57 protein-coding genes, 1 tRNA gene and 1 pseudogene (1 of these 59 running past the window's edge) are annotated in these 54,734 nt (G+C 63.4%); 31 read left to right on the forward strand and 28 right to left on the reverse strand.

Features of this window, described 5'->3' with window-relative positions:
• Positions 1-133: 133 nt before the first annotated feature.
• Positions 134-634: pseudogene (locus tag NKJ13_RS11985) on the reverse strand (helix-turn-helix domain-containing protein); the annotation flags it as partial.
• A 180-nt stretch (positions 635-814) separates the two neighbouring features.
• Between NKJ13_RS11985 and NKJ13_RS11990 the strand changes: the two are divergent.
• Positions 815-1,615 carry an SDR family NAD(P)-dependent oxidoreductase gene (locus NKJ13_RS11990; protein WP_352737892.1) on the forward strand — a complete coding sequence of 267 codons (801 nt, stop codon included), beginning with the start codon at positions 815-817 and terminating at the stop codon, positions 1,613-1,615.
• Positions 1,616-1,722: 107 nt separating this feature from the next.
• Here NKJ13_RS11990 and NKJ13_RS11995 read toward each other — a convergent pair whose 3' ends face one another.
• Genes NKJ13_RS11995 through NKJ13_RS12010 form a run of 4 tightly spaced genes read right to left on the reverse strand, consistent with a single transcriptional unit; the run spans position 1,723 to position 4,147 of the window.
• The gene (locus tag NKJ13_RS11995; RefSeq protein WP_352691004.1) at positions 1,723-2,148 is read right to left on the reverse strand and encodes a DUF1178 family protein; all 426 of its coding nucleotides are present in this window, start codon (positions 2,146-2,148) and stop codon (positions 1,723-1,725) included.
• A complete protein-coding gene (locus NKJ13_RS12000) occupies positions 2,145-3,029 on the reverse strand; it encodes a carbon-nitrogen hydrolase family protein (RefSeq protein ID WP_352649345.1) in 885 nt (294 codons plus the stop codon). The genes NKJ13_RS11995 and NKJ13_RS12000 overlap by 4 nt, the downstream gene beginning before the upstream one ends.
• A 10-nt stretch (positions 3,030-3,039) precedes the next feature.
• Positions 3,040-3,309 carry a glutaredoxin 3 gene (gene grxC, locus NKJ13_RS12005; protein ID WP_254816699.1) on the reverse strand — a complete coding sequence of 90 codons (270 nt, stop codon included), beginning with the start codon at positions 3,307-3,309 and terminating at the stop codon, positions 3,040-3,042.
• 37 nt (positions 3,310-3,346) lie between these two features.
• A complete protein-coding gene (locus NKJ13_RS12010) occupies positions 3,347-4,147 on the reverse strand; it encodes a ComF family protein (RefSeq protein ID WP_352777788.1) in 801 nt (266 codons plus the stop codon).
• 54 nt (positions 4,148-4,201) lie between these two features.
• Here NKJ13_RS12010 and NKJ13_RS12015 point away from each other — a divergent pair, with 54 nt between their 5' ends.
• Positions 4,202-5,074, forward strand: coding sequence for a methyltransferase domain-containing protein (locus NKJ13_RS12015; protein ID WP_352737894.1), 873 nt, complete (start codon positions 4,202-4,204; stop codon positions 5,072-5,074).
• Between the two features lie 48 nt (positions 5,075-5,122).
• Here the strand turns inward: NKJ13_RS12015 and NKJ13_RS12020 are convergent, their stop codons facing one another.
• The 5 genes from NKJ13_RS12020 to argJ all read right to left on the reverse strand — a co-directional run bounded on the left by NKJ13_RS12020 (position 5,123) and on the right by argJ (position 8,300).
• Positions 5,123-5,302, reverse strand: coding sequence for a Flp family type IVb pilin (locus tag NKJ13_RS12020; protein ID WP_352476309.1), 180 nt, complete (start codon positions 5,300-5,302; stop codon positions 5,123-5,125).
• A gap of 126 nt (positions 5,303-5,428) precedes the next feature.
• A complete protein-coding gene (locus tag NKJ13_RS12025) occupies positions 5,429-5,734 on the reverse strand; it encodes a hypothetical protein (protein WP_352777790.1) in 306 nt (101 codons plus the stop codon).
• A 126-nt stretch (positions 5,735-5,860) separates the two neighbouring features.
• Positions 5,861-6,283, reverse strand: coding sequence for a (deoxy)nucleoside triphosphate pyrophosphohydrolase (locus NKJ13_RS12030; protein WP_352491816.1), 423 nt, complete (start codon positions 6,281-6,283; stop codon positions 5,861-5,863).
• Positions 6,280-7,059, reverse strand: coding sequence for a GNAT family N-acetyltransferase (locus NKJ13_RS12035; protein WP_352737895.1), 780 nt, complete (start codon positions 7,057-7,059; stop codon positions 6,280-6,282). The genes NKJ13_RS12030 and NKJ13_RS12035 overlap by 4 nt, the downstream gene beginning before the upstream one ends.
• On the reverse strand, positions 7,059-8,300 hold the full coding sequence (gene argJ / locus NKJ13_RS12040) for a bifunctional glutamate N-acetyltransferase/amino-acid acetyltransferase ArgJ (protein WP_352737896.1): 1,242 nt from the start codon (positions 8,298-8,300) through the stop codon (positions 7,059-7,061). Before argJ ends, NKJ13_RS12035 begins: the two co-directional genes overlap by 1 nt.
• Before the next feature lie 180 nt (positions 8,301-8,480).
• Between argJ and NKJ13_RS12045 the strand changes: the two genes are divergently transcribed.
• Positions 8,481-9,707, forward strand: coding sequence for a caspase family protein (locus NKJ13_RS12045; RefSeq protein ID WP_352737897.1), 1,227 nt, complete (start codon positions 8,481-8,483; stop codon positions 9,705-9,707).
• Between the two features lie 3 nt (positions 9,708-9,710).
• Here the strand turns inward: NKJ13_RS12045 and NKJ13_RS12050 are convergent, their stop codons facing one another.
• The gene (locus tag NKJ13_RS12050) at positions 9,711-9,947 is read right to left on the reverse strand and encodes a putative antibiotic biosynthesis monooxygenase (protein WP_352737898.1); all 237 of its coding nucleotides are present in this window, start codon (positions 9,945-9,947) and stop codon (positions 9,711-9,713) included.
• A gap of 109 nt (positions 9,948-10,056) precedes the next feature.
• Here NKJ13_RS12050 and NKJ13_RS12055 point away from each other — a divergent pair, with 109 nt between their 5' ends.
• A complete protein-coding gene (locus NKJ13_RS12055; protein ID WP_352737899.1) occupies positions 10,057-10,713 on the forward strand; it encodes a TetR/AcrR family transcriptional regulator in 657 nt (218 codons plus the stop codon).
• 43 nt (positions 10,714-10,756) lie between these two features.
• Here the strand turns inward: NKJ13_RS12055 and NKJ13_RS12060 are convergent, their stop codons facing one another.
• Positions 10,757-11,674 (reverse strand): peptidylprolyl isomerase, encoded by a 918-nt coding sequence (locus NKJ13_RS12060; RefSeq protein WP_352691016.1) that lies wholly within the window; start codon positions 11,672-11,674, stop codon positions 10,757-10,759.
• A gap of 252 nt (positions 11,675-11,926) precedes the next feature.
• Between NKJ13_RS12060 and secA the strand changes: the two genes are divergently transcribed.
• A complete protein-coding gene (gene secA / locus NKJ13_RS12065) occupies positions 11,927-14,659 on the forward strand; it encodes a preprotein translocase subunit SecA (protein WP_352691017.1) in 2,733 nt (910 codons plus the stop codon).
• Between the two features lie 340 nt (positions 14,660-14,999).
• On the opposite strand, the gene NKJ13_RS12070 is transcribed toward secA, so the two are convergent.
• Positions 15,000-15,185: a hypothetical protein gene (locus NKJ13_RS12070; protein ID WP_031194557.1), complete on the reverse strand. Its 186-nt coding sequence runs from the start codon at positions 15,183-15,185 to the stop codon at positions 15,000-15,002.
• Positions 15,186-15,459: 274 nt separating this feature from the next.
• Here NKJ13_RS12070 and NKJ13_RS12075 point away from each other — a divergent pair, with 274 nt between their 5' ends.
• The 5 genes from NKJ13_RS12075 to NKJ13_RS12095 all read left to right on the forward strand — a co-directional run bounded on the left by NKJ13_RS12075 (position 15,460) and on the right by NKJ13_RS12095 (position 20,041).
• Positions 15,460-16,860 carry a lipopolysaccharide biosynthesis protein gene (locus NKJ13_RS12075; protein WP_352691049.1) on the forward strand — a complete coding sequence of 467 codons (1,401 nt, stop codon included), beginning with the start codon at positions 15,460-15,462 and terminating at the stop codon, positions 16,858-16,860.
• Positions 16,860-18,140 (forward strand): GNAT family N-acetyltransferase, encoded by a 1,281-nt coding sequence (locus tag NKJ13_RS12080; protein ID WP_352777792.1) that lies wholly within the window; start codon positions 16,860-16,862, stop codon positions 18,138-18,140. The genes NKJ13_RS12075 and NKJ13_RS12080 overlap by 1 nt, the downstream gene beginning before the upstream one ends.
• Before the next feature lie 216 nt (positions 18,141-18,356).
• Positions 18,357-18,965, forward strand: a complete 609-nt coding sequence (locus NKJ13_RS12085; protein WP_352505131.1) for a hypothetical protein — start codon at positions 18,357-18,359, stop codon at positions 18,963-18,965.
• A 210-nt stretch (positions 18,966-19,175) separates the two neighbouring features.
• Positions 19,176-19,652 (forward strand): hypothetical protein, encoded by a 477-nt coding sequence (locus NKJ13_RS12090; RefSeq protein WP_352505130.1) that lies wholly within the window; start codon positions 19,176-19,178, stop codon positions 19,650-19,652.
• A 182-nt stretch (positions 19,653-19,834) separates the two neighbouring features.
• Entirely contained in the window at positions 19,835-20,041 is a 207-nt protein-coding gene (locus tag NKJ13_RS12095) for a sugar phosphorylase (RefSeq protein WP_352505129.1), read from the forward strand.
• Between the two features lie 94 nt (positions 20,042-20,135).
• On the opposite strand, the gene NKJ13_RS12100 is transcribed toward NKJ13_RS12095, so the two are convergent.
• The gene (locus NKJ13_RS12100) at positions 20,136-20,909 is read right to left on the reverse strand and encodes an SDR family NAD(P)-dependent oxidoreductase (protein ID WP_352777795.1); all 774 of its coding nucleotides are present in this window, start codon (positions 20,907-20,909) and stop codon (positions 20,136-20,138) included.
• Positions 20,910-21,022: 113 nt separating this feature from the next.
• Positions 21,023-21,841 carry an antibiotic biosynthesis monooxygenase gene (locus tag NKJ13_RS12105; protein WP_352777796.1) on the reverse strand — a complete coding sequence of 273 codons (819 nt, stop codon included), beginning with the start codon at positions 21,839-21,841 and terminating at the stop codon, positions 21,023-21,025.
• Positions 21,842-21,991: 150 nt separating this feature from the next.
• Here NKJ13_RS12105 and NKJ13_RS12110 point away from each other — a divergent pair, with 150 nt between their 5' ends.
• Positions 21,992-22,423: a winged helix-turn-helix transcriptional regulator gene (locus tag NKJ13_RS12110; RefSeq protein ID WP_352777798.1), complete on the forward strand. Its 432-nt coding sequence runs from the start codon at positions 21,992-21,994 to the stop codon at positions 22,421-22,423.
• Between the two features lie 526 nt (positions 22,424-22,949).
• Here NKJ13_RS12110 and NKJ13_RS12115 read toward each other — a convergent pair.
• Positions 22,950-23,034: transfer RNA gene (locus NKJ13_RS12115), tRNA-Leu, on the reverse strand.
• Positions 23,035-23,307: 273 nt separating this feature from the next.
• Between NKJ13_RS12115 and NKJ13_RS12120 the strand changes: the two genes are divergently transcribed.
• Both NKJ13_RS12120 and NKJ13_RS12125 read left to right on the forward strand, forming a co-directional pair.
• Positions 23,308-23,895, forward strand: coding sequence for a YqaA family protein (locus tag NKJ13_RS12120; protein ID WP_023677958.1), 588 nt, complete (start codon positions 23,308-23,310; stop codon positions 23,893-23,895).
• 29 nt (positions 23,896-23,924) lie between these two features.
• Positions 23,925-24,443, forward strand: coding sequence for a disulfide bond formation protein B (locus NKJ13_RS12125; protein ID WP_352777800.1), 519 nt, complete (start codon positions 23,925-23,927; stop codon positions 24,441-24,443).
• 220 nt (positions 24,444-24,663) lie between these two features.
• Here NKJ13_RS12125 and NKJ13_RS12130 read toward each other — a convergent pair whose 3' ends face one another.
• Both NKJ13_RS12130 and NKJ13_RS12135 read right to left on the reverse strand, forming a co-directional pair.
• Complete coding sequence (locus tag NKJ13_RS12130; protein WP_254816681.1) at positions 24,664-25,221, reverse strand: HNH endonuclease; 558 nt, start codon at positions 25,219-25,221, stop codon at positions 24,664-24,666.
• A 129-nt stretch (positions 25,222-25,350) separates the two neighbouring features.
• Positions 25,351-25,992, reverse strand: coding sequence for a DNA-3-methyladenine glycosylase family protein (locus NKJ13_RS12135; RefSeq protein ID WP_352777802.1), 642 nt, complete (start codon positions 25,990-25,992; stop codon positions 25,351-25,353).
• Between the two features lie 123 nt (positions 25,993-26,115).
• Between NKJ13_RS12135 and gluQRS the strand changes: the two genes are divergently transcribed.
• Together gluQRS and NKJ13_RS12145 are read left to right on the forward strand one after the other, a co-directional pair.
• On the forward strand, positions 26,116-26,991 hold the full coding sequence (gene gluQRS / locus NKJ13_RS12140; protein WP_352777804.1) for a tRNA glutamyl-Q(34) synthetase GluQRS: 876 nt from the start codon (positions 26,116-26,118) through the stop codon (positions 26,989-26,991).
• A gap of 149 nt (positions 26,992-27,140) precedes the next feature.
• Positions 27,141-28,016: a DMT family transporter gene (locus tag NKJ13_RS12145; protein WP_352777807.1), complete on the forward strand. Its 876-nt coding sequence runs from the start codon at positions 27,141-27,143 to the stop codon at positions 28,014-28,016.
• A gap of 44 nt (positions 28,017-28,060) precedes the next feature.
• Here NKJ13_RS12145 and NKJ13_RS12150 read toward each other — a convergent pair whose 3' ends face one another.
• On the reverse strand, positions 28,061-28,912 hold the full coding sequence (locus NKJ13_RS12150; RefSeq protein ID WP_254816677.1) for a YihY/virulence factor BrkB family protein: 852 nt from the start codon (positions 28,910-28,912) through the stop codon (positions 28,061-28,063).
• A 57-nt stretch (positions 28,913-28,969) separates the two neighbouring features.
• Between NKJ13_RS12150 and NKJ13_RS12155 the strand changes: the two genes are divergently transcribed.
• The 7 genes from NKJ13_RS12155 to NKJ13_RS12185 all read left to right on the forward strand — a co-directional run bounded on the left by NKJ13_RS12155 (position 28,970) and on the right by NKJ13_RS12185 (position 34,381).
• Positions 28,970-29,836 carry an SDR family oxidoreductase gene (locus NKJ13_RS12155; RefSeq protein WP_352777809.1) on the forward strand — a complete coding sequence of 289 codons (867 nt, stop codon included), beginning with the start codon at positions 28,970-28,972 and terminating at the stop codon, positions 29,834-29,836.
• A 23-nt stretch (positions 29,837-29,859) separates the two neighbouring features.
• Positions 29,860-30,051, forward strand: coding sequence for a twin transmembrane helix small protein (locus NKJ13_RS12160; protein ID WP_352505113.1), 192 nt, complete (start codon positions 29,860-29,862; stop codon positions 30,049-30,051).
• Between the two features lie 25 nt (positions 30,052-30,076).
• Positions 30,077-30,658, forward strand: a complete 582-nt coding sequence (locus NKJ13_RS12165) for a cob(I)yrinic acid a,c-diamide adenosyltransferase (RefSeq protein WP_352777810.1) — start codon at positions 30,077-30,079, stop codon at positions 30,656-30,658.
• Positions 30,659-30,680: 22 nt separating this feature from the next.
• Positions 30,681-31,484 (forward strand): rhomboid family intramembrane serine protease, encoded by an 804-nt coding sequence (locus tag NKJ13_RS12170; protein WP_254816674.1) that lies wholly within the window; start codon positions 30,681-30,683, stop codon positions 31,482-31,484.
• Between the two features lie 206 nt (positions 31,485-31,690).
• The gene (locus NKJ13_RS12175) at positions 31,691-32,440 is read left to right on the forward strand and encodes an electron transfer flavoprotein subunit beta/FixA family protein (RefSeq protein WP_352777811.1); all 750 of its coding nucleotides are present in this window, start codon (positions 31,691-31,693) and stop codon (positions 32,438-32,440) included.
• A gap of 18 nt (positions 32,441-32,458) precedes the next feature.
• Entirely contained in the window at positions 32,459-33,388 is a 930-nt protein-coding gene (locus tag NKJ13_RS12180) for an electron transfer flavoprotein subunit alpha/FixB family protein (RefSeq protein WP_352777813.1), read from the forward strand.
• A 114-nt stretch (positions 33,389-33,502) separates the two neighbouring features.
• Complete coding sequence (locus NKJ13_RS12185) at positions 33,503-34,381, forward strand: 3-hydroxybutyryl-CoA dehydrogenase (protein ID WP_352777815.1); 879 nt, start codon at positions 33,503-33,505, stop codon at positions 34,379-34,381.
• A 9-nt stretch (positions 34,382-34,390) separates the two neighbouring features.
• Here NKJ13_RS12185 and NKJ13_RS12190 read toward each other — a convergent pair whose 3' ends face one another.
• Both NKJ13_RS12190 and NKJ13_RS12195 read right to left on the reverse strand, forming a co-directional pair.
• Positions 34,391-35,029, reverse strand: coding sequence for an NrsF family protein (locus tag NKJ13_RS12190; protein ID WP_352777816.1), 639 nt, complete (start codon positions 35,027-35,029; stop codon positions 34,391-34,393).
• A 2-nt stretch (positions 35,030-35,031) separates the two neighbouring features.
• Positions 35,032-35,574 (reverse strand): sigma-70 family RNA polymerase sigma factor, encoded by a 543-nt coding sequence (locus NKJ13_RS12195; protein ID WP_352777818.1) that lies wholly within the window; start codon positions 35,572-35,574, stop codon positions 35,032-35,034.
• A 201-nt stretch (positions 35,575-35,775) separates the two neighbouring features.
• On the opposite strand from NKJ13_RS12195, the gene NKJ13_RS12200 reads away from it, so the two are divergent.
• The 3 genes from NKJ13_RS12200 (at position 35,776) to NKJ13_RS12210 (ending at position 39,612) form a co-directional block, all read left to right on the forward strand.
• Positions 35,776-36,783, forward strand: a complete 1,008-nt coding sequence (locus NKJ13_RS12200) for an iron ABC transporter substrate-binding protein (RefSeq protein ID WP_352505108.1) — start codon at positions 35,776-35,778, stop codon at positions 36,781-36,783.
• 166 nt (positions 36,784-36,949) lie between these two features.
• Complete coding sequence (locus NKJ13_RS12205; protein WP_352737905.1) at positions 36,950-38,533, forward strand: ABC transporter permease; 1,584 nt, start codon at positions 36,950-36,952, stop codon at positions 38,531-38,533.
• Positions 38,530-39,612 (forward strand): ABC transporter ATP-binding protein, encoded by a 1,083-nt coding sequence (locus tag NKJ13_RS12210; RefSeq protein ID WP_352737906.1) that lies wholly within the window; start codon positions 38,530-38,532, stop codon positions 39,610-39,612. Before NKJ13_RS12205 ends, NKJ13_RS12210 begins: the two co-directional genes overlap by 4 nt.
• 22 nt (positions 39,613-39,634) lie before the next feature.
• Here the strand turns inward: NKJ13_RS12210 and ugpC are convergent, their stop codons facing one another.
• The 4 genes from ugpC to ugpB all read right to left on the reverse strand — a co-directional run bounded on the left by ugpC (position 39,635) and on the right by ugpB (position 43,843).
• Positions 39,635-40,702, reverse strand: coding sequence for a sn-glycerol-3-phosphate ABC transporter ATP-binding protein UgpC (gene ugpC, locus NKJ13_RS12215; RefSeq protein WP_352737908.1), 1,068 nt, complete (start codon positions 40,700-40,702; stop codon positions 39,635-39,637).
• A 7-nt stretch (positions 40,703-40,709) separates the two neighbouring features.
• Entirely contained in the window at positions 40,710-41,558 is an 849-nt protein-coding gene (gene ugpE / locus NKJ13_RS12220) for a sn-glycerol-3-phosphate ABC transporter permease UgpE (RefSeq protein WP_352737909.1), read from the reverse strand.
• A gap of 8 nt (positions 41,559-41,566) precedes the next feature.
• Positions 41,567-42,451 carry a sn-glycerol-3-phosphate ABC transporter permease UgpA gene (ugpA, locus tag NKJ13_RS12225; protein WP_352737993.1) on the reverse strand — a complete coding sequence of 295 codons (885 nt, stop codon included), beginning with the start codon at positions 42,449-42,451 and terminating at the stop codon, positions 41,567-41,569.
• Between the two features lie 81 nt (positions 42,452-42,532).
• Positions 42,533-43,843 carry a sn-glycerol-3-phosphate ABC transporter substrate-binding protein UgpB gene (ugpB, locus tag NKJ13_RS12230; protein ID WP_352737910.1) on the reverse strand — a complete coding sequence of 437 codons (1,311 nt, stop codon included), beginning with the start codon at positions 43,841-43,843 and terminating at the stop codon, positions 42,533-42,535.
• A gap of 292 nt (positions 43,844-44,135) precedes the next feature.
• Between ugpB and NKJ13_RS12235 the strand changes: the two genes are divergently transcribed.
• Positions 44,136-46,568, forward strand: coding sequence for a bifunctional diguanylate cyclase/phosphodiesterase (locus NKJ13_RS12235; RefSeq protein ID WP_352737911.1), 2,433 nt, complete (start codon positions 44,136-44,138; stop codon positions 46,566-46,568).
• A 2-nt stretch (positions 46,569-46,570) separates the two neighbouring features.
• Here the strand turns inward: NKJ13_RS12235 and tlpA are convergent, their stop codons facing one another.
• Positions 46,571-47,254: a thiol:disulfide interchange protein TlpA gene (gene tlpA, locus NKJ13_RS12240; RefSeq protein WP_352737912.1), complete on the reverse strand. Its 684-nt coding sequence runs from the start codon at positions 47,252-47,254 to the stop codon at positions 46,571-46,573.
• A gap of 35 nt (positions 47,255-47,289) precedes the next feature.
• On the opposite strand from tlpA, the gene argH reads away from it, so the two are divergent.
• The 3 genes from argH (at position 47,290) to lysA (ending at position 50,257) form a co-directional block, all read left to right on the forward strand.
• The gene (gene argH / locus NKJ13_RS12245; protein WP_352737913.1) at positions 47,290-48,690 is read left to right on the forward strand and encodes an argininosuccinate lyase; all 1,401 of its coding nucleotides are present in this window, start codon (positions 47,290-47,292) and stop codon (positions 48,688-48,690) included.
• A gap of 71 nt (positions 48,691-48,761) precedes the next feature.
• On the forward strand, positions 48,762-48,968 hold the full coding sequence (locus NKJ13_RS12250; RefSeq protein WP_023677931.1) for a hypothetical protein: 207 nt from the start codon (positions 48,762-48,764) through the stop codon (positions 48,966-48,968).
• A gap of 17 nt (positions 48,969-48,985) precedes the next feature.
• Positions 48,986-50,257, forward strand: a complete 1,272-nt coding sequence (lysA, locus tag NKJ13_RS12255; protein WP_352737914.1) for a diaminopimelate decarboxylase — start codon at positions 48,986-48,988, stop codon at positions 50,255-50,257.
• 10 nt (positions 50,258-50,267) lie between these two features.
• Here lysA and NKJ13_RS12260 read toward each other — a convergent pair whose 3' ends face one another.
• Positions 50,268-50,570 carry an ArsR/SmtB family transcription factor gene (locus NKJ13_RS12260; RefSeq protein WP_352737915.1) on the reverse strand — a complete coding sequence of 101 codons (303 nt, stop codon included), beginning with the start codon at positions 50,568-50,570 and terminating at the stop codon, positions 50,268-50,270.
• A gap of 63 nt (positions 50,571-50,633) precedes the next feature.
• On the opposite strand from NKJ13_RS12260, the gene NKJ13_RS12265 reads away from it, so the two are divergent.
• Positions 50,634-51,575, forward strand: a complete 942-nt coding sequence (locus NKJ13_RS12265) for a threonine/serine dehydratase (protein WP_352777820.1) — start codon at positions 50,634-50,636, stop codon at positions 51,573-51,575.
• 212 nt (positions 51,576-51,787) lie between these two features.
• Entirely contained in the window at positions 51,788-54,403 is a 2,616-nt protein-coding gene (locus tag NKJ13_RS12270; RefSeq protein ID WP_352737918.1) for a TIGR02302 family protein, read from the forward strand.
• A gap of 71 nt (positions 54,404-54,474) precedes the next feature.
• Here NKJ13_RS12270 and NKJ13_RS12275 read toward each other — a convergent pair whose 3' ends face one another.
• Positions 54,475-54,734 carry the 3' end of a LysR family transcriptional regulator gene (locus tag NKJ13_RS12275; RefSeq protein ID WP_352649318.1) on the reverse strand. The gene runs 598 nt beyond the window's last position, so the window shows 260 of its 858 coding nt (coding positions 599-858); its start codon lies off the right edge, out of view — the gene reads right to left on this strand; it ends in the stop codon at positions 54,475-54,477.

A 54,734-nucleotide genomic window follows, 5' to 3' on the forward strand; every position in this document is an offset into this window, starting at 1 on the left:
CGCGCGGGCCGCCCCCCCCACCACCCCCAGACTCCCCCCCCCCCCCCCCCCCCCCCCCCCGCCCCCCCCCCCCCCCCCCCCCACCCCCCCCCCGCCGCGGCCCCCCCCCCCCCCCCCCCCCCGCCCGGGCGGGGGCCCCCCCAGGACCGGTCCGCAAGCGGCGGATGGCGATGCCGGCGACAGCCAGCTCGTGGGCGGCCCGCGATGCCGGCGGCAGCGGCGAGGGATCGAAGCCGTCCAGCCTGCGCTCGGCTTCGTCGAGATGGCCGATCAGCAGCAAGCGCCGGACTTCGAGGTTGCGCGCATGTGCGGCATTGACGCGGTCGCCATGCCTTTCAAGCGTCGCCCGCGCGGCGTCGAGTGTCTTGGCCGGCCAGGCGAGGTCCCGCGAGACGAGCGCGATCTCGGCCTCGGCGACTATACACCTCGCGCGGGCCACGGCCTCCCTCGGGCTGAATGCGTGTGCCGCCCTTTTTAGAAGAACCTTCGCCCGAACCAGGTCGCCAAGCTGCGCCATTGCGATACCGCGCAACGCCAGTGCCGGCGCATCGTCGCGCAGCGCAACCCGCTTCAAGGCGCCGAGCGGATCGCCCGCCGCAAGCGCATGCGCCGCGGCCGTGATCAGCGAGTCCATCGGAATCCCGTCACACTTGTCACTCCCATGGCTTCGACATCCGGCGCTAAGTCCATCTCACCAACCAGTCGTATCGACAACGGCGACTGTAGCCAACCTGAGTTGCGGCGCGCCAACCTTGAGTCGCGGCTAGATTGTGCACTGGGCTCGAACGCAACGATAAGCACTAGGAGAGACGCAGTGAAGATCGAAGGTACAGCCATCCTGGTGACTGGCGCCAATCGGGGCATCGGTCGGGCACTGGTCGAGGAAGCCCTGAGCAGAGGCGTAAAGCGCGTCTATGCCGCAACTCGCCAATCCATGGCCCACCCGGACCGGCGTGTGACGTCCCTGACCATGGATGTGACCGACGTTGCGCAGATCCGGGAGGCCGTCGAGAAGATCGATGCTCTCGATATCCTCATCAACAACGCCGGCGTATCGCCCTTCGATGACCTCAGCGACCGTCGTGTGCTCGAACAACAGCTCGCCGTAAACCTCTTCGGCTCGTACGACGTTACCCAGGCTCTGCTGCCGTTGCTGGCCCGGTCGCGGGGAGCCATCGTCAACATTCTGTCGCTGGCCTCGATTGCCGCCGTGCCGTTCAGTCCGGCTTACTCGATCTCCAAGGCGGCCTCGTTCTCGCTGTCGCAGTCGTTGCGCACGCTCCTGGCCGGACAGGGTGTCAGCGTCCACAGGGTCCTTCCTGGCCCCGTGGACACGGACATGACCCGGGGCCTGGACATAGCGAAGGCCTCTCCGGAGACTGTTGCGCGGGCAATCCTGGACGGCGTGGAGAATGGCGAGGAGGAGATCTTCCCCGATCCCATGTCGGAATCCGTGGCGGAGGGCTGGCGCAGCAGCGCGGTCAAGGCGCTTGAACGCCAGTTTGCAGCCTATGCGGAAGCAAGCCCGGCAAGGGAAGCAAGCCCGTCGAGCAGTGGGCATGAAGGAAAGAGCGAAACGATTACCCGCGAGGCCCATCCTTGCTGCTCGGCCTGAAACTGCGGACGCTTATGCAGGGGTCGCGGCATCGCCGCCCCTCGGCGCCGCCCCGACCCCTCACGGCGCGCAGAGATGCCTCCTGATGTCCGGAGCAAGTTGACCGATCAGTTGCGGTCGTCGGGGAAACTTGGAATAGGCAAGAATTCGACGCCATCCTCGGCGAGGCTCTTGGCCTCCTCCAGCGTCGCCTCGCCATAAATGCCGCGCGGATCGCTCTCGCCAAAATGGATCTTGCGCGCTTCCTCGGCAAATTTGTCGCCAACATAATCGGCGTTCTCGCGCACCTTCTCGGCAAGCGCCTTGAGCTGCGCCAGCGCCTGCTTTTGTGCCTCGCCCATGGCCAGCGCGATCTTCTCCTGGCCGCGCCCGGTCGAGACGGCAGGCGCCATCAGCGCCTTCTCGACCTTGTGCGAGCCGCAGGCCGGGCAATCGATGAAACCGCGCCTCTTCTGTGTGTCGAAATCGTCGTTGCTGCGGAACCAGGCCTCGAATTCGTGCTCGTGTTCGCAGATCAGGGAAAAGCGGATCAAGAGGCGGCACCCCTGAGCGGCATTGCCTCCGCCGAACCGGCGTTTACGGCAAAATCGCGTGCGTTTTTGAGATTCGGTATCTTCTTGCGCGCGGCGACTGACTGCACCGGGTCGATCTCGGCGACAATCACCGCCGGCTCGTCATGCGCCGCCTCGGCGACGATGCGGCCCCAGGGATCGACGATCAGCGAATGGCCATAGGTTTCGCGGCCGTCCTCGTGCACGCCGCCTTGCGCCGCGGCAACCACATAGGCGCCGTTCTCGATGGCGCGCGCCCTGAGCAGCACATGCCAATGCGCTTCGCCGGTCTGGCGGGTGAAGGCGGCGGGCACCGAAAGCAGATTGGCGCCGGCCAGCGCCTCGGCACGGAACAGCTGCGGAAAGCGTAGATCGTAGCAGACGGCAAAGCCGAGCTTCACGCCATTGATTTCGGCGACGACGGCCTCGGTGCCAGGCTCATAGGCGGCGGATTCGCGCCAGCTCTCGCCATTGTCGAGATCGACATCGAACATGTGGATCTTGTCGTAGGTGGCAATCGTGGCACCGTCCGGCCCGAACAGAAGGGCGCGGTTGGCAAGCTTGCCGTCGGCGCGCAGAATGGCGGTCGAGCCGATATGCAGGAAGATGCCGAGCTCCTTGGCCAGCCTCCGCGACGTCGAGACGACGATGTCCTTGTCTTCGGATGTGAAGGAAGCGGCCCGCGCTTGGCTGTCGCGGATCAGCGCGCCGGTCATTTCCGGCGTCTGGACATAGGACGCGCCAAGACCTGCCGCCTCGCGGACCAGCCGTTCCAGATCGACCGCATTGCGCTCCGGACTGGTTCCCGAACGCATCTGGATCGCCGCAGCCTTGAAAGCACCCCCCGTCTTGAAAGCACCCATGGTCATGTCCTTACCTGGTCGAGCCGTTGGCGAGCAATCCGTCCAGCCGTCCTTCCGCCTCCAATTCGTGGAGATCGTCAGAGCCGCCGACATGCGTGTCGCCGATGAATATCTGCGGAAAGGTGGAACGGCCATGGGCCCGGGAAATCATTTCCTGGCGCAGTTCCGGCGAGAAGGAGGCGTCGTGCTCGGTATAGGCGACGCCCTTCCTGTCGAGCAGCCGTTTGGCCGCGGTGCAATAGCCGCACATCATCCGCGTGTAGATCGTCACATCGACCATCGGTCAGCAATCCTGCCTCGTTCTGCTGTCATATAGGCTATATAGGCGCCGATTCGTCGGCCCGAAAGTCCCCCGGCAGCACGCGCGCGAAGGTCAGTACGTCGACCGCGCCGGCACCGCCCTTCTTCAATGCCTTGGCGACCGCGCGGACGGTGGCGCCGGTGGTGTAGACATCATCGATCAACAGCACCCGGCGGCCGGCGATTTCGATCTCCGCCTCATCCGGCACTTTGAATGCGGCGCGAACATTTTCCTCGCGTTCCCGCCGCTCCAGCCCGACTTGCTGGCGCGTGAGTTTGACGCGCTTGATGCCTGATGGCGCGAAAGGCCGCTCCCCGAGCTGCGCCACCGCCCGCGCCAGTTCCGCGGACTGGTTGAACTGCCGTCGGAAGAAACGCCGCCAGTGCAGCGGCACCGGCACGACCACGTCGGCCTCGGCGATGAGCTCGGCACCGGCGCGAAGCATCCAGCGCGCCATCCACGGCGCCAGATCGGTGCGGTCCTGGTATTTCAGCCCTTGCACCATCTGGCGGGCAACGCCGGAATAGGCGACCGCCGCCCGCGCGCGCTCGAACGGCGGCGGGTCGGCTATCGCCTCCGCCGACAGGAAACCCTCACCCATACTGTGGGTGAACGGCGTGCCCATCACCGGGCACCATGGCCGTTCCAGCAGCCTGAGTTTCGGCCAGCAGGCGCCGCACAACACGCCGGGCTGCGAGACATGGCGGCGGCAGCCGGCGCAGACCGGCGGGAACAAGAGGCGCGCCGGCCAGCCCAATGCCTTGCGGGCAATGCTCTTGATCGCAATACGCTTGATCTCTGGCATGGGATCGGCCACGTGGTTGGTCCTCCGCATCACTATATCAGAGAGCGAAGCACAAGGACCTGCCCATTGCAGCCTGTAATCGACACCTCGCTCTGGCTGGCGCGCAAGCGCCGGGCACTGACCCGTCCCATCGCCGGCGCGGATTTCCTCATGCGGCGGGCGGCCGAGGATCTGGCCGACCGGCTCGGCGCCGTCGAACGCAGGTTCGGCAAGGCGGCCTCATTGTTTTGCCAGACGCCGGCAGCAGCAGAGGTGCTCGCCGAAAGCGGCAAGGTGACGGAAAACGTGCGCGTCGAGGCCGACGCCGCTTTCCTGGCTGGCCAGCCAGGAGTAGTAGCGCCGTTGGAAACCGTGCCATTCGAACCGGAAAGCCTCGACCTCGCAGTCTCGCTGCTGTCGCTGCAGGCGATGAACGACATTCCCGGCATGCTGGTGCAGATCCGCCGGGCGCTGAAGCCGGACGGGCTTTTCCTCGGTGCCTTCGCCGGCACAGGTACGCTTTCCGAGCTGCGCGAAAGCCTGCTTGCCGCCGAGACCGAGCTCTATGGCGGCGCCAGCCCGCGTGTGATCCCGTTCACCGACGTCCGCGACGCCGGCGCGCTGCTGCAGCGCGCCGGCCTGGCACTGCCGGTTGCCGACGTCGAGACGATCACGGTGCGCTACGATTCGCTATTTGGCCTGGTCGCCGACCTGCGCGCCATGGGTGAGACCAGCGCGCTTGTCGACCGCAGCAGGCGGCCGGGCACGCGAGCGCTGTTCGCGCGCGCCGCCGAAATCTATGCGGAGCGGTTTTCGGATGCCGATGGCCGCGTCAGGGCGAGTTTCTCGGTGGTCTGGATGTCAGGCTGGGCGCCCGATGCCTCTCAGCAAAAGCCGCTGAAGCCGGGCTCCGCAAAAATATCGCTGAAGACAATCCTGGAAAACCCCGGCGGCCCCTGAGCGTATCCTTGCGCAAAAGCTAAGCGTATCCCATCAAAGCTAAGCGGGTCACTGCGCAAAAGCGTTGGCAAGCCTGCTGCTGTTGTCGCTGAACAGCCACTGAATCGCATCGGCAGCCCGGCCGACACCAGCGACAATGGCAAGCGACAGCACGGCAACGATCAGACCATATTCGATAACCGTCGCACCCCTCTCGTCTTCTAAAAATCGTTGCAGCAAGATTTTCATGGGCGCCCATCCCTCTTGCCCGAACCTAGCGCCGACCCGTTAAGAAAGGTTAACGTGACAGGCTTAACGCGCGGTGAACCAGCCGCATTCTAGGAAACAGCCGAATCCTAGATAGTTGTTGAGGAGTCAGCAGTCGCCGCTGCTTCTGCCATCGGCCCGTATAACGCAGACCGAACTGGGCAGCGGCTGCAGCACGCTCTTGCGGAGCGTATAGCTATCGCGCTGGCCGATCGAGCCGGTGCTCATCGTATCAAGCCCATCGCGGGCAAACTGCGAGCGGGTCCGGCTGTCGAGGTAGGGCGTCGCGATCAAGGCCAGAGCCACCGCGGCCGAGCCGAACAAAAGGGCGATGCGCAATATTGCCATGCCGGCATTGGCCGCGCCAGGAAGGCGGTCGGGCCAAGGCGAGTCCCAGTCCTTGTCGAGGCTCATGCAAATCGCTCCCCAGCGGTGGAATCGGCGTAACCGCTTTGCGTCAATTTTTCACGACCAGATAAATCTTTCATTAATGCTGCCGATATCGCGTTGAGGAGTTGCCGGTTTACGGCAGGCCGGCCGTTAGAGCAGATCGATGAGGAACTGGATCAGCGGGGCGTCGGCCGGCGGCATTGGAAAATCGCGCATCTGGCGCGGCCGCACCCATTTCAGCACCTGGCCTTCCTTCGGCTGGGCAATGCCGCGGAATCGACGGCAGACGAACAGCGGCATCAGCAGGTGAAAATCGTCGTAGGAATGGCTGGCGAAGGTGAGCGGCGCCAGGCAAGGGATATCGGTCTCGATGCCGATCTCCTCGTACAATTCGCGGATTAGGCATTGTTCCGGCGTCTCACCGGGCTCGACCTTGCCGCCCGGAAACTCCCACAGGCCGGCGAGTTGCTTGCCTTCGGGCCGCTGCGCCAAGAGGACGCGCCCGTCGGCATCGACCAGCGCGCAGGCGGCGACCAGGAGCAGGCGTTTGCCGACCGTATCCAAGCCGCTCATGCGCCTTGTGGCCGGCGATAGTGATAGCGATAGACTTCGTCGAATCCGAGCGAGCGATAAAGCGCCAGCGCCGGCGCGTTGTCCGCCTCGACCTGCAGCCAGGCTTCCCGCGCCCCGCGCAGCCGCGCCCATTTCAACGCCGAACGGATGAGGTGGCGGCCATGGCCCTGGTTGCGCACCGACCTGTCGGTGGCAATCTCGAACAGGCCGGCAAGGTCGCCGTCATGCACGCAGATCAACGTCGCCAGCGGCTCGCTGCCGGCCTCCAGCGCAAACAGCCCGGCCTCCGGCTGGATGGCGCCGATGATCTCCGACAGGCCCGGCCGCAGCGACACATCAGAACCGCTCACCTTGAGCGCCGCGCCGATGAAACGGCTGATGTCCCTCAACGGAATCTGGTCCATGGCGTCGTCGAGCGCGGCGTCGGCGAGCGGCAGCCGCATGACCAGCGACTCCGCGAACGTGCTCCAGCCTTCGCCGTCGAGGTACTTTGAAAGATCAGGCCCCGACAGCGGTGAGATGCGAAAGGTCAGCGGCCTGCCATAAGCGTCGAAGCGGCGGCTGGCGCGACCGATGCGCTCGGCAATGTGCTGGATGTCGCCCGGATCGAGCGGATTGACCGAGTTCAGCCGCTTGGCCGGGTGGCCGGCCGTCAGCCGAACCACCCAGGTGCCGTCATAATGGACGGCGGCCGCCGGCCAGGCGCGGAAGCCGGCCGCCTCGTAGCGGCGCACGATCGCCAACACGCTTGCCGGATGTCTGGAAGCCAACGCCATCAGCTCCGATAATCGCCGTTTATGGCGACATATTCCTTGGTGAGATCGCAGGTCCACACCGTCGCCTTGCCGCGGCCGATGCCGATATCGGCGCGGATGCGGATCTCGTCGCGCTTCATATACGCCGAAGTCGCCTCCTCGGAATAGGCGGCGTCGCGCTCGCCCTGATAGGCCAGGCGGTTGTCGCCGAACCAGATCGACAGAAGGTCGCGGTCGGCCGGCTCGCCGGCCTTGCCGACGGCCATGACGACGCGGCCCCAATTGGCGTCCTCGCCGGCGACCGCCGTCTTGACCAGCGGCGAATTGGCGATCGACAGCGCGATGCGCTTGGCCGAGCGGGCCGATTTGGCCCCGGTGACGGTGACCTCGACCTGCTTGCGGGCGCCCTCGCCGTCGCGCACCACCTGCAGTGCCAGCGATTTCAGCACCTTGCCGAGGGCACGGCGGAAGGCGCCGAGGCGCGCATCCTTGGGGTCGGAAATTGCCGGCGCGCCGCGCCTGGCGGCAGCACCCGTGGCGAACATCAGCAGCGTGTCGCTGGTCGAGGTGTCACTGTCGACGGTAACCGCGTTGAAGGTCTTGGCCGTGCCGCGCGACAAGAGATCCTGCAGCACGGGTGCTGCGATCGGCGCGTCGGTGGCGACGAAGGAAAGCATCGTCGCCATATCGGGCGCGATCATGCCGGCACCCTTTGCGATACCGTTGATGGTGACGTCGGCATCGCCGAGCTGGACCGTCACGGTCGCCAGTTTGGGATAGGTGTCGGTGGTCATGATCGCCTTGGCGGCTTCGGTCCACAATTCCGGCTTGCCGTCCTTGACTAGGCCGGCCAGCAGATGGCTGAACTTTCCGGCGTCGAGCGGTTCGCCGATCACGCCGGTCGAGGCTAGGAACACCTCGCCCGCTGTGCAGCCGGCCGCCTTCGCCGCCACCTCGCCCGTGAGTGCCGTCGAGGCGCGGCCCTTCTGGCCGGTAAAGGCATTGGCATTGCCGGAATTGACCACCAGCACGCGTGCCTTGCCAGCCACGAGGTTCTGCCGGCAGAAATCGACCGGCGCCGACGGGCATTTCGACCTGGTGAACACGCCGCCGACGGTGGTGCCGGCGTCGAACACCATGGCCAGCAAGTCGGTGCGGTTCTTGTATTTTATGCCGGCCTCGGCGGTGGCGATGCGCACGCCCTCGATCACCGGCATCTTGGGATATTTCTTCGGCGCGAGCGGCGAAACCTGTGCGGACATGGAAGACCCCGGGCGGGAAAAATCGAGAAAGGAACGCCGGTTTGCCCGATAGCACGCGCCGGCGCAAGGCGTTTTCACAGCCGTTATGGGTACCGGAAGCCTGACACCGCCTCATGCCGCAAGCAGGCTGTTGCAAATTTGTTGGTATCGCTGCGATCGATAGCGCTATGATCCTGCCCCATGGGCAGGCTTGTGGTCTTGGCACTGGCGTTTCTGGGCTTTCTGCTGCTGCGCGCCGATGCGCAGACGGCGCGGCGCGTAGCGCTTGTGGTCGGCAACGGCAGCTACGCCGAAGCCGGCACGCTGGCCAATCCGGTCAACGATGCGCTCGACATCGCCGACAAGCTGCGCACCATCGGTTTCGAGGTGATCGAAGGCAACGATCTCGGCAAGCGCGAGCTCGAGCGCAAGATCGGCGAATTCTCAGATGCGCTGCAAGGTGCCGGTGCCGGGCTGTTCTACTATGCCGGCCACGGCCTGCAGGTCGACGGGCGCAACTTCATCGTGCCGGTCGACGCCCGGTTGGACATGCCGGTCAAGCTGCAACTCGAGGCGGTGCCGATCGACGAGGTTCTCGACATCATGGAGCAGCAGACCAAGGTCAGCCTGGTCTTCCTCGATGCCTGCCGCAACAACCCGTTTGCCCGAAGTCTCAGCCGCGGCGCCACGACGCGCTCGGCGACGGCTCTCGCCGGCCTTGCCCAGTTCGAGTCGACACGCGGCTCCTTCATCGCCTTCTCGACGGCGCCCGGCGCTGTGGCAATAGACGGGACGGGGCGCAACTCGCCCTTCGCCGCGGCGCTTTTGCGGCACATGGCCGAGCCCGGACAAAGCATCAACGACATGATGATCGCGGTGCGCCTCGACGTCGTTTCCGCAACGCGCGAGTCGCAGCGTCCCTGGGAGCAGGGGTCGCTGCTCGAGCGTTTCGAATTCGTTCCGGGCGGAGACACTGCCCAGCAACCGAAACCGGCCGTCAGCCCGGCTCCCGCGTCGCAGGTGGCTGCGCTCGAACGCTCCGTCGGCGACGAGGGTGCCATCGAAAAATTCTTGCGCGAAAACTATCTGGCGCCTGATGCCAGGAGAATGCGCGAAACCGTCAAGCGGCTTTACGGTTCGTCGGCCACCATCTACGGCACGCGTTACGACAGCGAGGCCATCGTCAAGGTCAAGACCGACTGGTTCGCGCAATGGGCGTCGTGGTCGTTCGGTCTCGAGCCCGGCAGCCTCGAGGTGACGCCGCACGGTAAGGATCGTGCCGACGTGGTTTTCGCCATGAACTACGACTATGTGCCGAAAAACAAATCGGCGCAGCGCCTGACCGGCAAGGCGCGGGTGACGCTGGAACTCGTTCTGGCCGACGGCGAATGGCGCGTTGCGTCGGAAACGTCGCAAGCGCTGGAATGACCGTCACCGGACGGTCGGGTTGAGGAAGCCACGAAACATCCGCTGCACGCCCGGAATCAGTCCCCAGATCATGATCGAGACCATCAGCGGCGCGATGACCAGCGTACGCTGCCAGATCTGCCATTCCTGTGTCAGCAGAAAAACCACGTACAAAATGGCAGTGATCAGCGGATAGACGCCGAGCAGCACCAGCAGGGCGAAGCGCAGGCGCGAAAAACGTGTGGCGACGGCCGAAGTCATTGCTGTTCTCTTATCGTTACGGAACGTTTCGTTTCGTATAAAACGGATCGTTCCGTTTCGTCAAGAGTTGTATATGATGGCTGCTGAAATCGGGGGTAAGGACAAAGAAATGGGCGAAATCACCGATCCCGGACGCAGGTCAGCCGGCGCACGGCGCAGCCCCGAAAGCGCCGATGCCATTCTCGATGCCGCCGAGGCGGTGCTGGTCGAAGCCGGCTATTCCGGCTTCTCGATCGAGGCGGTGGCGCGCCGCGCACGCGCCGGAAAACCGACGATCTATCGCTGGTGGCCAAGCAAGGCCGCCTTGCTGCTCGACGTTTACCAGCGGCAAAAGCGCGTCGACAATCCCGATACCGGGAGCCTTGCGGAGGATCTCGTCGGCTTCCTGAAGAGCTTGTTCGCGCACTGGCGCGACACATCGTCGGGCAGCGTGTTCAGATCGCTGATCGCCGAGGCGCAGTCGGACGAAAAAGCCGCCGCCGCCCTTGCCGAATACGCGAGAGGGCGTCGTATCCACACCGGCCAGATGGTCGAACGCGCCAAGGCAAGGGGAGAGGTGGCAACCGATGTCGATGCCACTGTCGTCGCCGACCTCGTCGCGTCGTTTGCCTGGGCGCACCTTCTGACAGACCGCCTGGACGAGGACGAGGCGATCTTACGCAGGGCGGTCGGCTATATCTTGAAGGGCATCGTCGCTGAGGATGCCGGCGACGCCACGGCGGTCCGGCGGCGGCGTCGACGCATCCTCGCTCGCCCTACCAAATAGAAGCGACAGGGCGGCAGCGCGCCCTGTCGTAGCCCAATCTGGCTTATTTGGCGCTTTCCAACGCGTCGACCGTCTTCTTCAGGTTCGCATCGGGGATGTCGACCTTGGCGTTGGCACGCAGCGACTTGACCAGCGCGAAATACTTGTCGCGGATGACCGCCTGGCGCGCCTGGTCCTTGACCTGGTCGAACGCCGGCGGCTGCTTGGTGCGCTTGTCCTCAACCTTGATGACATGCCAGCCGAACTGCGACTGCACCGGCTGCTCGGTGTATTTGCCGACCGCCAGCGCAAACGCCGCCTTGTCGAACTCCGGCACCATCTGGCCAGGTCCGAACCAGCCGAGATCGCCGCCGCTGGTCTTGCCGCTCGGATCGCTGGTGTGCTCGTTGGCGAGTTTCTGGAAGTCGGCGCCGCCGTCGAGCTGCTTGATGATGGCGTCGGCCTCTTCCTTCGTCTTCACGAGGATGTGACGGGCGTGCACCTCGTTGGTGGGCGGCGTGTTGGCGATTTCCTGGTCGTAGCGGGCGCGGACCTCGGCATCGGTAACCTTGTCGATGACGCCCTTCTCGACCATTTCGCCATGCAGCGCGCGCTGCTGCAGGAAGGCCATGCGGCGCTGGAAGTCGGGATCCTTGTCGAGGCCGGTGGTCACCGCCTGAGCCGCCATGACGCGGATTTCAATCGCCGCCGACAGTGCCGCCGCGCGGCGCTGCTCGGGCGGAAGCTGCGCGAACTGCTGCGACAGCTCGCCCTCGGCAAGCCCAAGGTCTGCCTCGGTCAGCGTCTGGCCGTTGACGGTGGCGACCACGGCGTTCGGATCGACCGGCTTGGCCGCCGGGGCGGGTGCTGCCGGCTGGGCAGGGGCGGCTTCCTGTGCCATCAGCGGCGACAGCGAGAGGGCCGAGAGGCCGAATGCCAGACCAAGGCTGGCGAGCGACGCACGGCGGAACAACAAGGACATTACGATTATCTCCAAAGCGGGGTAGCTAGAGCGGAATGGCTTCCAGACCAGCAGGATTGTGGCGGAATTTGGCGCGGTCGACAGGGCGAGCGCGGCGTTGACATCGAATGAGCCCCCTCTTATCTGTCCAACGACTTTGCGTCCAGAACCGTTTTCCGGGCGCTTTTTGCGTTTGTCCGCGTTCACGTGGATTTGATGGGGCCAGCCGGCGCCTGTCGCAACGACTTGGAATGCTATCGAAAGGGCCATTGGATGGTCAGTCTCGGCGGTCTCGCCCGTAAGGTTTTCGGCTCCTCCAACGATCGTCGGGTCAAATCGACCCGGCCCCGCGTCGAGGCGATCAATGCCATGGAAAACGAGATGCGGGCGCTCTCCGACGCCGAGCTTCAGGCCCGCACCGACAAATTCCGCCAGGACATCGCCAACGGCGCCAGCCTCGACGACCTTCTGGTGCCGGCCTTCGCTACCGTGCGCGAGGCCGCCCGCCGCGTGCTCGGCATGCGCCCGTTCGACGTGCAGCTGATCGGCGGCATGGTGCTGCACAATGGCGGTATTGCCGAGATGCGGACCGGTGAAGGCAAGACGCTGGTGGCGACGCTGCCGGTCTATCTCAACGCGCTCGCCGGCAATGGCGTCCATGTCGTCACCGTCAACGATTATCTGGCCACGCGCGACTCCGAATGGATGGGCCGCGTCTACAAATTCCTCGGCCTTAAGGTCGGCGTCATCGTCCATGGCCTGTCCGACGAGGAGCGCCGGGTCGCCTACGCCGCCGACGTCACCTACGCCACCAACAACGAGCTCGGCTTCGACTATCTGCGCGACAACATGAAATACGAGCGCGCCCAGATGGTGCAGCGCGGCCATAGCTACGCCATTGTCGACGAGGTCGATTCGATCCTGGTCGACGAAGCCCGCACGCCGCTGATCATTTCCGGTCCGCTCGAGGACCGTTCGGAAATGTACAACACCATCGATACCTTCATCGTCCAGCTGCAACCGCAGGACTACGAGATCGACGAGAAGCAGAAGACCTCGATCTTCACCGAGGAAGGCACCGAGAAGCTGGAGAACATGCTGCGCGATGCTGGCCTGCTCAAGGGCGAGTCGCTCTATGACGTCGAGAACGTCGCCATCGTTCACCACGTCAACAACGCGCTGAAGGCGCACCGGCTGTTCCAGAAGGACAAGGACTATATTGTCCGCAACGGCGAGATCGTCATCATCGACGAGTTCACCGGCCGCATGATGCCCGGCCGCCGCTATTCGGAGGGCCTGCACCAGGCGCTCGAAGCCAAGGAGCATGTGGCGATCCAGCCGGAGAACCAGACGCTCGCCTCGGTCACCTTCCAGAACTATTTCCGCCTCTACAAGAAGCTCGCCGGCATGACCGGCACGGCGCTGACCGAGGCCGAAGAATTCGCCAACATCTACAATCTCGACGTCACCGAGATCCCGACCAACCTGCCGGTCATCCGCATCGACGAAGACGACGAGGTCTACCGGACGGTCGAGGAGAAATACAAGGCGATCGTCAAGGAGATCAAGGAAGCCCGCGCCAAGGGTCAGCCGACGCTGGTCGGCACGACTTCCATCGAGAAATCCGAGCAACTGGCCGAGCGCCTGCGCAAGGAGGGTTTCAAGGATTTCGAGGTGCTGAACGCCCGCCACCACGAGCGCGAGGCGGCGATCGTCGCCCAGGCCGGCAAACCCGGCGCCATCACCATCGCCACTAACATGGCCGGCCGCGGCACCGACATCCAGCTCGGCGGCAATGCCGACATGCGCATCGCCGAGGAGCTTGGCGACATGCCAGCCGGCCCCGAGCGCGAGGCCCGGGAAAAAGAAATCCGCGACGACATCGCCCGGCTGAAGGAAAAGGCGCTCGCCGCCGGCGGCCTCTATGTGCTTGCCACCGAACGCCATGAATCGCGCCGCATCGACAACCAGTTGCGCGGCCGCTCAGGCCGTCAGGGCGATCCCGGGCGGTCAAAGTTCTTCCTGTCGCTGCAGGACGATCTGATGCGCATCTTCGGTTCCGAGCGCATGGACGGCATGCTGCAGAAGCTCGGCCTCAAGGAAGACGAGGCGATCATCCATCCATGGATCAACAAGGCGCTGGAAAAGGCGCAAAAGAAGGTCGAGGCGCGCAACTTCGACATCCGCAAGAACCTGTTGAAATATGACGACGTCTCCAACGACCAACGCAAGGTGGTGTTCGAGCAGCGCCTCGAATTGATGGACGGCGAAGGCCTATCCGAGACCATCACCGAGATGCGCGAAGGCGTCATCGAGGAGATCGTCGCCAAGAACATTCCCGAAAACGCCTATGCCGAGCAGTGGAACGTCGCCGGGCTCAAGGCCGAGATCGCCGAATTCCTCAACCTCGACCTGCCGGTAGAAGACTGGGTCAAGGAAGAAGGCATTGCCGAAGACGACATCCGCGAGCGCATCAGCCAGGCCGCCGACGCCGCCGCCAAGGAGCGCGCCGAGCGCTTCGGCCCCGACGTGATGACGTATGTCGAGCGCTCCGTGGTGCTGCAGACGCTCGACCACCTGTGGCGCGAGCACATCGTCAATCTCGACCATCTGCGCTCGGTCGTCGGCTTCCGCGGCTATGCGCAGCGGGATCCGCTGCAGGAGTACAAGAGCGAGGCGTTCGAGCTGTTCCAGGCGATGCTGGGCAATCTGCGCCAGGCGGTAACGGCGCAGCTGATGCGCGTCGAGCTGGTCCGCCAGGCGGCGGAAGCGCCGCCGCCAGAGGCGCCCGACATGTTCGGCAGCCATATCGACGGCTCGACCGGCGAGGACGATTTCGAAGGCGGCGACACGGCCGTCCTGGTCCGCCAGGAGACCAACGCCATCGTCGCCCCCGAAAACCGCGACCCGAAGAACCCGGCCACCTGGGGCAAGATCGGCCGCAACGAAGCCTGCCCCTGCGGGTCAGGCAAGAAGTACAAGCATTGCCACGGGGCGTTTGCGTAAGGCGCTGCTTTGCTTCGCCCCGTTCGCGGGGAGAAGGTGCCCAAAGGGCGGATGAGGGGCAGCGGAGGCGTTGGCAATTAGCCAATCTCCGCACCTGAGCGGGAGATGGCCGGCAGGCCAGAGGGGGCGCTCAGCCTTTTTGGCGATTTTAGGGCGACGCTCTGGCGTCATATTCTCGGTCCGCTTCGGGCCGCCTTTCGCGCCCAGCGCTTTCGCGGCAGGTCTTTACCGTCGTCAACCACGTCATCGGATTCCTCGCCTGTAGCAATACGCATGACGTGGACGGCATTGCCGATCACGTCGGCAGGACGCTTCTGGCCTTTAGGTCCGGTTGGCATTCCTAGTTCTCGGCATGGCTAAAGACGACAGCGCCGTTGTCCTTACGAACTTCAACGGACACGATTCCATCGTCACCCTTTCGGGTTTGAAACATGGAGGTTGCATGATCTTTCGCGGTCTTCTCGTCGTCGAAGATCACCTTGTCGACGATGCCCTGCCTTCCATACCAGATGACAGTGTAGACCATTGTTGCTGCCGTGCGTTCCGCTCAGCATATAGGCGTTTCGCATATGGGGCAAACGGGATAGGCGTTTCCGCGGATTTCAAACTGAGACACTCCCGAGCAGGTTGAAGGGTTGCGCGAATGATGAATATGAAGCAGCCAGCGCCGCCCCTCATCCGCCTGCCGGCACCTTCTCCCCGCATAGAGACGGGCGAAGGAAAGCCCACCCAACCGTTTCTTAATGTGTCTCCGCTACACCCAGCCCCTGTAAATTGGCGGAAAACGGAGTGTGATCGGGGTGCGCTTTTCCGCGGCGACGACAGCCGGGCGGTTCCTGCCGCAGCGCCTTGCGCTGCGCATCAGGCCGCTGCTTGGCCTGATCGATGCCGTGCTGTTCAGCGCCGGCGCGCGCGGCGAGGCCGGCCGCATGTCGCTGATCGCCTTTTCGGTCCGCATCGTCAGCGCCGTCATCGCCTTCGTCAGCCAGGTTTTGATGGCGCGCTGGATGGGCTCGTTCGAATACGGCATTTTCGTGCTCGTGTGGGTGACGATGGTCATCGTCGGCAATCTCGCCTGCCTCGGCTTCCACACCTCGATCATCCGCTTCATTCCCGAATATCGCGAGCGCGGCATGATGGCCGAACTGCGCGGCATCGTGCGGGCCAGCCGGCTGTTCGTGCTGGTTGCCTCGACGCTGATCGCCGGCCTCGGCGCGCTCGGCGTCTGGCTGCTGTCGGCCTATATCGAAAACTACTATGTCGTGCCGTTCATCCTCGGCATCATCTGCCTGCCGATGATCGCCATGTCCGACCTTCTGCAAGGGCTGGCGCGGGCCAATTCCTGGGCGCTGTTTGCGCTGTCGCCGACCTTTCTGGTGCGGCCGCTGCTGATCCTGGCGTTCATGGCGCTGATGCTGCTGGCGGGCTACGCGCCCGATGCCAGAACGGCGATCTTCGCCGCCATCGCCGCCACCTACGCCACCACGCTCGGTCAGCTCGTCGGCGTCACCTCGCGCATCGACAAAAGAATTCCGGCCGGGCCGATGAAGCTGCATTTCGGCCAATGGTTCATCGTCTCGCTGCCGATCTTCCTGGTCGAGAGCTTCTTCTTCCTGCTCACCAATGCCGACGTGCTGATGGTCGGCGCCTATCTCGATCCCAACGACGTCGCCGTCTATTTCGCCACCGTCAAGACGCTGGCGCTGGTGCATTTCGTCTATTTCGCGGTCAAGGCCGGCGTCGCCCAGCGCTATGCGCAGTTCACCCATGGCGAGCCGCAAAAGCTCGCCGCCTTCGCCCGCGAAACCGTGTCGTGGACCTTCTGGCCGTCGCTGGCGATGGCGCTGCTCGTGCTGGCCCTGGGCGAGCCGATGCTGACCCTGTTCGGCCCGGAATTTTCCGCCGGCTATCCGCTGCTGTTCCTGCTGGTGCTCGGCGTCGTCGCGCGGGCCGCCGTCGGCCCTTGCGAAAGCCTGCTCACCATGAGCGGCAACCAGAATATCTGCGCCGCCGTCTACGCCATGACGCTGGCCTTCAACATCGCGCTTAGCGTCGTGCTGATCCCGCTCTTCGGCCTGTGGGGCGCGGCGATGGCCACCGTCTTCGCCATGATCTTCGAGGCCAGCGCGCTGTCCTTCACGGTCTGGCGCAAGCTTGGCATCGTCATGGTCATTTTCGTGCCCGCCAAAGGAGCCGCCTGATGGCTGCCGTCCCCTTGCTCGAGGAAACCAGCGGCGGCCCGGCCGGCGCCATGGTGTCCGGCCTTGCCGGGCTTGCCCGCGAAGCCGATCCCGCCCATGTCGAGATCCTCGCCAACAACCGGCCCGAGCGCAAGCTTGCCATCTATCCGGCCTCCGCCGGCTTCGACCTGGTCGAGGAGCTCGACTATCTCTGTACCCGCACGATCGAGCCCAACGTCTTCTTCAATCCGCGCTTCCTGGCGCCGGCCATGCCCAGGCTCGAGGACCGCGAGGTGCGGCTGGCCGTCATCCGCGACGGTGACCAGTATCGCAACCGGCTGCGCCTGCTGGTGCCGTTCTCGGTCGAGCGACCGGTGATGCCGCTCGGCGTTCCCGTCATGCGCACCTGGTCGAGCCCGTTCGGCCCGATCGGCACGCCGTTGGTCGACCGCGACGATCCGATCGGCGTCATCGAGGATTTCTTTTCGATGCTGTCCAGGCCGCATCTCAAGCTGCCGAAGGTCTTCGTGCTGCCCGACGTAAGGCTGGATGGCCCGGTGGCGAGCCTGCTCGCCAGCGTCGCCGAAACGCGCGGCCTGACGCTGGTCACCACCGGCAAGGCCGAGCGCCCGGTGCTCGAAAGCGCGCTCGATGGCGAGGAATATCTGAAAGCTTCGCTGCGCGCCCACCATTATCGCGAGTTCCGCCGCCTGAAGCGCCGCCTCGCCGACCTCGGCCGGCTGCAGCATGTCGTGGCGCGCGGGCCTGACGAGATCCGCCACGCCATCGAAAATTTCCTGACGCTGGAGGCTGCCGGCTGGAAAGGCCGCGAGCGCACCGCCATGGCCATCGACCGCTACCGCGCCGCCTTCGCCCGCGAAGCGGTGCACCGGCTGGCCGAGCAGGATCTCTGCCGCATCCATTCGCTGACGCTCGACGGCCGCACCGTCGCCTGCCTGATCGTCTTCGTCGAGGCCGGCGTCGCCTACACCTGGAAGACCGCCTATGACGAGACGCTCGCCGCCTATTCGCCGGGCACGCTGCTGATGATCGAGGTGACCAGACAGCATCTCGACGACCCCAACATCATGATGACCGATTCCTGCGCGGTGCCCGACCATCCGGTGATGAGCCGGCTGTGGAGCGAACACAGGCCGATGGGCACGCTGGTGATCGGGCTGACGCCGGATGCCGACCGCCCCGCCCGCCAGGCCGCGTCGCAGCTTCACCTCTATCGCGAGACCCGCAACATGGCGCGCCTGCTGCGCAACCGGATGAGGAGCCTGCTGCGCCGGCGCTAGTGCATGGGGTCCAAAGCGGGACCCGGCCCGGCCGTCCGTCTCCGCACCGTCGGCTCTCTCGGGCCTAGGTCGTCAGGGTTAATTCTCCCGATCAGCGGAAAGGATTAGCATCGACGCAGTCCCAACCGGGATGAGGCGATCAATTACGGCCGCGCGTCCAGCATCACTGCCGCCTCGGTCCTGCACGGCCAGAAGAAAAAAATCTGGGAGGAATGCATGATGAAAACAACTCACTTCAGGCGTGTCGGTATCCTCACCTTGGCAGGTCTCGTTGGCGCGTGTCTGAACGCCGCCACTCCTCGGGCGGCCGAACCCGACAAAGCCGAGATCGATGCCCTGCGTAAATCGCTGTCCAGGTATGAAGACTACAAGGTTGCCATTCGCGAGCTTTATCTATCGACGGTAGGATGCGTCTTCTACAGCGGCGAAAAGGTAGAGGGGGCGATGGACTACCCGAAGGGCGCGATGGGCATCCATTTCGTCAACGTCACGACTGTCGGCCCGACCGCGGATCCGACGCGCCCCAATGTGCTGATCTATGAGCCGGTCGGCGGCGAATTGCGCCTGGTCGGCGCGGAATGGCTCGTGCCCTTGACGCCGGACACAAAGGAGCCGCCGAAGCTCTTCGGCCAGACATTCCAGGGGCCGATGGAGGGGCATTACCCGCTCATCCCGAAGGAGTTCCACCACTACGACCTTCACGCCTGGCTGTTCAAGGACAACCCGCTCGGAATGTTCAGCCCGACGAACCCGGACGTGAAATGCGACAACTATCCGTTTCCGATGCCGGAGCAGCCAACCAAGATGGTGCCGGGGCCGATGTAATAGCGGCCTGGCTGCGATCCGAGCTTGCCAGGAAAGGCAGCCGGACCTCAAAGGCGTTATCCCGGAGGACGCTCCTGGGATAACGTCCAACCAAAAGCCCGTTCCCGGAACCTTCGGACTCGTTTCGCCGTTTGGCAATCACGACTCGACCCTGCCGCGGGTTGACAAAAGGCGTTCCAAGGAGCCGACCGCGAAACGACGGAGGACCAAGTGAAAAGCCTGATCCAGACAGGATTGTCCGCAGCCGTTTCGGGTACGATCGTCAGCTTCGCCACGACAGCTGCGCTGGCCCTGCTTGCAAGGCGGGAAGGCAAAGGCGCCCTGCAGCCCACGAATGCGACCAGCCACTGGCTCTACGGCGAACAGGCCGCGTCGGTGCGGCGGGGTGACGTGGCGCACACGCTCGTCGGCTATGGCACGCATCACGCTTCCTCCATCTTCTGGGCATTCCTTTTCGAACTATGGCTCGCCTCGAGGCCGCCGCGTCCGTCGCTTCTGATATTTCGCGATGCGTTGGCGGCAGCGGCCATTGCCGCGGCAACAGATTATGGCTTCGTGCCGAAGCGGTTGACGCCAGGTTGGGAGACGGTGCTGCCGAAGCGATCTATCGCGGCGACTTTTGTGGTGATGACGGTCGGTCTAGCGATGGGCGGCATGATCAACAAGGAATTGCACCGCCAGCATTAGGGACAGGGATTTGAGACAGATGCTTCGCACGGCGCGTTCACATCATCGCGACGGGCGGATCGCCGCGCTCGTCCCATTCTGCGGCATCTCCACCTCATCGGGAACCTTTCTCAAGGGACATGGTTCCGAATGTGCGGCGAAAGCGTGCTGCTCATTCCTGCTATCGCCAAGGAGATTCGACCATGAAGCTTCGCGAGTTGTTGGATCAAGTAAAGGACCTGCCGCCGGACACCTTGGTCTGTGCCGCCGAAATCGATGAAGCCTTTGCAGTCAACATTGTTGGCGTTGAAGCTGTCGAGAGCGCCAGAATCCAAAGCCGCAAACCGGATGGCACCGAAGCTGTCGAACTCGCCAACGGGACCGACAAAGTCATCGTGATCCGCTGGTGAAAACCGGGGAAGTTGCGTTCAACAGCATGACGTTCCGCTCCACTGTGGGGCGCTGAATTGCAAATGCTGGCAGCCTATCGATGGCGGCGGTCGCCTATGGCTTGGTGGGCATGGCTTGGACGAAAGCCGCCATTTGGCGTTCGAGCGCTTTGAACGCGCTTCCGCGCCAGCTCTCGGCCATGGATGCCGATTTTGGATCAGGGAAGATTTCCTCTTCCCCTCGCGCCATGCCGTCCAGGATGCCTTTCGCGACGCTCTCCGCGGAGCTCTTCGGTATATCGGCGTCTCTGCTCATGTCGGTGTCTATGGGACCGGACAGGACTGCATGAACGCTCACGCCACGAGCGCCGGCGAGAGCACGTACCGATTGCGTCATGGAAAACGCGGCGGCCTTCGACAGTGAGTAAGACGGAATAATCGGGAAGGGAACGAGAGCCGCTTCCGACAGGATGTTGACCACGGCGCCGCGCGAATGCGTGAGCAGCGGCAGGAATGCGTGGGTTACGCCATGCACGCCGAGCAGGTTGACGGCGAGGTGTCGCTCAAGCGCAGCACGATCGCCAAGATCGTCGTAGAGCCCGATGCCGGCGTTGTTGATGAGGATATCGAGAGACCCGATCCGCTCGACAGCCGCCCCAATCTGCACCGCATCGGTCACGTCCAGGATCAGCGGCGTGACGCGCCGATCCGCGTGGGCGAGCGGTTTGCGCGCGCCGGCATAGACCCGGTTCGCACCCCGTCTCAATATTTCCTCGACCAGCGCCTTGCCGAGGCCGCGGTTGGCCCCGGTCACGAGAACGGCTTTGTTTGTGACTTCCATCGATTTCGGCACGACGATCTCGCCTCCTCTTGCATGAATGCAAGCCATTCGTTCTTGCATCATGCAAGTAGGCTATGGTTTTCTGTTCCACGCTTGGACGCCGTCTCCCCCGTTGCATTGCTCCAGGGCAGCCGGCGCTATCGCCGGGCGAACCCTTGCAACTAGGACCCGACTTCCAACGTCGTGTAGGAGATCGGCGAAGGCCGCTCCAGGAAGGCGCCGGTTATGGCCGAAACGAAATTCTTAGCGTCCGCCGAGCGTAGAAAAGCGTCGCGCTCCTGCTTCGATGCCCAGCGCTCGACGCAGATGGTAACATGGGGCTCTGCCTCCGAGCGAAAGACGCTATAGTCGATGCACCCGCTTTGCTTGCGGGCCGCCCCCGCCACGTCCCGCAGGGCATTCCGCACCTTGCTTTCGATGCCGGGCTTCGCCGCTGCCGTCGTCATGACGATCATCCCGGCGCCATCGCCTGCCGCCTTGCGCTCGACGGCGCCGAGGTCCTCGTTTTGCGGCACAACCGTTGGGTTGGCGTTCTCTTCGCCCTTGTTGGGTTGCCCCTTGCCCGTCGAAATCAGGTCGCGGAGACTCGCGACATAGAAGCGCCACGAGTCATGGCAGACATCGTAGCATTCTTCACTCGGCTTCAGCCCGACATGGGTGAAACGCAGTTCGGTCCCCTTATCAGTCGGCGCGATCTCGAAGACCACGTCCGTGCCGGTCCACTCGGTCGCATCCTTGACGAAGTTGAAGTAGTTCTGAGCGACGTGCCAGACGACCTTCTTGCCAGGCACAAGCTCCGTGACCTTGAATGTGCCGCGGTGGATATCCTTGAAATGATAGTAGAATATCGCACCGAGCTTGTTGGTATCGCCATCTATATCTTCCGACCACCAGGCTCGCGGATTGACAATCGCGGCAAAAACCTCTTCGGGGCTTTGCTTAACGACGAATGACGTCGTGTAATCTTCTTTCTTTTTCATAGCATATCTCCTGTCTGGATCTGATTGGTTGATGGACACCCGAAATCTCGGGCGATGAAGTGGAGCGACGCTCTCTCGACCTCTGTCGCTTGCATCATGCAAGCACAATGCATACTTGCATGATGCAAGTCAATAGGGTATGTTCACACCATGCTTGGTCGTCTCTATGAAAAACAAAACTGCTCGGCCTCACGCGCCCTGGAACTGGTCGGCGAGCGCTGGAGCCTGTTGATCCTGCGCGACGCGATATTCGGCGGCTGCACGCGCTTTTCGCAATTCCAGAAGAGCCTGGGGATCGCCACCAACATCCTGGCCAAGCGCCTCGAGGATTTCGTCGAGGCCGGCCTGATGGACCGTCGCCCGGGTGCCCCCGGCGAGCAGGCCGAATACGTCCTGACCCGGAAGGGGCTGGAATTCAAAACGGTCATTATCGCGCTGACCGAGTGGGGCGACAAATGGGTGCGGCCCGGACCCATCGTCTATTGCGACCAATCCGACGGCAAGCCGGTCGAGGTGCAATTGCGTCGCGCCGGCAATGGCAAACAGGCCGACGTCGGCGACGTCGTGGCGGTCCTCCGCTAGAGCAATTCCAGGAAAGTTGTAGAACGGTTTTCCGTCCGGAATTGTGCAGAAACAAAGGGATAGAGCGGTTCGGCCTTTCCGTGAAACGATGAACCGCTCTAGGCGTGGCGGCGGGGCGAGGCCGCAGCACGATCCAGACGAAGCCGTTTCGCGTTGTGCCACAACGTTACCGCATAGCTCACTTCTCCAGGTTGCATCCGGGGCTCGGGTCTGGTGGATAGTTCGCGGGAGGAAACACGTCCGTCGGACAGCGATCGAGTATGCGGCGGCGTCTTTTCGCGTTTCTCGTCGCCGGCCTTGGTGGACTGTCCGGTTCGGCTATACCGGTGCTGACCGCGGACGTTGGCGGCGCATCCCTCGCAATGACCGAGACCGCGGCACGTCAGATTGCGTGTGGTGAGGAACGCCCGGTTGAGCAGCTTGCGGCAGCAGCAAGATGCGATCATCGGCCGCCGTCGAGCGCATCGGAGGACAATCCCAGCCACGCCATTGGGTTTAATACGAAATAGCGTGGGGATTTAGGAAATGGTGCCCCTAGCCGGGATCGAACCAGCACTCCTTGCGGAACTCGATTTTGAGTCGAGCGCGTCTACCAATTCCGCCATAGGGGCTCAGGCCGGACGGCCTGGATGGCGCGGACTATACGGTTGGAGGCCTGTTCGTCAACTGGCCAAATCCCGACATCTGGGCTCGCTCAAGCCTCAGCCTTTCGATTTCGTGAAGCAGCTGCCATTGTGCAGCGCGGAAAATCTTTCTAGACAGGCGGCGCATGTCATTGAAGCGCACCTTGTCCGACGAGGGTGATGCGGGGCGCTTCCAAGTCTTGTTTGTACATGTCGTGATCCCAAGACCGGTTCTGGTTTGGGCGTGCATTAGGAGTGCCGATGCTTCGCGGACTTTACGACTGGACCTTGTCTCTGGCGGCGAGCAAATCCGCCGAATGGTGGCTGGCCTTCATCGCCTTCGTCGAGAGTTCGGTGTTCCTGGTGCCGGCCGACGTCCTCTATCTGCCGATGGCGCTGTCGCGGCCGGATCGCGCCTATCGTTACGCGCTGGTCGCCACCGTCGCCTCGGTGCTCGGCGGCATCGCCGGCTGGTTCATCGGCCATTATGCCTATGATGCGGTGGCGCGGCCGATCCTCGAATTTTATGGCAAATATGACGAGTTCGAAGCGATGCGCGTCTCATCGGGTGTCGGCTTCATCATCCTGATGCTGGTCACCTCCGGCCTCGCCCATCTGCCGCCGATCAAGGTAGTGACGATCCTGTCGGGCGTCATCGGTGTTCCTTTGCTGCTGTTCATCGTGCTGGCAATCGTGGCGCGCGGTGCTCGCTTCCTGTTTCTCGCGTGGCTGTTGCGCCGCTATGGCGAGCCGATCCGCCACTTCATCGAAAAGCGCCTTGGCCAGATTGCGGGCGCCGCCGCCGCTGCCCTGATTTTGCTCTATATCGTCGTCAAATACGCCGTCTGAACGGCATCGAACCGAACGGACTGAGCCCGATGACAGCGACCGTGAATGCCGATACCGGACGCCAGCGGCTGCGCACCGCCCTGTTTCTCGCCGTCGCCATGGCCGCCACGGTCGGCTCGGCGCTGGCCTTCCAGTATGTTGGCGGCTACATCCCCTGCAAGCTCTGCCTCGAGCAGCGCACGCCTTACTACGTCGGCGTGCCCTTGATGCTGCTGGCGGTGCTTGCGTCGGCGCTTCGGGCACCAGCCTGGGTAAGCCGTGGCCTGCTGGCCATTGGCGGCCTGCTGATGCTCTACGGCGTCTATCTCGGCGTTTATCACTCCGGCGTCGAATGGGCGTGGTGGCCAGGCCCGACCGATTGCACCGCAGCCGCAGGGCCGGTGGACACCGGCGGCAAGGGCGTGCTCGACGCGCTCGACAAATTTGTCCCGCCTTCCTGCGACAAGGCGGCGCTCCGCATCCTCGGCCTGTCGCTGGCGGGCTGGAATGCCATCGCCAGCTTTGTCCTCGCCGCCGTCGCGTTCCGCGGCGCCTTCGCCCGCGACTGAGTGGCACAACGCAGAATTCGTTCAGAAATTCGTCAGGCCGGAGTGCATGACGTAGCTTTCGAGAACCGGAGCGGAGCGTGCTAAACTACGTGAGCACCGGCCTACGCCGGCCGTAGCCTTAACTACCACGCCACGACCGCTCATGAATGCTTCGGCCGGCGAAGGCCGGAAGCGTAGAAAGCTGCGTCAGGCGACCGGCATGGCGGATTTCTGCCGAACTCTATGGTTCGAGTTCGACATCCCAGTAAAGATAATCCATCCAGCTTTGGTGCAGATGGTTGGGTGGGAACAGCCGGCCGTTATTATGCAAATCATGCACCGTCGGCTGGTAGGGCTTCTGCAGCGGCCACATCTTGGCGTGGGCCGGCATCATGCCGCCCTTCCTCAGATTGCAGGGGGAACAGGCAGCGACGACATTCTCCCAGGTCGTGGCGCCGCCGCGATGGCGCGGAATGACATGGTCGAACGTCAGATCGTCCGGCGTACCGCAATATTGGCACTGGAAACGGTCGCGCAGGAAGACGTTGAAACGGGTAAACGCCGGATGCCTCGACGGCTTCACGTAAGCCTTCAGGCTGACGACGCTCGGCAGCTTCATCGAAAAGGTCGGCGACGAGACGGCGTGTTCGTATTCGGCGACGATGTTCACCCTCTCGAGGAACACCGCCTTGATGGCATCCTGCCAGGACCAGAGCGACAAGGGGTAATAGCTGAGCGGACGGTAATCCGCATTCAGCACCAGCGCTGGAAGCCCATCCGGAGATACGGCAACCGTCACGTCGTTGACCTCCTTCACCCTAGAACCGGTCGACGCGGATACTGTAAGCCCGACATGACAGGGATGTGAAGCGGATTGTCGATCATGCCCGGTCTCAAAAACGCATGATTTCAATGCTTTTTTGCGGATTCAGGCCGGAGGCGCGGCATCCCTGCCCTTCAATTCTCGATAATAAGCCCAGAAAAGCCGCGATGCGACACCGCGCCACGGGCTCCATGATTCGGCAAGCCGGATCAGCATTTTCTCCGGCGGACGCGGGTCGATGCCGAGCGCATGGCCGACCGCGCTCTGCAATGCAACGTCGCGCGCCGGAAAGATGTCCGGGTGTCCGGCGGCAAACAAAAGGTAGACTTCAGCCGTCCACGGGCCGATGCCCGGCACCCTGGTCATGGCCGCGATAGCCTCGCTTGCATCGAGCCGGCAGAGGTGATCGAGGTCGAGCCCGTTGGCCACCGCCTGGGCGACGGCAATCAGTCCGCGCTGCTTGGGCCGCGATAGTCCCGCGTTGCGAAAGATCGCCTCATCGGCGGCAAGGATCGCCTGCGGCGTCAGCGGATCGAGCAGTTCCGTCAGGCGGCCGAAGATGGCATCGGCGCTCGCGCGGGACACTTGTTGCGAAACGACGATGGAAGCAAGGCTCCTGAACCCCGGCTCCGACAGCCTGAGCGGCACCTCGCCGGCCATGCCGCGCACTTTTTCCAGGCGTGGGTCGAGCAAGCATAGCCTATCCAGCCCTTGCGCAATGTCGTCGAGGCTGGCGATGCGTTGCATGTCTGCTTATTCCAAAATCAAAAGTGCCGCACGTTTCGTCACGTGTCCCTCTGGACGCACGACGCTGCCGGCGCAAAGTAGCAATTGGCGAAAGCGCCGCACAACCCGATTGCCCGCCGGACAATGACACTGCTGACATTCCGCTTCGCGCCGAGCCCGAACGGCGAACTGCATCTCGGCCATGCCTATTCGGCGCTGCTCAATCAGAAATTGGCAAAGGCGGCGGGCGGACGCTTGCTGCTGCGCATCGAGGACATCGACACGACGCGCTGCACGCCGGAATTCGAGGCAGGCATTTTTCGCGATCTGAAATGGCTGGGGCTTGGCTGGGAGGAACCGGTGCGCCGCCAGTCCGAGCATTTTGCCGAATATCGGGCGATGCTCGAGCGGTTGATCGAAGCGGAGCTTGTCTATCCGGCCTTCATGAGCAGAAGTGAGATCCGCGCCTTCATCGCCGACAGCGAAAAGCGCGGCCGCGACTGGCCGCGGGACCCGGACGGCGTGCCGCTCTATCCCGCCGCCGACAAGGCGCTGCCGACGAGCGAACGCAAGCGGCGCATCGCCGAAAATGTGCCATTTGCCTGGCGGTTGAACGTCGATGCGGCAATAGAGCGCGCCGGCAAGGACCTGTCATGGGCCGAATACACGGACGAGACGCTCTCCGCGGCGCGTCGTGTCGAAGCCCATCCGCACGAGTGGGGCGATGTGGTCGTGGCGCGCCGCGAAATCCCGACCAGCTATCACCTCGCCGTCACCGTGGATGACGCGCTGCAGGGCGTCAGCCATGTCGTGCGCGGCCAGGATCTTTATTCCGCGACCAGCGTGCAGCGGCTGCTTCAGCAGCTGCTTAGCCTGCCGCAGCCGGCCTATTTTCACCATCGCCTGATCCTCGGCCCGGACGGACGAAAACTGTCGAAGAGTCTTGGCGATACCAGCCTTGCCGCCCAGCGTGCGGCGGGCGCCTCGCCCGACGATGTTAGGCGGCTGGTCGGTCTCTAGCTAGACCTGCGAGCTGACGGCCATCAACGGCGCTCCTTCAATTCAAATGACTCTATGGATCAACCGTTTGGTTTTGCTTGCCGGCCCGAACGGCATTAAGCAGTCGCCGCAGTCGATCCCTCACCCGAATTCACCGCGGCCTCCTGAAAATGCACAGCCTCAAGCGGTTCATCCCCGCCTCTTTCGTCGTCCTGTGGGCGACCGGCTTCATCGGCGCGCGCTATGCCATGCCGTGGGCGGAGCCCTTTACTTTCCTGGCCGCGCGCTTTGTCCTGGCCGCAATCCTGCTTGTCGCTTTGATGGCCGCATTAGGTTCGAGCCGCGCCACCCGTGATGAGGCGCTGCACGCGACCGGCGCCGGCATCCTGATGCATGGGGTCTATCTCGGCGGCGTGTTCTGGTCCATCCACCGGGGCATGCCCGCTGGGCTTTCAGCCCTGATCGTCGGCCTTCAGCCGCTGATCACGGCAGTGCTCGCCGGCCGGCTTCTGGGCGAGGCCATCCTGCCGCGCCACTGGGCCGGTCTCGGTCTCGGGTTGATCGGCGTGGTAATCGTGCTCTGGCCGAAGCTCGGCGCGCTCGGCGGCGGGGTGACGGCCGAAACACTGGGCGCCTCGCTGGTCTCCGTACTCGGCATGAGTGCGGGCACGATCTGGCAGAAGCGTTTCGCCTCCGGCGGCGATCTGGTGGCTGCCACGTTCTGGCAATATGTCGGCGGCGCATCGGTGATGGCTCTGGCCTCGTTCGCCTTCGAGACCCGAACGGTCATCGTCAACGGCGAACTGATTTTCGCCATGGCCTGGCTCGTGCTGGTGCTATCGATCGGCGCCATCTTCCTGTTGATGGTGATGATCCGCGACGGCGAGATGTCGAAGGTCGCCTCGCTGTTTTACCTCGTGCCGGCCGTCACCGCGGTCATCGCCTGGGCATTGTTCGGTGAGCAGTTGAGCCCGCTCCAGATCGCCGGCATGGCAATCGCGACGCTCGGCGTCGGGCTGGCGACCGCTCAGCCGCCAAAAGCATGATCCCAAAAAGTGGGAACCGGTTTTCGGAAAAGATCATGCTTAACTCAGCCGACTCTCGCACGCGCCTCTAAATAGCGGCTGATCGCGGCGTTGAGCTCGCCACCGAGGATGAAGATCGCCGAGACGATATAGAGGAATACGACGGCGATCATGATCGAGGCGAGGCCGGCATAGGTCGTCACATAGGACGAGAAATGATCGAGATAGGCGGCGAAGATGGTCGACCCGATAAGCCAGCCGATCAGCGTGAAGATGATGCCAGGCACGATCGAAACGAAGCGGCGCTTGCCGGCCGGCAACCAGAAATGCACGGCGAACAGACCGCCGATGATGACGACCGAGGCGATGACGTAACGCCACAGCGTGATCGTGCCCATGTAGGGCTTTATCCATTCGAAATGCGACTCGGCCAGCCGTGCCAGCAACGGCGCGAAGACCAGCAGCACGCTGATCGCCAAAAACCCGGCCGTCGCGATCAGCACGAAGATGATGCTCTGCACCCGCCGGTAGATGATGCCCCGCGTTTCCGAGACACGATAGGCGCGGTTGAGCGAAGTGCGCAGCGCCTCGATGCCGTTCGAGGCGAAGTATCCGGCAAGCACGATACCGTACGTCAACAGGTCGCTGCGCCTAACGGTAAGCACGTTGAGCACTTCGCGTGCGATCGGTTTGGCGATCTGCTCGGGCCATGTGTCGAACACAAGGTGCACGGCGGTGTCGGCGAAGGCCTGCGCGCCGAAAAAACTCGCCAGCGTCGTAGCGAAGATCAGGAAAGGAAAAAGCGCCATCAGCGCGGTGATCGCCAGATGGCTGGCCATTGCCCAGCCGTCGTCGGTGTTGAAATGGCCGAGCGCGTCGTAGAGGACGCGTTTAAGGGCTACGATCTTCCGCAACAAGAACCGCGTTCCCTTCGATTGTCCGGACGCCGCGAATATGGGAAGGGTTTGCAGTAAATGACAACCCTAGGTCAAACCACCATTCCTCCCGGAAAAGAGTTGCGCACCATCATTGTCACAGGTGCCTCTTCCGGTATAGGCGCCTATTGCGCCCATGCTCTTAAGAAGGAAGGCTGGCGGGTGTTCGCAACGGCCCGAAAGCCCGAGGATATCGCCGCGCTCGAGGCCGACGGCATTGAGGCCTTCTATCTGGACTACACCGAGCCCGGATCGATCGAGGCGCTGGTGACGTCGGTGCTGGAACGGACCGGCGGCCGACTCGATGCGCTCTTCAACAATGGCGCATACGGACAGCCCGGCGCCGTCGAGGACCTGCCGGTCCAGGCTTTGCGGCAGCAGTTCGAGGCCAATGTCTTTGGCTGGCATGATCTCACTCGCCGCGTCGTACCGGTGATGCGCCGCCAGGGCCATGGTCGTCTCGTTCATTGCTCATCGATCCTCGGCCTCGCGCCGGTGCCTTTTCGCGGCGCCTACTCGGCATCGAAGCACGCTATCGAAGGGCTGATGCTGTCCCTCTATCAAGAACTCCGGGGTAGCGGCATCCATGTTTCGCTGATCGAGCCGGGGCCGGTAAGATCGAAGATCGCCAGCAACAGCCTCGCATGGTTCCTGGCGAATATCGATCACGAGAATTCCGTTCATCGCCTCGCCTATGCGGCGCAACTCAAACGGCTGCGGGCCGGCGGCAGCACATCGCGGCTGAAGCCCGGGCCGGAGGTGGTTTATGCCGCCTTGCACCATGCGCTTCTGTCGCGGCGCCCGCGCCCGCATTATGTGGTAACAGTGCCGGCCAGGATCGGCGCGATCTTTAAACGCATCCTGCCGGCATCTGCACTCTACCGTCTGCTCGCCAAACGCGCCTGAACGCAATTCAACTGGAACACACCATGGCAACCGTCTTCAACATCCTCGCCGTTCTTGTCATGGTCGCAGTGGTGATCGTGCTGATGCGCGGCCTCATCAACATGATGCGCGGCGGCTCCAGCATGACCTCCAACAAGCTGATGCAGACGCGCGTGCTCTTGCAGTTCGTGGCCTTGGTGCTGATCATGCTGGCGGTGTATTTCACCCGTAAGTGACGCAGCACCAGTCGGGAGGTACCCCGTGGTCAAGCTCAACAAGATCTACACCCGCACTGGCGACGACGGCACCACCGGTCTCGGCTCCGGCGAGCGGCGGCTGAAATCCGACCTTCGCATCGACGCCTACGGCACCGTCGACGAGGCCAATGCCTGCATCGGCATGGCCCGCATCCATACAGCGGCAGTAAATCCGGCGATCGATGCGATGCTCGGCCGCATCCAGAACGATCTTTTCGATCTCGGCGCCGATCTGGCAGTCCCCGATAATGGCAAGCCGCTGGACTACGAGCCGCTGCGCATCGTCGCCTCGCAGACCGACCGCGTCGAACAGGACATCGACCTCCTCAATAAAAATCTGCGGCCGCTCAAATCCTTCGTGCTCAATGGCGGCACGCCGGCCGCCGCCGCCCTTCACCTCGCCCGTACGGTCGCGCGCCGCGCCGAGCGCATCATGGTGGCGCTGTCGCAAGACCCAAACGAGCCCGTCAACCGCGAGACAATAAGGTACATCAACCGCGTCTCGGACTTCTTGTTCGTTGCCGCGCGCGCGGTCAATGACAACGGAAACGCCGACGTGCTATGGGTTCCTGGCAAGAACCGCTGAAATCCGCCGAGCTGGGGACCCGATGTTCATCCCGCTTTACGACACCAACAGGCTGCGGCACATCAAGCTGCAATATGTGACCATCGGCCTGATCGCGCTCAATGTGTTGATCTACCTTGTCACCACGCTTGGCGGTGAGGACTTCTCCAACGCCGCGGTGCTGGGCCTCGGCTTCATCCCGTCGGTCGTGCATGACAGCGTCGAGCTCGCTCCGCAATTCGTCGTCATTCCCGAGAGCCTGAGCTACCTGACCTATTCCTTCCTGCACGCGGATATCTTCCACCTCGGCGGCAACATGCTGTTCCTGTGGGTATTCGGCGACAATGTCGAGGATGCACTCGGCCACATCCGCTACCTCATCTTCTACCTGCTTTGCGCCATTGCCGGCGCTTTCTTCCAGGGTCTGGTGGCCTGGGATTCGCAAGTGCCGCTGATCGGTGCGTCGGGCGCCATCGCCGGTGTCGTCGCTGCCTATCTGATCCTTTATCCGCGCGTGAAGGTGTGGGTGCTGGCCTTCGCCCGCATCCCGTTGCGTATCCCGGCTTTCATCCCGCTCATCCTGTGGATCCTGTTCCAGATCTTCATGTTTGCCCAGGGAGGCGAGGATCAGGTCTCCTGGGCCTGCCATATCGGCGGCATCATCGCCGGAGCCGTGCTGGTGCTTGTCTTGCGCAGCCGCGGCGTGCCGCTGCTCGCCGCTGCGGATGAAGAGACTGTGGTGGTCGCCGGCCATGTGCCCGTTGCCGTAGAGCCGGCGCCAAGCGAACCACAACCTGCGCAGCAGGCGCCGCGCTGGGGCCGAGGAAGCGTTTCCGGTCCGGACTGAACTGATTTGAGTGCTTCGCCGAGGATCCGAGTGCGCCCGGATATTGACGCGCGGGGTCGCCGCAACTACGGAAGCGCCACCCTACTGGCGTGGCGAAGACCAGAATTCCGTCCGGAATGTCGGCTTTCGACAACTCTGAAGAGGTGCACGCTGCTATAGCGCGTCCGACGAGCGTGAGAGACTATCGTGAAAGAGGTGACAGGCAAATGAAGATCCTTGTGCCCGTGAAGCGGGTTGTGGATGCGAACGTCAAGGTCCGGGTGAAAGCGGACGGTTCGGCGGTGGAACTCGCCAACGTCAAGATGGCGATGAACCCGTTCGACGAGATCGCGGTGGAAGAGGCGATCCGGCTGAAGGAAGCTGGTAAGGCCGAAGAGATCATCGTGGTGTCGATCGGGCCGCAGCAGGCACAGGAGACCTTGCGCACGGCGCTCGCCATGGGCGCCGACCGCGCCATCCTGGTCAAGACCGACGAGCAGACTGAGCCGCTGGGCGTCGCCAAGGTGCTGAAGGGCGTCGTCGAGGCAGAACAGCCCGACCTTGTCATTCTCGGCAAGCAGGCGATCGACGACGATTCCAACCAGACCGGCCAGATGCTGGCCGCACTTCTCGGCTGGGCGCAGGGCACCTTCGCCTCCAAGATCGTGCTCGACGGTGAAAAGGCCACGGTGACGCGCGAGGTCGATGGCGGCCTGCAGACGCTGGAACTGAAGATGCCGGCAATCGTCACCGCCGATTTGCGCCTGAACCAGCCACGCTACGCGTCGCTGCCCAACATCATGAAGGCCAAGAAGAAGCCGCTCGACGAGAAGAGCCCTGCCGACTACGGCGCCGACGTCAAGCCGCGGCTGAAGGTGATCAAGACCGAGGAGCCGGGCGGCCGCAAGGCGGGCGTCAAGGTCAAGAGCGTCGCCGAACTGGTAGACAAGCTGAAAAACGAAGCCGGCGTGCTGTAGGCCAGGAAGGGATAAAAAATGACAGTTCTTCTGATCGCCGAACACGACAACGCTGCGCTTTCCGACCAGACCGCCAAGGCGCTTTCGGCGGCGCTGCAGATCGGTTCGGACGTGCATGTGCTAGTTGCCGGCAAAGATGCCAAGCCGGCAGCGGACGCAGCCGCCAAGCTCAAGGGCGTTACCAAGGTGCTGCTCGCCGACGCTGACGAACTGACCGAGCGTCTCGCCGAACCGCTGGCGGCACTCGTCGTTTCGCTTGCTGAGCCATACGAGACGATCATCGCGCCGGCGACCTCGTCGGGCAAGAACGTCGCGCCCCGCGTGGCGGCGCTGCTCGATGTCGCCCAGATATCGGAAATCATCGAAGTCTTGTCGCCCGACACCTTCAAGCGGCCGATCTATGCCGGCAACGCCATCCAGATGGTGCAGTCGAGTGACGCCAAGAAGGTCATCACGGTGCGCACCGCTTCCTTCCAGGCAGCACCCGAGGGTGGTTCCGCGCCGGTCGAGACGGTTCAGGCGGCGGCCAATCCCGGCCTGTCGAGCTTTGTCGAGAACAAGCTCTCCGAGACCGACCGTCCAGAGCTGACCTCGGCCAAGATCATCATCTCGGGCGGCCGTGCGCTGGGCTCCTCCGAGAAGTTCCAGGAGGTCATCCTGCCGGTCGCCGACAAGCTCGGTGCGGCGGTTGGCGCATCTCGCGCCGCCGTCGATGCCGGCTATGCGCCGAACGACTGGCAGGTCGGCCAGACCGGCAAGGTAGTAGCGCCCGACCTTTATATTGCCGTCGGCATCTCCGGTGCCATCCAGCACCTTGCTGGCATGAAGGATTCGAAGGTGATCGTTGCCATCAACAAGGACGAGGAGGCGCCGATCTTCCAGGTCGCCGACTACGGTCTCGTCGGCGATCTCTTCGTCATTCTGCCGGAACTGCAAAAGGCGCTTTGACGCCTTCTGCCAAAGCGTATTAAATTCCGAGGGGTGGGGTAGACGAGTCGCCCCGCCCTTTTAGTTTGCACTGCACAAAAAAACGGGCCGCAAAGGCCTCGACGGGATCGGGTAATGAGCAAGATCGAGACGATCGGCATCATCGGCGCGGGCCAGATGGGTGGCGGCATCGCCCATGTGTCGGCGCTGGCGGGCTATAGGGTGCTGGTTTACGATATTTCGCCCGACCGCATCGAAAAGGGCATTGCTACGATCAGCGGCAACATGGCCCGTCAGGTCGGCTCCGGCAAACTCGAGGAAACGCTGCGCAATGAGGCGATGGCGCGTATTTCGGCGGCGCCGGCCATGGCCGACCTTGCGGGCGCCGATCTGGTGATCGAAGCAGCGACCGAGGACGAGACGGTCAAGCGCAAGATTTATGCCCAGCTCTGCCCGCAGCTCAACCCCGAGGCCATCCTGGCGACGAACACATCATCGATCTCGATCACACGGCTGGCTTCGCAGACCGACCGGCCGGAACGCTTCATCGGCATACATTTCATGAATCCGGTTCCGGTGATGAAGCTGGTCGAACTGGTGCGCGGCATCGCCACCGAGGACCAGACCTTCGAGGCGGCAAAAACCTATGTGAAGCAGCTCGACAAGACGATCACCGTCTCGGAGGATTTCCCGGCCTTTATCGTCAACCGCATCCTGCTGCCGATGATCAACGAGGCGATCTACACGCTCTATGAAGGTGTCGGCTCGGTCGACGCCATCGATACCGCCATGAAGCTCGGCGCCAACCATCCGATGGGGCCGCTGCAGCTTGCCGATTTCATCGGGCTCGATACCTGCCTGTCGATCATGCAGGTGCTGCATGACGGGCTGTCCGATTCGAAATACCGCCCCTGCCCGCTGCTGGTCAAATATGTCGAGGCCGGCTGGCTCGGCCGCAAGACCGGGCGCGGCTTTTACGACTATCGCGGCGAGCATCCCGTTCCGACACGCTGATCCTTATCGCTACCAGCGCACAAAAAGTCGTCCGCCGAGCGCCCCGAGCACGGCAAGGATGGCGACCGCGATCGTATACCAGGTGCCGACGAAAAGCGGCGAATCGTCGAAGCAATGCGCCGCATAGAAGGTCGCCGCCAGCCCGCCGGCAAGCAGGCCCGCGGCCGCACCGGCAAGCACCGGCCTTGTCGGCGCGCCATGGCGCAGGACCGCGAGAAAGACGGCAAGCGGGCCGATCCCGATCAACGGAATGAAGGTCAGGCAGATGACCATGTTCGTCCCGACCAGGCGTGTGCCCCAGTCGGACGCAGGCACGGCGAAGAGTTCGAGAATCACGGCCACAATCACCAGCAGCGGGGCGGCGATCATGCAGCTTGCCGCTCGGCGGGTCGATGCACCGGGGGTCGACAGCGCATGCACCAGGGCAAAGGCGCTGGCCGAAAGAGCGATCGTGAAGACGAATTTGGACAGGAACCGCATCGTGTGCATGGCGATCGCAATGTCGGGGCGCGGGCCGATCGTCAGCCAGAAAACCGCGGCCGCGATCACCATGGCCGCACCGGCGGCAAGCCACCAGGCGGCGCCTAGCGGCAGCGCCTTGCTGCGGGCATCGGCGTCGAGCGCCTTGATGAGATCTTCGGTCCTCATTTTTATTCCCGCCTCGCCCCGAACCGTTTGGCAATGGCGGCAAGCCCGCGGTGCAGTGACACCCGCACAGCCGTCTCGCTGATGCCGAATTTGGCCGCCGTCTCACCGATCGAACGGCCTTCGACCGATACGGCCGAGACGACGGAACGCTGTGCCGGCGACAGGCTGTCGAGCGCCCGGTTGACGTCGCGCTCGCTTACCGTCTCCGCTTCCGGCTCGGCGAAGGTCTCGGCGATTTCGTCGATCTCGACCTCGATCCGCCGGCCGCGCCGCCGGAACGCGTCGATCAGCTTGAAGCGGGCTATTGCATAGACCCAAGGCAGCACCGGCGCATTATGGCGCCAGGTGTGTCGTTTCACATGAATGGCCAGCAAGGTTTCCTGCACGATATCCTCGGGATCCACCCCACCCTGCACGATCTTGCGCCGGGCAAAGCCACGAACGAGCGCGGCGATCCGGTGCAGAAAGTCGGCATAGGCCCTTTCGTCTCCAGCGATCGCGGCCCGCAGCAGCCGTGAAAGCTCGGCTTCGTCCTTGCCGCTCACAAGAGTTCACTCCCCGATATTCGCGTCTCGGCGCTGATTTGTTACGGGGCCGGCGAAATAGTGTCCAAGGCAAATTAGCTGAGCATCACGAAAGTTTGCCCTTTTGAGCAATTGAGTGGGCCAGCAATGTTGACTGCGCTAGTCATGTATTGGTAGGTGCAGCGTGCCAAGCCAACGACCATCGAAATCGAGGACGACGCCATGAAATATGCTCTTTCCGCCCTTGCCGGTGCGACAGCACTTGCAATCAGCCTGATCGCCGGCCCGGCAATAGCAGAGGACGAGGGCATCGTCGTCTACAACGCCCAGCACGAAAACCTGACCAAAGCCTGGGCGGAGGGATTCACCAAGGAAACCGGCATCAAGGTTACCGTCCGCAATGGCGGCGACAGCGATTTCTCCAATCAGATCGTTGCGGAAGGCACCGCTTCGCCCGCCGATGTATTCCTGACGGAGAATTCGCCGGCCATGGCATTAGTCGAGGCGGCCGGCCTGTTCGCACCGGTCGACACCGAGACGCTGGCCCAGGTTCCGCAGGAGTACCAGCCGGCGAGCGGCAAATGGGTCGGCGTCGCCGCGCGCAGCACGGTCTTTGCCTACAACAAGACCAAGCTGGCCGCCGACCAGCTGCCCAAATCGCTTCTCGATCTCGCCGATCCGAGCTGGAAGGGCCGTTGGGCCGCATCGCCCTCCGGCGCCGATTTCCAGGCGATCGTCAGCGCGTTTCTGCAGCTCAAGGGTGAGGCAGCGACGGCCGAATGGCTAAAGGCGATGAAGGAGAATTTTACCGCCTATAAGGGCAACAGCACGGTGATGAAGGCGGTCAATGCCGGCGAGGTCGAAGGCGGCGTGATCTATCACTATTACTATTACGGCGATCAGGCCAAGACCGGCGAGAACAGCAAGAACGTCGAGCTGCACTATTTCAAGCACCAGGATCCCGGCGCTTTCGTCTCAGTTTCCGGCGGTGGCGTGCTGGCCTCGAGCAAGCACCCGAAGGAAGCGCAGGCTTTCCTGAAATGGGTCACCGGCAAGGGCGGCCAGGACGTACTGAAGACAGGCGATTCGTTCGAATACGCAGTCGGCAAGGGCGCCGAGTCCAATCCGAAGCTGGTGCCGCTGGCCGATCTGCAGGCGCCGAAAGTCGACCCGACGACGCTGAACTCGAAGAAGGTGACCGACCTGATGACGGCGGCCGGCTTGCTTTAGCCGGCGTTCGTCCTAAAAGGGCAACCGACTGCGCTCCTGTGGGAATTCGCTTTCCGCGGGAGCGCTCTGTTTTCAAGATGGCATTTGTCCATGACCACAAGCTGCTCGCCGCATTCGCCGACGATTGTTTCCGCCTTCGGGCGGAAACGGCACAACGTCTGATCTGATGCAGTCGGCGATCGATCTCGCACCTTCAGGCTTGCCAGCCGATACCACGGCCGTGCGGGCACGTCGTTGGTCGGTCTCATGGATTGCGCTGGCTGCCGTCTTTGTCTCGCTTTTCGCGCTGCTGCCACTTGCCTTCATCGTCTGGGTGGCGGTTCAGACTGGCTGGGAAACCGTGGCGGCGCTGGTGTTCAGGCCGCGCGTCGGCGAACTTCTGGTCAACACCAGTCTGCTGGTGGTGCTGACCGTGCCGATTTCGATCGTGCTGTCGGTGGCGCTGGCCTGGCTCACCGAGCGCAGCGATCTGCCGGGGGCCCGCCTATGGGCCTGGTTGTCGGTGGCGCCGCTCGCCATTCCCGCCTTCGTCCACAGTTACGCCTGGATCACCATGGCGCCCAGACTGCACGGCCTGTGGGCCGGCGTGCTTGTATCCGTCATCGCTTATTTCCCGTTCCTCTATCTGCCGATAGCGGCAGCTTTGCGCCGGCTCGATCCCGCTCTCGAAGATGCAGCAGCGGCCCTCGGGCTTGGCCCATGGCGCGTGTTCCGGCGTGTCGTGCTGCCGCAGCTCCGACTCGCCATTTGCGGCGGCTCGCTGCTGGTCGGCCTGCACCTCCTGGCCGAATACGGCCTTTACGTTTTCATCCGCTTCGACACCTTCACCACCGCGATCGTCGACCAGTTTCAGTCGACCTTCAACGGTCCCGCCGCCAACATGCTGGCCGGCGTGCTGGTGACTTGCTGCCTTGTGCTGCTCGGTCTGGAGGTGCTGGTGCGCGGCGAAGAGCGCTATGCCCGCGTCGGTTCGGGTGCTGCGCGCCAGCAGCAGCGCACGGGCCTTGGGCGCGCCACCATTCCTTGCCTGCTGCTGCCCGCCATTACCACGCTGCTGGCGCTCGGCGTGCCGTTCGCCACCATCGGCCGCTGGCTCGTGGCCGGCGGCGCCAATGTCTGGCGGCTCGACGAGATCGGTCTGGCGCTTGGCCAGACGCTGTTCCTGGCGATTGCCGGCGCGCTGCTCGCCACCGTCGCGGCAATGCCGATGGCGTGGATCTCGATCCGCGCGCCGGGAAGGCTGCAACGCGTCCTGGAGGGCTGCAACTATATCGTCGGCGCGTTGCCTGGCGTCGTCATCGCGCTGGCGCTGGTCACCATCGCCGTGCGTATCGCCATGCCGCTCTACCAGACCCTGTTCACCATCCTGGTCGCCTATGCGCTGATGTTCCTGCCGCGCGCCCTGATTAGCCTCAGGGCGTCGATCGCACAGGCGCCAGTCGAGCTCGAACGCGCCGCCTCGAGCCTAGGCCGGTCGCCGCTCAAGGCGCTGTGGTCGACGACCATCCGCCTGTCGGCGCCGGGCGCCGCAGCCGGCATGGCGTTGGTCGCGCTGGGTATCATGAACGAATTGACCGCAACCCAGATGCTGGCACCCAACGGCACCCGCACGCTGGCCATGGCGTTCTGGTCCTATAGCGGCGAGATCGACTATGCGTCGGCGGCGCCTTATGCCCTGATCATGGTAGCGATGTCGCTGCCTTTGACCTGGCTGCTCTACGTCCAGTCGAAGCGGATGGCCGGGCGATGAGCTTTCTCGAGCTGAGCGGCATCCACAAGCACTACGGGCCTGTCGCAGCACTTGCCGGCGTCGACCTCAGCGTGGTCAGCGGCAGCCGTACGGCAATCGTCGGGCCATCCGGTTGCGGCAAGACCACCTTGCTGCGGCTGATCGCCGGCTTCGAGGCGCCGGACCAGGGCCGCATCGTGCTCGATGGCGAGGTGCTGGCCGATGGCGACACGGCCGTGCCGGCGCATCGCCGCGGCATCGGGCTGGTGGCGCAGGACGGCGCTCTGTTCCCGCATCTGAGCATCGCCGCCAATATCGGCTTCGGCATGGGGCGTCACGAGGAAAAGCGCAGTGAGCGCATCGCCGAGCTCGCCTATGTCGTCGGACTGGACAAAGGAATCCTGAGGCGCCGCCCGCATGAGCTCTCCGGCGGCCAGCAGCAGCGCGTCGCGCTCGCCCGCGCCATGGCCATGAAGCCGCGGCTGATGCTGCTCGACGAGCCGTTCTCGGCGCTCGACACCGGCCTGCGCGCCTCGATGCGCAAGGCCGTGGCCGAGCTCCTTGAAACCGCCGGCATCACCACCATCCTGGTCACCCATGATCAGGCCGAGGCGCTGTCATTCGCCGGCCAGGTCGCGGTGATGCGCGACGGCAAATTCTCGCAGGTCGGCACGCCGCGCGAGCTCTATTTCAGGCCGAAGGACAGGATGATCGCCGAGTTCCTCGGCGACGCCATCGTCTTGCCGGCCCGGATCGCTGATGGCTTCGCCACCTCGCCGCTCGGCCGCATCGCCGTCGACAGCACCGAGCGGCGCGACATCGCCCGTATCATGCTGCGGCCCGAGCAGGTGCTGCTGAAACGAACCTCGCGTGAAGGCATGTCCGGCACGCCGGACATGCTGTTCGGCGAGGTCACGGAATCCGAATTCGCGGGCTCGATGTGCACGATCGCCGTACGTCTCTTGAACAGCCCAGATCCGCCCGACGCCGCCGCCATCGGCAACACGCCATTGATCCTGCGCAAGCCGGGCATGGACGCGCCTGCGGTCGGCGAGATCGTGCGGCTGACCGTGTCGGGCAAGGCGCATGTGTTTGCCTGAACGGTTTTGCGCAAGGCCGATTTCAATCGACCCGTTTGCCCGCTTGATCGAACCAATGCAGCTTTTCGGACCTGGCCACGACGCGCAATCGGTCGCCTGGCTTGGCGCTGGCGCGGCCTGAGACGCGCACCACGATGCGGCTGCCGGCTGCCACGCAATGGAGAAAGCTTTCGGCACCGACCGGTTCGACCGCTTCCACTGTCGCCGGCAGCGCGAGCGCGCCGGCCGGCGCCTCTGCCGCGAAGGTGATATCGGCGTCCTCCGGACGAAAGCCCAGTGTCACCGCCTTGCCCTGTCGAGGCGCCAAGCCAATCACCGTACCGTCGGCCAATACCAAGCTTGGGGAGGCCCCTGTGAGCGCCAGCAGATTCATCGGCGGTGCGCCTATGAACGAAGCGACGAAGGTCGAGGCCGGTTTCTCGTACACATCAAGCGGCGCGCCGGTCTGCTCGACCAGTCCGGCGTTCATGACGACGAGGATGTCGGCCAGCGTCATCGCCTCAAGCTGGTCGTGCGTGACATAAACCGAGGTGACGCCAAGCGAGCGCTGCAGATTCTTGATCTCGATGCGCATCTGCCCGCGCAATTTCGCATCGAGGTTGGACAGTGGTTCGTCGAACAGGAAGACCTTCGGGTTGCGCACGATGGCGCGACCCATGGCGACGCGCTGGCGCTGACCGCCTGAAAGCTCGCGCGGGCGCCGGTCGAGCAGCGCCGAAAGCTCCAGCACCTTGGCCGTCGAGCGTACCCTGCTATCGATCTCGTCCTTCGGCGTGCCGCGGTTGCGCAGGCCATAGGCCATGTTGTCATAGACCTTCATATGTGGGTAGAGCGCGTAATTCTGGAACACCATGGCGATGTCGCGCTCGGTCGGGCCGATGGCGTTGACCACCTTGCCGTCGATGGCGACTGTACCGGCCGAAATGGTCTCCAACCCGGCGATCATCCTCAGCAGCGTGGACTTACCGCAACCTGACGGCCCGACCAGCACGCAAAGCTCCTTGTCGGGAATGGCGATGGAGACGCCCTTCACGGCTTCGACGCCGCTGGGATAGACCTTCTTCACGTCCTTCAGATCGACGGTCGCCATCAGAGTCTCACTTTTCGGATTCGACCAGGCCGCGCACGAACCAGCGTTGCATCATCACCACGACGAGAATCGGCGGCACGATAGCCAGCATTGCCGTGACCATCACGAGGTGCCATTGGGTGTCGGCATCGGCGAAGGAAACCATCTTTCTCAGCGCGATGACGATGGTGTTCATGTCGCTGCTGTTGGTGACGAGCAGCGGCCAAAGATACTGCGTCCAGCCATAGATGAAGAGGATCACGAACAGCGCGGCGATGTTTGTCCGCGACAGCGGCAGGAGGATATCAAAGAAGAAGCGCCATGGCCCGGCACCGTCGACACGCGCCGCCTCGACCAATTCGCCCGGTATGGTCATGAAGAACTGGCGAAACAGCAGCGTTGCAGTGGCTGAGGCGATCAGCGGGACGATCAGGCCGGCATAGGTATCGATCATGCCGAGATCGACCATCACCTTGTAGGTCGGCAGGATGCGCACCTCGACTGGAAGCATCAAGGTGATGAAGATCAGCCAGAAGAAGGTCATGCGCAGCGGAAAGCGAAAGAACACGATCGCGTAGGCCGACAGGATCGAGATGAAGATCTTTCCGACCGCAACGCCGAGCGCCATGATCGTGGTGTTGAGGAGCAGCTTGCCGACGCTGACCCCGCCGATACGGCCGATGCCGCCGAACAGCCCCTCGCTGTAGTTGTTCCATAGCTGGCCGCCCGGCAAGAGCGGCAGCGGCGGCCTGAGGATCGTTTGCAGCGTGTGCGTCGAGGCAACGAAGGTGTAGTAGATCGGAAAAGCCACGATCAATATGCCGAGGATGAGCACGGCATGGGCGATGAAGGTGCGGAGCGGGGACTGGCCGATCATCGCTGCCCTCAGCCGTAGTGGACTTTGCGTTCCACATAGTGGAACTGGATCGCTGTGAGCGCGATGACGATGGCCATCAGGATGACCGACTGCGCCGCCGAGTCGCCCAGGATCAGATTGACGAAGCCGTCATTGTAGACCTTGTAGACCAGCGTCTCGGTCGTCTTGCCAGGCCCGCCGCCGGTGACGGCATGAACGATGCCGAACGTGTCGAACAGGGCATAGACGGTGTTGACGACCAGCAGGAAAAACGTTGTCGGCGCAAGCAGCGGGAAGACGATGGTCCAGAAGCGCTTGGTTTCGCCGGCGCCGTCCATGGCCGCCGCTTCGATCAGCGTTTTCGGCACCGCCTGCAGGCCGGCGACGAAGAACAGGAAATTGTAGCTGATCTGCTTCCAGGCAGCCGCCGACACCAGCAGGATCATGGCGTGGGTGCCGTTGAGCAGTGGGTCCCATGCGATGCCGAGGCTTCTCAGCAAATAGGCCAACGAGCCTATCGAAGGGTTGAACAGAAACAGCCACAGCATGCCGGCGATCGCCGGCGCCACGGCATAAGGCCATATCAACAGTGTGCGGTAGAGGCCTTTGCCGCGCACGGCCTTCTCGGCCATGACCGCGAGCAGCAGGGCCACAACCATGGCAACGATCGCGGTCGCAAGCGAGAACACCACCGTGACCTTGATCGAGTTGAGGTAGGCCGGATCGGCCAGCACCTTCCGGAAATTGGCAAACCAGACGAACCTGCTCTTCAGTCCGAACGGGTCTTGCCTGAGCATCGACTGGTAAAGCGCCTGACCAGCCGGCCAGTAGAAGAAAACCAGGGTTATGGCGAGCTGTGGCGCCACCAGCAGGTAGGGCAGGATCTTGTTGGGAAAGACGACGCGTGGAGACAGGCTGATTTCCCTCGCTATCCAGGCATCGCCCACGCGCGCTCGCGTGGGCGATATTCCAACCGACTGACCGAGACGATCTCGTTAGTTGTCCAGGGCTTCCTTGATCGCGGCGTTGCCGCGCGCGACCGCATTGTCGAGCGCCTGCTGGGCGGTTTGCTGGCCGGCCAGCATCTTCTCCAGCTCCTCGTTCTGGATATCACGCACCTGCGGCAGATTGGGCAGACGCACGCCCTTCGAATTGTCGGTCGGCGACTTGCCGATCATCTGCAGGATGGGTGTCTCGCGGCCGGGGTTCTTGTCATAGAAGCCTGATTTCTTGGTCGCCTCGTACGCGGCGAGCGTCACAGGCAGGTATCCCGACTTCTGGTGCAGGTATTCCTGTACATCGGTCTTGGACAGATAGGCAAAGAAGGCGGCAACGCCCTTGTATTCCTCGTCCGACTTGTTGCCGAACACCCATAGGCTGGCACCGCCCGGCGTCGTGTTCTGCGGGGCACCCTTGGCGTCACTGTCGTAGGGAAGCTGGCCGATGCCATAGTTCATGCCGGACTTGACGATATCGCCGAGGCCGCCCGACGATTCGGTGAAGATGCCGCATTCGCCGGCGAGGAATATCTGCTTGGCTTCGGAGGTGCGTCCGCCATATTTGAACGTGCCGTCCTTGGCCAGGTCGGCGAGCGCCTGGAAGTGGTTGACGAAAATCGGCGCATTGATCTTGAGTTCGACGTCGCCGCCGGCCAGGCCATTCTGCTGGGTGGCCCAAGGCACGTCATTCCACGCCGCGAAATTCTCCAGATGGATCCAGGTCAGCCAGGTCGAGGTATAGCCGCAAGAGGCGGCGCCGCTCGTTTTGATCTTCTTGGCGGCTTCCCAAACCTCGTTCCAGGTCTTGGGCGGAGTGTTCACGTCGAGGCCTGCCTTCTGGAAGATGTCCTTGTTGTAGTAGAGGATCGGCGAGGAGGAGTTGTAGGGGAAGGACAGCATGGTGCCGTCCGGCTTGGAATAATAGCCGACGATGCCGGGCAGATACTGGCTCTTGTCGAAAGTCATCCCGGCGCCGGTCATCACATCGGCCACCGGCTTTATCGCACCCTCGGCCGCCATCATCACGCCGGTGCCGACGTCGAACACCTGGAGGATATCGGGCGCTTGCCCGGCACGAAAGGCAGCGATGCCGGCATTCAGCGTCTCCGGATAGGTGCCCTTGAACACCGGAACGAGCTCATATTCGCTCTGGCTGGCGTTGAAATCCTTGGAGATCTTGGCGACGACCTCGGCGTTGGCGCCGGTCATGGCGTGCCACCAGCTGATCTGCGTGACGGCGAAGGCGGAGGTGGTGGAAAGCAGGGTCACGGTGGCGGCGATACCGGCCGCAAAGCCGAAGAACTTCATGTTTCATCTCCCGTTTGTCATTGGCGAAAGGGGCACCTCCGCAAAGGCAATATGTGGCGCTGATGACAATCGGACAACGGTTTTGTTGCCGATCAATGAACACCATTCCTTCCTAAAGTGCACTCGCTACCGAAACCGGGCGTCAGAAACGACATCACCGCCTTTTCGGCGCAGCGGCATCGGTTTTCCCCCGAAAAGACCCGCCTCATGGCCTACGGGTTAACTATTCGTTAAAATCTCCAAGAGCTAATCCGTCACACCTCCCCTGTTAGTTTTGACCGAGTGAACCAGGATGCTGACGGTCTATAATTGTATCGTAAATCAGCACGACCTGAGACTGGTTGCGCTCGCCGCACTCGTCTGTGGAATTTCTTGTTTCTCAGCAGTTAATCTCCTTAAGCATGTCGGCCGATCGACCGAGCGAAACCGGCTTGTCTGGCTGATGATCGCCGCGGCCTCGACCGGGTTCGGCATATGGGCGACGCATTTCATCGCCATGACCGCGTTTACGCCGGGAATACCGAACGCATACAATCCGGGATTATCCGCCTTTTCGCTTGCCGCCGCCGTCATCCTGACCGCGCTTGGGATGTGGGTCGCCACCTTGCGCCGCGGCATCGACCATTTCCTCGTCGGTGGTGCCATTCTGGGCGGCGCCATCGCGACGATGCACTACATCGGCATGGCGGCTTTCGAGGTCGAAGGCCGGGTCGTATGGAACCTGCTCCTTGTCGCGATGTCGCTTCTGGCCGGCGTGACCCTTGCGGCACTGGCACTCCTGGTCGTTTTGCGCCGCCCGTCAGCAGTCGCGACTCTCGGCGGCGCCGCGCTTTTGACGCTGGCCATTTGCAGCTTGCATTTCATCGCGATGGCCGCGGTGTCGATCATTCCGGATTCCTCGATTGAAATATCCGAACATTCCATCGAGCCCATTTCCCAGGCCTTTGCCGCAGCGGTCGCCAGCCTTGTAATCCTTGTGCTGTCAGGTGCCGCGCTGTGGATCGATCTGCGCTTTCGCCACCAGAAGCTCGAGGCCGAGCGCATGCACGATCTCGCCAATGCGGCGGTGGAAGGTCTGATCGTTTGCGATGGCACCCGCATCGTCAGCGCCAATGACAGTATGGCGAAGCTGACCGGAACAGCGACAGCCACCCTGAACACGATGCAACTCGGCGAGCTTTTCGACGGACAGAGCGCAGCCGCTATGTCCGGCTTCGGCGAACAGGCGCAGGAAGCGAAATTAAGGGGCAGCGACGGCGCGAGAATTCCTGTCGAGCTGATCGCCAGGAAGATCACCTACTGCGGCAGGCCTCATACGGTGCTTGCCGTTCGCGACATCCGTGAGCGCAAGAAGGCAGAAGAAGAGATTCTCCGCCTCGCGCATTTCGATCCGCTTACCGGGCTTGCCAATCGGCGGAGCTTTTCTTCCCGGCTGGAAGCAGAAGTCGCCTCGATGGATCGTGGCGGCAAGGATGGATATCTGGCGCTCCTGCTGCTTGACCTCGACCGGTTCAAGCAAGTCAACGACCTCTACGGCCACAGCGCCGGTGACGCGATGCTGCAGAAGCTCGCGCACTGCATCTCCGGCATCCCGCGCAACGGACAGATGCTCGCGCGTCTCGGCGGTGACGAATTTGCCATCATAGCTCCGAACCTCCCCGACCCCTTGGCCGCAGGCCGGATAGCCGAGGACTTGCTGGCGGCGATCCGCGAGGAAAACAGGGTTTCGGTCGGCTCCGGCCTCGTCTCGGCCAGCATCGGCATCGCCTTCTTTCCGCTGGATGCCGAAGACCAGGCCGGCCTGATCAGCCATGCCGACACGGCACTCCATCGCGCCAAAACCGAAGGCAGGGACACTTACCGGTTTTTCGAGATAGCCATGGGCACCGCGGCCCGCGACAAGCGCGTGATGGAGCATGAATTGCGCCAGGCCATCGCCCGCAAGGAGTTCCACCTCGTCTACCAGCCTCAGAAGGAAATCCGCGGCGGCAGGATGATCGGCTTCGAAGCCCTGGTCCGGTGGCAGCACCCTGAGCGGGGTGATATTTCTCCGGCTGTTTTCATCCCCGTGGCCGAGGACAGTGGCGCGATCGCCCAGATCGGCGACTGGGTGCTGACGACGGCTTGTAACGATGCTGCTCGCTGGACAAATCCGCTGATGGTCGCCGTCAACGTCTCCGCCGTGCAGTTTCACAATCCGAACTTCAGCCGCAAGGTGCATGATGCACTGGCGAGGTCCGGCCTGGCACCCGGCAGGCTGGAACTGGAGATCACCGAAACAGCCCTGGTGAAGGATATGCCCCGCGCGCTGGCGGCCTTGAGGCAGGTCAAGGCGCTTGGCGTGCATGTAGCGATGGACGATTTTGGCACCGGCTACTCTTCGCTGTCCAACCTTAGCGCCTTTCCCTTCGACAAGATCAAGATCGACGGGTCGTTCATCAAATCGGTCGACAAGAACGCCCAGTTCGCGGCGATCGTCCGCGCCGTGCTGGGGCTTGGACGCGGTCTCGGCCTACCGGTCCTTGCGGAGGGCATCGAGACGCCGGGTGAATTGCAGTTCTTGGATGCCGAGGCTTGCGAGATCGGGCAAGGCTATTACCTCGGCAAACCGGCTCCGATCGAGACGTTCGGCGAACTGACGGGCGTGGCTGCTCCGGCAATCCGCACAGCCAGCCGACGCGGCGCAAGCATTGCCGTGCTCAAGCCGCGCCTGCGCACGGTCTGAGCCTATCCCGGCTGAAGCGCCGCCTCGACCAGACGCTTGGCATCCGGCCCCGACCATTCGGCCGGGCCGTTCATATGGGCGATGAGGCAGCCTTGCCCATCGATCAGCATGGTGACGGGCAGACCTAGCGCCAGGCCGCGCGTCTTGACGTCGTTGAACAGCGCCATCGTGGCATCGCGATAGTAGCCGAGCGACTTGACGCCGGTGTCCTCCAGGAATTTCTTCGGTTTGGCATCGTCGCCGGCATCGACGTTGACGGCAACAACCTGAAACGCATCGCTGCCCATCTCCTTCTGCAGCGCATCGAGCGCCGGCATTTCGGCGCGGCAAGGCGCACACCATGTCGCCCACAGATTGAGCAGCACCGTCTTGCCGGCATGATCGGCGATCATCGTCGGCTCCCCGTCGGGGCCGTTGAAGGCAAGGCTTTTCAGCGATTGCGGCGGATCCGCCGGCAAAAGCGCGGCAACCTGGCCGGTAGCAGCGGCGGCGATCTTCTTGGCACGGTCGGTCTTGGCGACGCAGGCGGCGTCGTCCTTGCCGCCGCCGGCGGCCACTGGCGCGGGCGCCTTGTTGCCAGAACTGCTTTCCCTGACATATACCGCGACCGCGCCGGCCAGCACGCCCGCAACCAAAGCGGCGAGGATGAGACGCAAAGCCGGGAAAAATCTATTGCCGTCTGCCATTTTTGAAAAACTGCTCCGGAGCACGGGTTATAGCGATGAACGACAAGAAGGCCAGCAACCAGATGTGGGGCGGACGTTTTGCCTCGGGTCCGGCCGCAATCATGGAAGCGATCAACGCGTCGATCTCGTTCGACCGCAAACTCTATGCGCAGGATATTCGCGGCTCGATCGCCCATTGCCAGATGCTGGCGCAAACGGGCATTATTTCGGCGGCCGATCAAGAAAAAATCACTCACGGGCTGAACACGATCCTGGCAGAGATCGAGGCCGGCACATTCGAGTTCTCCACCAGGCTGGAAGACATCCACATGAATATCGAGGCCCGTCTGGCCGATTTGATCGGGCCCGCAGCTGGCCGCCTGCATACCGCCCGCTCGCGCAATGACCAGGTGGCGGTCGACCTCAGGCTGTGGGTCAAGGACGAGTGCTTTCGCGTCGCCGAGGCGCTGAAGGGGCTGATCACGGCGTTCCTAGATCGCGCCGAGGAGCATGCGGCAACGGTGATGCCGGGCTTCACCCACATGCAGGCGGCGCAGCCGGTGACCTTCGGCCACCACTGCATGGCCTATGTCGAGATGTTTGCGCGCGACCTGTCTCGCGTCCGCGATGCGATTGAGCGTATGGATGAAAGCCCGCTCGGCGCTGCCGCCCTTGCCGGCACCAGCTTTCCGATTGACAGGCACGAGACAGCGAAGGCGCTTGGCTTCCGCGAGCCGATGCGCAATTCGCTCGACAGCGTTTCGGATCGCGATTTCGCGCTCGAGTTCCTGGGCGTAGCAGCGATCTGCGCGACGCATCTGTCGCGACTGGCTGAAGAGATCATCATCTGGTCGACGCCGCAATTCGGCTTCGTCAGGCTGTCGGATAGTTTCTCGACGGGTTCGTCGATCATGCCGCAGAAGAAGAATCCCGACGCTGCCGAACTGGTGCGCGGCAAGACCGGCCGCGTCACCGGGCACCTCGTCGCCTTGCTGACAGTAATGAAGGGCATGCCGCTGACCTATGGCAAGGACATGCAGGAAGACAAGGAATCCGTCTTCGACGCGGCCGAGACGCTCGACCTGATGCTGGCGGCAATGACCGGCATGGTGCGCGACATGACGGTGAACACCGCGGCGATGAAAAAGGCCGCCGGCGCCGGCTATTCGACTGCGACCGACCTCGCCGACTGGCTGGTGCGCACGCTCGGCCTGCCGTTCCGCGAGGCGCACCATATCACTGGCCGGGCGGTGGCGCTGGCCGAGGACAGGAAGATCGGGCTCGACAGGCTTTCGCTGGAGGATCTGCAGTCCATTCACCCCGGTATCAGCGCCGACGTGTTTTCGGTCCTTGCCGTGCAGAATTCTGTAAAGAGCCGCACGAGCTTCGGCGGCACCGCGCCGTCCGAGGTGCGCAAGCAGATCCGCTACTGGAAAAAGCGGCTCGCCAAGGCGTAAGACGCGGGGTGCAATGGCCGCAAAACTCGGCTAGAAGCGGCTGCGGGCAAAAGTTTCGGACGGATGGCACGATGACCGGAAGCAGGATTTTGGTGACGCTGACGCTGTTGGCAGCAATGGCCACCGTTGCGGCCTGCGGCAGGAAGGCTGCGCTTGATACGCCCTACGCGGCCGCCGTGCAGGCCCGCAAGGACGCCGAGAAGGCCAAGCAACCTTTGCCGCCGGAGCCGGAAAAACCTGTTGAGGACAAGAAATTCATCCTCGACCCGCTGCTCTGATTTTTCGGACCAATCTCGTGAACCATTTCGACTACCGCGACGGCGCGCTGCATGCCGAGGACGTGGCGATATCAGACATCGCCGCCAGCGTCGGCACGCCGTTCTATTGTTATTCGACGGCGACGCTGACCAGGCATTTTCGCGTCTTCACAGAGGCCTTTGCCGGGCTCGACGCCCTCGTCTGCTATGCCATGAAGGCGAATTCGAACCAGGCCGTGCTGAAGGTGTTGGCAAGACTCGGCGCCGGCGCCGACGTGGTCTCGGAGGGCGAATTGCGCCGCGCTTTGGCGGCCGGCATTCCGGCAAGCAAGATCCTGTTTTCGGGCGTCGGCAAGACCGCGCGCGAAATGGATTTTGCGCTCTCGGCCGGCATTCTCTGTTTCAACGTCGAATCCGAACCGGAGCTGGAGCTGCTGTCGGCCCGCGCGACCGCGCTGGGCAAGATCGCGCCGATCTCGCTGCGCATCAATCCGGATGTCGACGCCAGGACGCACAACAAGATTTCGACTGGGAAGGCCGAGAACAAGTTCGGCATTCCCTGGCAGCAGGCACGAAAGGTTTATGCGCGCGCGGCTGAGCTGCCGGGCATCAAGGTCACCGGCATAGACACCCATATCGGCAGCCAGATCACCGAATTGCAGCCCTTCGACGAGGCCTTTGCGCTGCTGGTGGAGCTGGTCGGCGCCTTGCGCTCCGACGGTCATGCCATCGAGCACATCGATGTCGGTGGCGGCCTTGGCATTCCCTACCGCGTCGACAACAACCCGCCGCCTTTGCCCGATGCCTATGCCCGGATCGTCAGAAAGCATGTCGTCGCCGAACTCGGGCTGAAAGTGATGTTCGAGCCAGGCCGGCTGATCGTCGGCAATGCCGGCATCCTGGTCTCGGAGGTAATCTTCGTGAAGGAGGGCGACGCCAAGAACTTCCTCGTCGTCGACGCCGCGATGAACGACCTGATCCGGCCGACGCTTTACGACGCTTTCCACGACATCAAGCCGGTGGCGCAGCAGCCGGCCGCAGCACCGCGCATGAAGGTCGACGTCGTCGGCCCGGTTTGCGAGACCGGTGACTATCTCGGGCTCGACCGTGACCTGCCCCGGCTGAAATCCGGCGACCTGATCGCTGTCGCCACCGCCGGCGCCTATGGCGCCGTCCAGGCCGGCACCTACAATACCAGGCTGCTGGTACCGGAAGTGCTGGTCGACGGCGACCGCTTCCACGTTGTGCGCCCGCGCCAGACCTATGACGAGCTGATCGGACTGGATTCGGTGCCGGACTGGTTGGAGTAGAACTCTGCAGCTACAGGCGGTGCTGAATGAGCGCCCTGGTTTCGGCGATCCTGTTCTCGTTCCGGCGATAGAATGTCCACTGCTTGATGCGCTTGCTGCGCAAAAGCCCTGCCTGGGTGAGCACGCGCATATGTTCGCTGAGCGTCGCCTGGGTGATCCCCAGCTTTTCCGCGATCAGCAGCGCGCAGACTCCGTCGTCGACCAGATCGCCGTCCGCCTGCGGCGGAAAATGCGAGCGCGGGTCCTTGAGCCAATCGAGGATCTGCAGCCTACGCTCGTTGGCAATCGCTTTGAAGACGTCGACCTCTTGCATTTAGCTACTTTGCCAAGTTACTAAGTAATGTCAACTCTGAATGTCAGCTCTGGGAGTGAAAGCATGCTGCACGGCCACACGATCACACGCGAGCGCATTGCGGCGATGGAACCCCGCATCCGGCCCTTCGTGCGCCACACGCCGGTGCTGCGCGTCGACATGGCCGATTTCGGCCGCCCGGCTCTGCCGGTCGACCTGAAGCTTGAGTGCTTGCAGCATTCCGGCTCGTTCAAGGCGCGTGGTGCGTTCACCAATCTCCTCGAACGGCCGGTTCCTGCGGCCGGCGTCGTTGCCGCATCGGGCGGCAATCACGGCGCCGCCGTCGCCTATGCCGCCATGCGACTCGGCCACAAGGCGACCATCTTTGTTCCCGAAGTGAGCCCGCAGGCCAAGCTGGACCGCATCCGTGGCTACGGCGCCGAGCTGGTCGTCGGCGGCGCCCGTTATGCCGAGGCGCTGGCCGCCAGCGAGAGCTTCGCCGAAAAATCCGGCGCGCTGCAGATCCACGCCTTCAACCAGGAGGAGACGCTGGTCGGGCAGGGCACGCTCGGCCTCGAAATCGAGGCCGACCTGCCGAAGCTCGACACCCTGCTGGTTGCTGTCGGCGGCGGCGGCCTGATCGGCGGCATCGCCGCCTGGTTTTCCGGCCGCATCAGGATCATCGCGGTCGAGCCGGAGGGTGCGCCGACGCTTCATCGCGCGTTCGCGGCGGGCCGACCCGTCGACGCGCCGGCTGAGGGCGTCGCCGCCGATTCGCTCGCGCCAAAGCGTGTCGGCGAAATGATGTTTCCTATCGCCGAGGCATTCGTCGAGCGCTCGATCCTGGTCGGCGACGACGACATTATCGCCGCCCAGGCGGCGCTGTGGGACCGCGTGCGAATCATCTCCGAGCCGGGCGGTGCGGCCGCCTTCGCGGCGCTCCTGTCCGGCCGCTACGCACCGGTTGCAGGCGAGCGCGTTGCCGTACTGATCTGCGGCGCAAACGCCAATCCGGCGAAATTCTGACAATATCCGGGGCATTATTGTTCACGTTTTGGGGAACCGCCTCGCCTTCGCCGTGTTTGTTGGTATCCTTAGGGCGATGTGCATCCGCTTGGACGCACGAAGTACGCGCTAAGATTTTAGGTCTTCGCATCGTGCTTCCCGGAAATCGACTTTTCGGGCCCATGCGATAGACTCGTGAGGCCTGGGCTATCCCGCCCGGCCAGGAAGGGCCGATGACGCAACGACCCATTTTCACCAGCGATCGCAGTCTGGCCAGGCGCCTTGCCTTGAGCCGGCTGGGGACGCAGGTCTCGATAATCGTCGAACGCGGCTGGCCATTGGTGCTGCCGCTGATCATCGTCGCCAGCCTGTTCCTCAGCATTTCGTGGCTCGGCCTGTTCCCATTTTTGCCCGATCTGGCGCGGATCGGTCTTATCACGGCATTCGGCGTCGCAGCGCTTGCCGCACTCTATCCGCTGCGTTTCTTCCGCACGCCATCCAGTGCCGAGGTCGACCGCCGCATCGAGGCGGCCAACCGATTGCTGCACAGCCCGGTGCAGGTCCAGACCGATCGCCCGAGCGGCAAGGAAAGCATTTTTTCGCAAGCCCTGTGGCGCGAGCATCAGCGGCGCATGGCGGACCGGCTGGGCGAGCTTGGCGGCGACGTGCCGCGCACACGCGTGCCGGAACGCGACCCGTGGGCGTTGCGCGCCGTTGCCGCGCTTTTGTTGGTCACTGCCTTTGCCTTCTCCTTCGGGCCGTCGGGCGGCAGGCTGGGCGACGGCTTTGTTGCCCGTGCCGCCCGCGACGTCGTGCCGCCGCGCATTGATGCCTGGGTGACGCCGCCGGCCTATACCGGCAGGCCGCCGATATTCCTGAACGCCCCAGTCCTTGCCAACAACGCCACTCAAACGGCGCCGACCTTCACCGTTCCGGAGGGCAGCGATGTGTCGCTGCGCGTCACCGGCGGTTCGGGCGAGGAAACGCTGAGTTACGCCGACACCGGCGGCAACACCCGCGCCATCGATCCGACCGGGCCGCAAGCCGCCAAGACTGAGGCAGCTCCGGCAACGCCTTCCACCGTGCGCCAGTTCAGCGGCAAGTTGACGGCCGACGGCACGCTGACGCTGCAGTCCGGCGACGGCGAGCTCGGCCGCTGGGCCTTCGCCATAATTCCCGACAAGCCGCCGCAGATCCGCTTTGTCGGCGAGCCGAAGCGCGCCGTCAACGGCGCCTTCGAACTCAACTACCAGATTGACGATGACTATGGCGCGGCCTCCGCCAAGGCCGTTTTCGCATTGGCCGATCCGCAGGCACCCAACGCGCATCCGCTCTATGGCCCGCCGGAAATGCCGCTGACGTTGCCGCGCCGCGGCGGGAAGGCGAATGCCGCTAAGACGACGAAGGACCTGACCGACCATGTCTGGGCCGGTGGTAACGTCAAGCTGTCGCTTGTCGCCACCGACGGTGCCGGACACACGGCGACCAGCGAAACCAAGACGCTGGTGATGCCGGAGCGGCCATTCTCCAACCCGTTGGCGCGGGCTGTTGTCGAGCAGCGCCGCATGCTGGCGCTCGACGCCTATGCCAAGGACCGGGTGCTCGACCTAATGGATGCGATCACGCTCAGGCCCGAAGACACGTTCGACAACATGACGCACTACCTCGCCATCATGAGCGCCCGCACCCGGCTGAAGATGGCTGACAGCGACGACCAATTGCGCGACGAGGTCGCTTACCTCTGGGAGATCGCGCTCGGCATCGAGGAAGGCAATCTGTCGGCGGCCGAGAAGCGGCTGCGCCAGGCGCAGCAGGCGCTGCAGGATGCGATCAAGAACGGCGCCAGCGACCAGGAGATCGAGAAGGCGATGAAGGAACTGCGCGAGGCGATGAACCAGTTCCTGCAGGAATTCGCGGCGCGGGCGCAGCAGAATCCGAATGCGCCACAGATGCAGCAGAACGGCCGGGAACTGCGCCAGAGCGACATCGACCGCATGATGGACCAGATCGAGAACCTGGCGAAATCCGGCAATCGCGACCAGGCGCAGCAATTGCTGTCTGAGCTGCAGGACATGATGAACAATCTGCAGGCAGGCCGCCAGCAACAAGGCGGTCAGCAGGACAGCGAGATGCGTCAGCAGATGGATAAGCTGGGCGAGATCATGCGGCGCCAGCAGGAGATGATGAACGACACCTTCCGCATGGACCAGATGCAGCGTGGCCAGCAACAGCGCGGGCAGAACCGCGACGAGCAGCTCGGCGAGAACGGTGAGCCGGGCCCGATGGACGAACAGGGCAAGCCCGGCCTGGGCGACGACCGCGATCCGCTCGGCCGGCCGGGGCAGATGACGCCGCAGGAATTCGCCGATGCGATGAAGCAGTTGCAGGAAGGCCAGGGCAAGCTGCAGAGCGAGCTCGATCAATTGAGGAAGAGCCTCGAAGGCATGGGCCTCGACCCCAATGAGGGGTTTGGCGAGGCCGGCAAATCCATGGGCAATGCCGAACAGGCGCTCGGCGAGGGCGAAGGCGACCAGGCCGTCGGTCACCAGGGCCGCGCATTGGAAGCCTTGCGCAGGGGCGCCAAGGACATGATGAAGCAATTGCAGGCGATGCAAGGCGACCAGGGCGGCAACGGCCAGGGCGGACGACAGCAGAATGCCGACCGTGACCCGCTCGGGCGGCCCCGCACCAGCGAGGGTCCCGATGACGGGAGTTCGGTGAGAGTGCCTGACGAGATCGACGTGCAGCGTGCCCGCCAAATCCTCGAAGCGATCCGCAAGCGGCTCGGCAATGCACTCAGCCCCGATATCGAGCGCAGCTATCTGGAGCGGCTGCTGGAGCTGAAGTAAGGCTGCCTGTATTCGGAAGATCGCCGCGCGCGGTCCGTGGTGGCCGCCACCGCCGGACTGAGCGGCATTCTTTAACGGTTGGTGAACGCCTCGCGGATCGCCTCTTCCATGCCGTCGATGGCCTCGCCGGAAGCGTTCGGGTTGCGCCGCAGCACCACGTTCGAGGAATCGATGTCGCCGAACCCGTCGGCGGTCGTAAGCTCGCGGCAGCCGGCCGGAATGTTGCTGCGCGAGATCGGCGCAATCGCCAGCCCGGAGGTGACGGCGAGCCGCAGGCCGCCATTGGTATCGCTGGTGTAGGCGACACGATAGGCGAGATCGCGCTGTTCCA

The organism is Mesorhizobium sp. M0174 (genome assembly GCF_040322275.1).
Classification (GTDB): domain Bacteria; phylum Pseudomonadota; class Alphaproteobacteria; order Rhizobiales; family Rhizobiaceae; genus Mesorhizobium.

Excerpts from the sequence above, each read along its gene's own strand:
- NKJ13_RS12070 (WP_031194557.1), bottom strand. The coding sequence starts at position 15,185 with ATGGTCTACACTGTCATCTGGTATGGAAGGCAGGGCATCGTCGACAAG.
- NKJ13_RS12045 (WP_352737897.1), top strand. The coding sequence starts at position 8,481 with ATGGGCAGGCTTGTGGTCTTGGCACTGGCGTTTCTGGGCTTTCTGCTG.
- NKJ13_RS12020 (WP_352476309.1), bottom strand. The coding sequence starts at position 5,302 with ATGAAAATCTTGCTGCAACGATTTTTAGAAGACGAGAGGGGTGCGACG.
- NKJ13_RS12205 (WP_352737905.1), top strand. The coding sequence starts at position 36,950 with ATGCAGTCGGCGATCGATCTCGCACCTTCAGGCTTGCCAGCCGATACC.
- NKJ13_RS12155 (WP_352777809.1), top strand. The coding sequence starts at position 28,970 with ATGACAACCCTAGGTCAAACCACCATTCCTCCCGGAAAAGAGTTGCGC.
- NKJ13_RS12170 (WP_254816674.1), top strand. The coding sequence starts at position 30,681 with ATGTTCATCCCGCTTTACGACACCAACAGGCTGCGGCACATCAAGCTG.
- ugpB (WP_352737910.1), bottom strand. The coding sequence starts at position 43,843 with ATGAAGTTCTTCGGCTTTGCGGCCGGTATCGCCGCCACCGTGACCCTG.
- argJ (WP_352737896.1), bottom strand. The coding sequence starts at position 8,300 with ATGTCCGCACAGGTTTCGCCGCTCGCGCCGAAGAAATATCCCAAGATG.
- NKJ13_RS12050 (WP_352737898.1), bottom strand. The coding sequence starts at position 9,947 with ATGACTTCGGCCGTCGCCACACGTTTTTCGCGCCTGCGCTTCGCCCTG.
- NKJ13_RS12175 (WP_352777811.1), top strand. The coding sequence starts at position 31,691 with ATGAAGATCCTTGTGCCCGTGAAGCGGGTTGTGGATGCGAACGTCAAG.
- NKJ13_RS12125 (WP_352777800.1), top strand. The coding sequence starts at position 23,925 with ATGACAGCGACCGTGAATGCCGATACCGGACGCCAGCGGCTGCGCACC.
- ugpE (WP_352737909.1), bottom strand. The coding sequence starts at position 41,558 with ATGATCGGCCAGTCCCCGCTCCGCACCTTCATCGCCCATGCCGTGCTC.
- NKJ13_RS12095 (WP_352505129.1), top strand. The coding sequence starts at position 19,835 with ATGAAGCTTCGCGAGTTGTTGGATCAAGTAAAGGACCTGCCGCCGGAC.
- secA (WP_352691017.1), top strand. The coding sequence starts at position 11,927 with ATGGTCAGTCTCGGCGGTCTCGCCCGTAAGGTTTTCGGCTCCTCCAAC.
- NKJ13_RS12100 (WP_352777795.1), bottom strand. The coding sequence starts at position 20,909 with ATGGCTTGCATTCATGCAAGAGGAGGCGAGATCGTCGTGCCGAAATCG.
- grxC (WP_254816699.1), bottom strand. The coding sequence starts at position 3,309 with ATGGTCGATGTGACGATCTACACGCGGATGATGTGCGGCTATTGCACC.
- NKJ13_RS12120 (WP_023677958.1), top strand. The coding sequence starts at position 23,308 with ATGCTTCGCGGACTTTACGACTGGACCTTGTCTCTGGCGGCGAGCAAA.
- NKJ13_RS12145 (WP_352777807.1), top strand. The coding sequence starts at position 27,141 with ATGCACAGCCTCAAGCGGTTCATCCCCGCCTCTTTCGTCGTCCTGTGG.
- NKJ13_RS12035 (WP_352737895.1), bottom strand. The coding sequence starts at position 7,059 with ATGGCGTTGGCTTCCAGACATCCGGCAAGCGTGTTGGCGATCGTGCGC.
- NKJ13_RS12185 (WP_352777815.1), top strand. The coding sequence starts at position 33,503 with ATGAGCAAGATCGAGACGATCGGCATCATCGGCGCGGGCCAGATGGGT.
- NKJ13_RS12085 (WP_352505131.1), top strand. The coding sequence starts at position 18,357 with ATGATGAAAACAACTCACTTCAGGCGTGTCGGTATCCTCACCTTGGCA.
- tlpA (WP_352737912.1), bottom strand. The coding sequence starts at position 47,254 with ATGGCAGACGGCAATAGATTTTTCCCGGCTTTGCGTCTCATCCTCGCC.
- NKJ13_RS12250 (WP_023677931.1), top strand. The coding sequence starts at position 48,762 with ATGACCGGAAGCAGGATTTTGGTGACGCTGACGCTGTTGGCAGCAATG.
- NKJ13_RS12200 (WP_352505108.1), top strand. The coding sequence starts at position 35,776 with ATGAAATATGCTCTTTCCGCCCTTGCCGGTGCGACAGCACTTGCAATC.
- argH (WP_352737913.1), top strand. The coding sequence starts at position 47,290 with ATGAACGACAAGAAGGCCAGCAACCAGATGTGGGGCGGACGTTTTGCC.
- NKJ13_RS12000 (WP_352649345.1), bottom strand. The coding sequence starts at position 3,029 with ATGGGTGCTTTCAAGACGGGGGGTGCTTTCAAGGCTGCGGCGATCCAG.
- NKJ13_RS12160 (WP_352505113.1), top strand. The coding sequence starts at position 29,860 with ATGGCAACCGTCTTCAACATCCTCGCCGTTCTTGTCATGGTCGCAGTG.
- NKJ13_RS12135 (WP_352777802.1), bottom strand. The coding sequence starts at position 25,992 with ATGCAACGCATCGCCAGCCTCGACGACATTGCGCAAGGGCTGGATAGG.
- NKJ13_RS12190 (WP_352777816.1), bottom strand. The coding sequence starts at position 35,029 with ATGAGGACCGAAGATCTCATCAAGGCGCTCGACGCCGATGCCCGCAGC.
- NKJ13_RS12110 (WP_352777798.1), top strand. The coding sequence starts at position 21,992 with ATGCTTGGTCGTCTCTATGAAAAACAAAACTGCTCGGCCTCACGCGCC.
- NKJ13_RS12265 (WP_352777820.1), top strand. The coding sequence starts at position 50,634 with ATGCTGCACGGCCACACGATCACACGCGAGCGCATTGCGGCGATGGAA.
- NKJ13_RS12260 (WP_352737915.1), bottom strand. The coding sequence starts at position 50,570 with ATGCAAGAGGTCGACGTCTTCAAAGCGATTGCCAACGAGCGTAGGCTG.
- NKJ13_RS12060 (WP_352691016.1), bottom strand. The coding sequence starts at position 11,674 with ATGTCCTTGTTGTTCCGCCGTGCGTCGCTCGCCAGCCTTGGTCTGGCA.
- NKJ13_RS12080 (WP_352777792.1), top strand. The coding sequence starts at position 16,860 with ATGGCTGCCGTCCCCTTGCTCGAGGAAACCAGCGGCGGCCCGGCCGGC.
- NKJ13_RS12030 (WP_352491816.1), bottom strand. The coding sequence starts at position 6,283 with ATGAGCGGCTTGGATACGGTCGGCAAACGCCTGCTCCTGGTCGCCGCC.
- NKJ13_RS12055 (WP_352737899.1), top strand. The coding sequence starts at position 10,057 with ATGGGCGAAATCACCGATCCCGGACGCAGGTCAGCCGGCGCACGGCGC.
- NKJ13_RS12270 (WP_352737918.1), top strand. The coding sequence starts at position 51,788 with ATGACGCAACGACCCATTTTCACCAGCGATCGCAGTCTGGCCAGGCGC.
- NKJ13_RS12180 (WP_352777813.1), top strand. The coding sequence starts at position 32,459 with ATGACAGTTCTTCTGATCGCCGAACACGACAACGCTGCGCTTTCCGAC.
- NKJ13_RS12210 (WP_352737906.1), top strand. The coding sequence starts at position 38,530 with ATGAGCTTTCTCGAGCTGAGCGGCATCCACAAGCACTACGGGCCTGTC.
- NKJ13_RS12025 (WP_352777790.1), bottom strand. The coding sequence starts at position 5,734 with ATGAGCCTCGACAAGGACTGGGACTCGCCTTGGCCCGACCGCCTTCCT.
- gluQRS (WP_352777804.1), top strand. The coding sequence starts at position 26,116 with ATGACACTGCTGACATTCCGCTTCGCGCCGAGCCCGAACGGCGAACTG.
- NKJ13_RS12235 (WP_352737911.1), top strand. The coding sequence starts at position 44,136 with ATGCTGACGGTCTATAATTGTATCGTAAATCAGCACGACCTGAGACTG.
- NKJ13_RS12105 (WP_352777796.1), bottom strand. The coding sequence starts at position 21,841 with ATGAAAAAGAAAGAAGATTACACGACGTCATTCGTCGTTAAGCAAAGC.
- ugpC (WP_352737908.1), bottom strand. The coding sequence starts at position 40,702 with ATGGCGACCGTCGATCTGAAGGACGTGAAGAAGGTCTATCCCAGCGGC.